General features: G+C 73.8%; 54 protein-coding genes and 1 pseudogene (1 of these 55 only partly in view). 28 read left to right on the forward strand and 27 right to left on the reverse strand.

Annotated elements, in window-relative coordinates; genetic code table 11:
- Positions 1-487: the 3' portion of a TetR/AcrR family transcriptional regulator gene (locus ACFV8H_RS06515; RefSeq protein WP_380396999.1), read on the forward strand. Its footprint begins 98 nt before the window's first position; 487 of the gene's 585 nt are visible here — the last part of the coding sequence; its start codon lies beyond the left edge, outside the window; it ends in the stop codon at positions 485-487.
- A gap of 60 nt (positions 488-547) precedes the next feature.
- The gene (locus ACFV8H_RS06520) at positions 548-1,156 is read left to right on the forward strand and encodes a DJ-1/PfpI family protein (protein ID WP_380397000.1); all 609 of its coding nucleotides are present in this window, start codon (positions 548-550) and stop codon (positions 1,154-1,156) included.
- A 28-nt stretch (positions 1,157-1,184) separates the two neighbouring features.
- Here ACFV8H_RS06520 and ACFV8H_RS06525 read toward each other — a convergent pair whose 3' ends face one another.
- From ACFV8H_RS06525 to ACFV8H_RS06535, 3 genes and pseudogenes are all read right to left on the reverse strand, one after another.
- A complete protein-coding gene (locus tag ACFV8H_RS06525) occupies positions 1,185-1,475 on the reverse strand; it encodes a muconolactone Delta-isomerase family protein (protein WP_380397224.1) in 291 nt (96 codons plus the stop codon).
- A gap of 21 nt (positions 1,476-1,496) precedes the next feature.
- Positions 1,497-1,862 (reverse strand): annotated as a pseudogene (locus ACFV8H_RS06530) (YybH family protein); the annotation flags it as partial.
- 121 nt (positions 1,863-1,983) lie between these two features.
- Positions 1,984-2,568: a DinB family protein gene (locus ACFV8H_RS06535; protein WP_380397002.1), complete on the reverse strand. Its 585-nt coding sequence runs from the start codon at positions 2,566-2,568 to the stop codon at positions 1,984-1,986.
- A 152-nt stretch (positions 2,569-2,720) separates the two neighbouring features.
- Here ACFV8H_RS06535 and ACFV8H_RS06540 point away from each other — a divergent pair, with 152 nt between their 5' ends.
- Both ACFV8H_RS06540 and ACFV8H_RS06545 read left to right on the forward strand, forming a co-directional pair.
- Positions 2,721-3,083, forward strand: coding sequence for a DUF1304 domain-containing protein (locus ACFV8H_RS06540; protein WP_380397004.1), 363 nt, complete (start codon positions 2,721-2,723; stop codon positions 3,081-3,083).
- Positions 3,080-3,679, forward strand: coding sequence for a TetR/AcrR family transcriptional regulator (locus ACFV8H_RS06545; protein ID WP_380397006.1), 600 nt, complete (start codon positions 3,080-3,082; stop codon positions 3,677-3,679). The genes ACFV8H_RS06540 and ACFV8H_RS06545 overlap by 4 nt, the downstream gene beginning before the upstream one ends.
- A gap of 19 nt (positions 3,680-3,698) precedes the next feature.
- Here ACFV8H_RS06545 and ACFV8H_RS06550 read toward each other — a convergent pair whose 3' ends face one another.
- From ACFV8H_RS06550 to ACFV8H_RS06580, 7 genes are all read right to left on the reverse strand, one after another.
- Positions 3,699-4,574, reverse strand: a complete 876-nt coding sequence (locus ACFV8H_RS06550) for an alpha/beta fold hydrolase (RefSeq protein ID WP_380397008.1) — start codon at positions 4,572-4,574, stop codon at positions 3,699-3,701.
- Positions 4,575-4,632: 58 nt separating this feature from the next.
- Positions 4,633-5,772, reverse strand: a complete 1,140-nt coding sequence (locus ACFV8H_RS06555) for a glycosyltransferase family 4 protein (protein ID WP_380397226.1) — start codon at positions 5,770-5,772, stop codon at positions 4,633-4,635.
- An 83-nt stretch (positions 5,773-5,855) separates the two neighbouring features.
- Positions 5,856-6,962, reverse strand: a complete 1,107-nt coding sequence (locus tag ACFV8H_RS06560; protein ID WP_380397010.1) for an acyl-CoA desaturase — start codon at positions 6,960-6,962, stop codon at positions 5,856-5,858.
- Positions 6,963-7,254: 292 nt separating this feature from the next.
- Positions 7,255-9,906 carry a TIM-barrel domain-containing protein gene (locus ACFV8H_RS06565; RefSeq protein WP_380397012.1) on the reverse strand — a complete coding sequence of 884 codons (2,652 nt, stop codon included), beginning with the start codon at positions 9,904-9,906 and terminating at the stop codon, positions 7,255-7,257.
- Between the two features lie 73 nt (positions 9,907-9,979).
- Positions 9,980-10,810, reverse strand: a complete 831-nt coding sequence (locus ACFV8H_RS06570) for a carbohydrate ABC transporter permease (RefSeq protein WP_380397013.1) — start codon at positions 10,808-10,810, stop codon at positions 9,980-9,982.
- Positions 10,810-11,682, reverse strand: coding sequence for a carbohydrate ABC transporter permease (locus ACFV8H_RS06575; RefSeq protein WP_380397015.1), 873 nt, complete (start codon positions 11,680-11,682; stop codon positions 10,810-10,812). Before ACFV8H_RS06575 ends, ACFV8H_RS06570 begins: the two co-directional genes overlap by 1 nt.
- 118 nt (positions 11,683-11,800) lie before the next feature.
- Positions 11,801-13,081, reverse strand: coding sequence for an extracellular solute-binding protein (locus ACFV8H_RS06580; RefSeq protein ID WP_380397017.1), 1,281 nt, complete (start codon positions 13,079-13,081; stop codon positions 11,801-11,803).
- A 398-nt stretch (positions 13,082-13,479) separates the two neighbouring features.
- On the opposite strand from ACFV8H_RS06580, the gene ACFV8H_RS06585 reads away from it, so the two are divergent.
- From ACFV8H_RS06585 to ACFV8H_RS06630, 10 genes are all read left to right on the forward strand, one after another.
- Positions 13,480-14,946, forward strand: coding sequence for a transferase (locus ACFV8H_RS06585; protein ID WP_380397018.1), 1,467 nt, complete (start codon positions 13,480-13,482; stop codon positions 14,944-14,946).
- A gap of 132 nt (positions 14,947-15,078) precedes the next feature.
- Positions 15,079-15,777, forward strand: coding sequence for a DUF4328 domain-containing protein (locus tag ACFV8H_RS06590; RefSeq protein ID WP_380397020.1), 699 nt, complete (start codon positions 15,079-15,081; stop codon positions 15,775-15,777).
- Positions 15,778-15,782: 5 nt separating this feature from the next.
- Positions 15,783-16,253, forward strand: coding sequence for a hypothetical protein (locus ACFV8H_RS06595; RefSeq protein ID WP_380397022.1), 471 nt, complete (start codon positions 15,783-15,785; stop codon positions 16,251-16,253).
- Positions 16,250-16,540, forward strand: coding sequence for a hypothetical protein (locus ACFV8H_RS06600; RefSeq protein ID WP_380397024.1), 291 nt, complete (start codon positions 16,250-16,252; stop codon positions 16,538-16,540). Before ACFV8H_RS06595 ends, ACFV8H_RS06600 begins: the two co-directional genes overlap by 4 nt.
- A gap of 212 nt (positions 16,541-16,752) precedes the next feature.
- Positions 16,753-16,941, forward strand: coding sequence for a hypothetical protein (locus ACFV8H_RS06605; protein WP_380397026.1), 189 nt, complete (start codon positions 16,753-16,755; stop codon positions 16,939-16,941).
- Entirely contained in the window at positions 16,938-17,894 is a 957-nt protein-coding gene (locus ACFV8H_RS06610; RefSeq protein WP_380397028.1) for a trypsin-like peptidase domain-containing protein, read from the forward strand. The genes ACFV8H_RS06605 and ACFV8H_RS06610 overlap by 4 nt, the downstream gene beginning before the upstream one ends.
- A 4-nt stretch (positions 17,895-17,898) precedes the next feature.
- A complete protein-coding gene (locus ACFV8H_RS06615; RefSeq protein WP_380397030.1) occupies positions 17,899-19,452 on the forward strand; it encodes a hypothetical protein in 1,554 nt (517 codons plus the stop codon).
- A gap of 121 nt (positions 19,453-19,573) precedes the next feature.
- Complete coding sequence (locus tag ACFV8H_RS06620) at positions 19,574-20,665, forward strand: AAA family ATPase (protein ID WP_380397032.1); 1,092 nt, start codon at positions 19,574-19,576, stop codon at positions 20,663-20,665.
- A gap of 11 nt (positions 20,666-20,676) precedes the next feature.
- Positions 20,677-26,670 carry an SAV_2336 N-terminal domain-related protein gene (locus ACFV8H_RS06625; protein WP_380397034.1) on the forward strand — a complete coding sequence of 1,998 codons (5,994 nt, stop codon included), beginning with the start codon at positions 20,677-20,679 and terminating at the stop codon, positions 26,668-26,670.
- Positions 26,657-26,890 carry a hypothetical protein gene (locus ACFV8H_RS06630; protein ID WP_380397036.1) on the forward strand — a complete coding sequence of 78 codons (234 nt, stop codon included), beginning with the start codon at positions 26,657-26,659 and terminating at the stop codon, positions 26,888-26,890. Before ACFV8H_RS06625 ends, ACFV8H_RS06630 begins: the two co-directional genes overlap by 14 nt.
- Before the next feature lie 95 nt (positions 26,891-26,985).
- Here ACFV8H_RS06630 and ACFV8H_RS06635 read toward each other — a convergent pair whose 3' ends face one another.
- The 6 genes from ACFV8H_RS06635 to ACFV8H_RS06660 all read right to left on the reverse strand — a co-directional run bounded on the left by ACFV8H_RS06635 (position 26,986) and on the right by ACFV8H_RS06660 (position 32,864).
- Complete coding sequence (locus ACFV8H_RS06635; protein ID WP_380397038.1) at positions 26,986-27,912, reverse strand: class I SAM-dependent methyltransferase; 927 nt, start codon at positions 27,910-27,912, stop codon at positions 26,986-26,988.
- Positions 27,860-28,549, reverse strand: a complete 690-nt coding sequence (locus tag ACFV8H_RS06640) for a cysteine hydrolase family protein (RefSeq protein WP_380397040.1) — start codon at positions 28,547-28,549, stop codon at positions 27,860-27,862. The genes ACFV8H_RS06635 and ACFV8H_RS06640 overlap by 53 nt, the downstream gene beginning before the upstream one ends.
- A 441-nt stretch (positions 28,550-28,990) precedes the next feature.
- Positions 28,991-29,746 carry an FAD:protein FMN transferase gene (locus tag ACFV8H_RS06645; RefSeq protein ID WP_380397228.1) on the reverse strand — a complete coding sequence of 252 codons (756 nt, stop codon included), beginning with the start codon at positions 29,744-29,746 and terminating at the stop codon, positions 28,991-28,993.
- A gap of 30 nt (positions 29,747-29,776) precedes the next feature.
- On the reverse strand, positions 29,777-30,265 hold the full coding sequence (locus ACFV8H_RS06650; RefSeq protein WP_380397042.1) for an FMN-binding protein: 489 nt from the start codon (positions 30,263-30,265) through the stop codon (positions 29,777-29,779).
- 24 nt (positions 30,266-30,289) lie between these two features.
- A complete protein-coding gene (locus tag ACFV8H_RS06655) occupies positions 30,290-31,657 on the reverse strand; it encodes a ferric reductase-like transmembrane domain-containing protein (protein ID WP_380397044.1) in 1,368 nt (455 codons plus the stop codon).
- A gap of 241 nt (positions 31,658-31,898) precedes the next feature.
- On the reverse strand, positions 31,899-32,864 hold the full coding sequence (locus ACFV8H_RS06660) for an NAD(P)-dependent alcohol dehydrogenase (protein WP_380397046.1): 966 nt from the start codon (positions 32,862-32,864) through the stop codon (positions 31,899-31,901).
- Positions 32,865-32,963: 99 nt separating this feature from the next.
- Here ACFV8H_RS06660 and ACFV8H_RS06665 point away from each other — a divergent pair, with 99 nt between their 5' ends.
- Both ACFV8H_RS06665 and ACFV8H_RS06670 read left to right on the forward strand, forming a co-directional pair.
- Positions 32,964-33,650, forward strand: a complete 687-nt coding sequence (locus tag ACFV8H_RS06665) for a TetR/AcrR family transcriptional regulator (protein ID WP_380397048.1) — start codon at positions 32,964-32,966, stop codon at positions 33,648-33,650.
- Between the two features lie 55 nt (positions 33,651-33,705).
- Complete coding sequence (locus ACFV8H_RS06670) at positions 33,706-34,878, forward strand: macrolide family glycosyltransferase (RefSeq protein WP_380397050.1); 1,173 nt, start codon at positions 33,706-33,708, stop codon at positions 34,876-34,878.
- Between the two features lie 65 nt (positions 34,879-34,943).
- On the opposite strand, the gene ACFV8H_RS06675 is transcribed toward ACFV8H_RS06670, so the two are convergent.
- The 3 genes from ACFV8H_RS06675 to ACFV8H_RS06685 form a co-directional block, all read right to left on the reverse strand.
- Entirely contained in the window at positions 34,944-35,360 is a 417-nt protein-coding gene (locus ACFV8H_RS06675) for a nuclear transport factor 2 family protein (protein ID WP_375884291.1), read from the reverse strand.
- A gap of 14 nt (positions 35,361-35,374) precedes the next feature.
- Entirely contained in the window at positions 35,375-36,376 is a 1,002-nt protein-coding gene (locus ACFV8H_RS06680) for an ArsR/SmtB family transcription factor (RefSeq protein WP_380397052.1), read from the reverse strand.
- Positions 36,377-36,571: 195 nt separating this feature from the next.
- Entirely contained in the window at positions 36,572-37,162 is a 591-nt protein-coding gene (locus ACFV8H_RS06685) for an isochorismatase family protein (RefSeq protein ID WP_375884294.1), read from the reverse strand.
- Between the two features lie 181 nt (positions 37,163-37,343).
- Between ACFV8H_RS06685 and ACFV8H_RS06690 the strand changes: the two genes are divergently transcribed.
- Positions 37,344-38,402, forward strand: coding sequence for a GlxA family transcriptional regulator (locus ACFV8H_RS06690; protein ID WP_380397054.1), 1,059 nt, complete (start codon positions 37,344-37,346; stop codon positions 38,400-38,402).
- Here the strand turns inward: ACFV8H_RS06690 and ACFV8H_RS06695 are convergent.
- The 3 genes from ACFV8H_RS06695 to ACFV8H_RS06705 all read right to left on the reverse strand — a co-directional run bounded on the left by ACFV8H_RS06695 (position 38,368) and on the right by ACFV8H_RS06705 (position 42,166).
- The gene (locus tag ACFV8H_RS06695) at positions 38,368-39,858 is read right to left on the reverse strand and encodes a sensor histidine kinase (protein ID WP_380397056.1); all 1,491 of its coding nucleotides are present in this window, start codon (positions 39,856-39,858) and stop codon (positions 38,368-38,370) included. The two genes, ACFV8H_RS06690 and ACFV8H_RS06695, sit on opposite strands and share 35 nt — an antisense overlap.
- Positions 39,855-40,571: a response regulator transcription factor gene (locus ACFV8H_RS06700; protein ID WP_380397058.1), complete on the reverse strand. Its 717-nt coding sequence runs from the start codon at positions 40,569-40,571 to the stop codon at positions 39,855-39,857. Before ACFV8H_RS06700 ends, ACFV8H_RS06695 begins: the two co-directional genes overlap by 4 nt.
- A 320-nt stretch (positions 40,572-40,891) precedes the next feature.
- Positions 40,892-42,166 (reverse strand): citrate synthase, encoded by a 1,275-nt coding sequence (locus ACFV8H_RS06705; RefSeq protein WP_380397060.1) that lies wholly within the window; start codon positions 42,164-42,166, stop codon positions 40,892-40,894.
- 157 nt (positions 42,167-42,323) lie between these two features.
- Here ACFV8H_RS06705 and ACFV8H_RS06710 point away from each other — a divergent pair, with 157 nt between their 5' ends.
- Together ACFV8H_RS06710 and ACFV8H_RS06715 are read left to right on the forward strand one after the other, a co-directional pair.
- Positions 42,324-43,490 (forward strand): citrate/2-methylcitrate synthase, encoded by a 1,167-nt coding sequence (locus ACFV8H_RS06710; protein ID WP_380397062.1) that lies wholly within the window; start codon positions 42,324-42,326, stop codon positions 43,488-43,490.
- 213 nt (positions 43,491-43,703) lie between these two features.
- Positions 43,704-44,972, forward strand: coding sequence for a (5-formylfuran-3-yl)methyl phosphate synthase (locus tag ACFV8H_RS06715; RefSeq protein WP_380397064.1), 1,269 nt, complete (start codon positions 43,704-43,706; stop codon positions 44,970-44,972).
- A gap of 22 nt (positions 44,973-44,994) precedes the next feature.
- Here the strand turns inward: ACFV8H_RS06715 and ACFV8H_RS06720 are convergent, their stop codons facing one another.
- Positions 44,995-45,213 (reverse strand): TetR/AcrR family transcriptional regulator C-terminal domain-containing protein, encoded by a 219-nt coding sequence (locus ACFV8H_RS06720; RefSeq protein WP_380397066.1) that lies wholly within the window; start codon positions 45,211-45,213, stop codon positions 44,995-44,997.
- A gap of 155 nt (positions 45,214-45,368) precedes the next feature.
- Here ACFV8H_RS06720 and ACFV8H_RS06725 point away from each other — a divergent pair, with 155 nt between their 5' ends.
- From ACFV8H_RS06725 to ACFV8H_RS06740, 4 genes are all read left to right on the forward strand, one after another.
- Positions 45,369-45,797, forward strand: a complete 429-nt coding sequence (locus ACFV8H_RS06725) for an SDR family NAD(P)-dependent oxidoreductase (RefSeq protein ID WP_380397068.1) — start codon at positions 45,369-45,371, stop codon at positions 45,795-45,797.
- Positions 45,798-45,828: 31 nt separating this feature from the next.
- Positions 45,829-46,302, forward strand: coding sequence for a hypothetical protein (locus ACFV8H_RS06730; protein WP_380397070.1), 474 nt, complete (start codon positions 45,829-45,831; stop codon positions 46,300-46,302).
- A gap of 511 nt (positions 46,303-46,813) precedes the next feature.
- Positions 46,814-47,017: a hypothetical protein gene (locus tag ACFV8H_RS06735; RefSeq protein ID WP_380397071.1), complete on the forward strand. Its 204-nt coding sequence runs from the start codon at positions 46,814-46,816 to the stop codon at positions 47,015-47,017.
- A gap of 54 nt (positions 47,018-47,071) precedes the next feature.
- Positions 47,072-47,413, forward strand: a complete 342-nt coding sequence (locus ACFV8H_RS06740; protein ID WP_380397073.1) for a hypothetical protein — start codon at positions 47,072-47,074, stop codon at positions 47,411-47,413.
- 288 nt (positions 47,414-47,701) lie between these two features.
- On the opposite strand, the gene ACFV8H_RS06745 is transcribed toward ACFV8H_RS06740, so the two are convergent.
- A complete protein-coding gene (locus ACFV8H_RS06745; protein WP_380397075.1) occupies positions 47,702-48,526 on the reverse strand; it encodes an alpha/beta hydrolase in 825 nt (274 codons plus the stop codon).
- Positions 48,527-48,749: 223 nt separating this feature from the next.
- On the opposite strand from ACFV8H_RS06745, the gene ACFV8H_RS06750 reads away from it, so the two are divergent.
- Entirely contained in the window at positions 48,750-49,556 is an 807-nt protein-coding gene (locus ACFV8H_RS06750) for a hypothetical protein (protein WP_375884318.1), read from the forward strand.
- Positions 49,557-49,872: 316 nt separating this feature from the next.
- On the opposite strand, the gene ACFV8H_RS06755 is transcribed toward ACFV8H_RS06750, so the two are convergent.
- Positions 49,873-50,226 carry a DUF6401 family natural product biosynthesis protein gene (locus ACFV8H_RS06755; protein ID WP_380397077.1) on the reverse strand — a complete coding sequence of 118 codons (354 nt, stop codon included), beginning with the start codon at positions 50,224-50,226 and terminating at the stop codon, positions 49,873-49,875.
- 142 nt (positions 50,227-50,368) lie between these two features.
- On the opposite strand from ACFV8H_RS06755, the gene ACFV8H_RS06760 reads away from it, so the two are divergent.
- Positions 50,369-51,295, forward strand: coding sequence for an LLM class F420-dependent oxidoreductase (locus ACFV8H_RS06760; protein ID WP_380397079.1), 927 nt, complete (start codon positions 50,369-50,371; stop codon positions 51,293-51,295).
- 245 nt (positions 51,296-51,540) lie between these two features.
- Here the strand turns inward: ACFV8H_RS06760 and ACFV8H_RS06765 are convergent, their stop codons facing one another.
- A complete protein-coding gene (locus ACFV8H_RS06765) occupies positions 51,541-51,900 on the reverse strand; it encodes a hypothetical protein (RefSeq protein ID WP_375884324.1) in 360 nt (119 codons plus the stop codon).
- A 335-nt stretch (positions 51,901-52,235) separates the two neighbouring features.
- On the opposite strand from ACFV8H_RS06765, the gene ACFV8H_RS06770 reads away from it, so the two are divergent.
- From ACFV8H_RS06770 to ACFV8H_RS06780, 3 genes are all read left to right on the forward strand, one after another.
- Positions 52,236-53,462: a helix-turn-helix domain-containing protein gene (locus ACFV8H_RS06770; RefSeq protein ID WP_380397081.1), complete on the forward strand. Its 1,227-nt coding sequence runs from the start codon at positions 52,236-52,238 to the stop codon at positions 53,460-53,462.
- A 315-nt stretch (positions 53,463-53,777) separates the two neighbouring features.
- Complete coding sequence (locus tag ACFV8H_RS06775) at positions 53,778-54,341, forward strand: AAA family ATPase (RefSeq protein WP_380397083.1); 564 nt, start codon at positions 53,778-53,780, stop codon at positions 54,339-54,341.
- A gap of 114 nt (positions 54,342-54,455) precedes the next feature.
- A complete protein-coding gene (locus ACFV8H_RS06780; protein ID WP_380397085.1) occupies positions 54,456-55,430 on the forward strand; it encodes a zinc metalloprotease in 975 nt (324 codons plus the stop codon).
- Between the two features lie 54 nt (positions 55,431-55,484).
- Here ACFV8H_RS06780 and ACFV8H_RS06785 read toward each other — a convergent pair whose 3' ends face one another.
- Positions 55,485-55,880, reverse strand: a complete 396-nt coding sequence (locus ACFV8H_RS06785; protein WP_380397086.1) for a hypothetical protein — start codon at positions 55,878-55,880, stop codon at positions 55,485-55,487.
- Positions 55,881-56,009 lie beyond the last annotated feature (129 nt).

Below are 56,009 nucleotides of genomic sequence, written 5' to 3' on the forward strand. Positions count from 1 at the left end.
CGCCGCGCGGGCCGGGCTGACCGAGCGGACCTTCTACCGGCACTTCGCCGACAAGCGCGAAGTCCTGTTCCACGGCACCGAGTTGATGCGGGAGCTGCTGGTGCGGGCGGTCGCGGAGGCACCCGCCGACGCGACCCCGATGGAGGCGGTGGGCGCGGCCCTCGAAGCCGCGGGCGCCGTGCTGCAGGAGAACCCCGAACGGGTCCGGCAGCGCGATGCCGTCGTGTCGGCCAACCCGGAGCTACGGGAGCGCGAGCTGATCAAGCTCGCCGCGATGGCGTCGGCGACCGCGGACGCGCTGCGCGGCCGCGGCGTCCCCGAGCCGATCGCCGGACTGGCGGCCGAGACGGGCATCGCCGTGTTCAAGGTCGCCGTCGCGCGCTGGATCGGCGAGTCGGACGCCTCGGGCGGCTCGGATCTGCCGGGGCTCATCCGCGCGTCCGTGCAGGACCTGCGGCAGGTCCTCGCGGCCGGCGCGCCTGCCTGAGGCCGTACGGGGAAGACTGGGGAGCTCGTACCGCACTTCGAGGAGATTCGAGGAGAGCCGATGCAGGTAGCCGTGGTCACCTTCGACGGGTTCAACGAGCTCGACAGCTTCATCGCGTCCGCGCTGATCAACCGTTGCCGCAAGGACGGCCTGGAGGCCTTCGTCACCACGCCGACGCCGACCGTCACCTCGATGAACGGCGTGGAGGTGACCGGCCAGCGCCCGCTGGGGTTCGTGGCCGAGGCCGACGCCGTGCTCATCGGCAGCGGGGTCAGGACCCGCGACGTGGTGGCCGACGACCGACTGCTCCGGATGCTGCCGCTGGACCCCACGCGCCAGCTGGTCGGCTCGCAGTGCTCGGGCGCCCTGGTACTGGCCCGCCTCGGGCTGCTCGGCACCATGCCGGCCTGCACCGACACCACCAGCCGGCCCTTCGTCGAGGCCGCCGGCGTCACCGTGCTGGACGCGCCGTTCCACGCCGAGGGGAACATCGCCACGGCGGGCGGCTGCCTGGCCTCCCAGTACCTCGCGACCTGGGTGATCACCCGGCTGCTCGGGGAGGACGCCGCCCGCGGCGTCCTCGACTACGTGGCCCCGGTCGGCGAGAAGCCGGAGACGGTCGAGCGCGCCCTGCGGGCCATCGGGGCGGGGCGGACCGCACTCCGCTGACCCGCCGTACGGCCCGCCGCCCCGGTTCTCACGGCCGGGCCGGGTCGTTGGGGTGGGACTCCAGGGCGGTCACCGTGAGGGTCATCCACGGCCGCAGCGGGAGGCTGCCCAGCACCTCCTCACGCAGCTCGTCCTCGTCGGCGGCCCGCCAGACGCCGATGCTGCGCAGCTCGCCGACCGGGCGCCACAGCCGCGCCAGGCGCCCGGCGGCGGCCAGCTCGCGGGCGCGGACGGCCTCGGCGGCGCGCCGGCGGTCGACCTCCGCCGCGGGCGTGCCCTCGGGCACGGTGGTGGTGATCTCGACCAGGAACTCGCGCAGGGGCGCGGCGGCCTCCCGGGGCAGGAGGGAGACCTGGTAGTGGGCGATCGCCCAGCCGTCGGCGGTCCGTTGCAGCAGGACGCCGAGGAAGACGCTCAGCGTCGGGCGGTCGGTGAACGAGAAGTCCACGGAGAGGTATCCGCGGACGAGGTCCCGGGCCGGGCGGTCGGTCGTCAGGATCGTGTACTCGGCGGTCATACCGGCGGGTTGGGCGGCGTAGTAGGCGGCCACCCCGGGCCGCCCGACGCTGTAGGGGTGCAGGCCCTGGAAGACCGCGTCCTCGGTGAAGAGGGCGGCGACGCGTTCGGGCTCGTGCCGGTCGACCGCGTCCTTCCAGCGGTCGAGCACCTCGCGCAGGACGGTCTCGTCGGCCGGGTCCTCGTCCATGGTCCGGGTCTCCTCTCGGGAGCGGCGGTGCCGGTGCGGTGGCCGGCGCTCGTGCCGCCGCCCAGGTGCAGGATCCCCCGGACCGGGCGGCGTCCGCTCGTCGGCGGCCCGTCGACCCCCTCTAGGCCTTGACCGGTGCGGCCGACCTGGCGGCCTGCTCGACCTTCGCGACGTAGGCCGCACGGGCTTGCTCGTCGGCCTGCTGCTCGTGTTCGGGGCGCATCCCGGTCCGGCCGTCGAGGCCCTCGCGCAGGATGTCGGCGTGCCCGGCATGCCGGTTGGACTCGCCGAGGACATGGACCATGACGGCGAACAGGTTCGTGTCGGCATGAGGCTCCGGCCACCACGGCACGTGGCCGGGGGCGTCGAGCGGAAGCCCGTTGATCGTCGCGTCCGAGTGTTCCCAGGTGCGCCGGTAGAACCCGATGACCTGATCGCGGGTCTCGTCCTCGGTCGTCCACAGATCGCCGCCGTCGGAGTCCTGCCACCGGGGCAGCGGTTCCGGGGACGGGCGGTCGAAGACCTCGCCGAAGTACCTGGCCTCGACGGTGGCCACGTGTTTGACCAGGCCGAGGAGGTTGGTCCCGGTCGCCGTCAGAGGTCGGCGGGCGTCGTACTCGGACAAGCCGTCGAGCTTCCAGAGCAGCGCTTCGCGGTCCCGCCGCAGTCTCGCGTGCAGGTTGTCCTTCGCGAAATCATCGATCATGCGCCATGAGCCTGCCATGGGCTGCTCGTGGTCTCAAGATCCCGTAGGTGGTCCAACGACCCGCTTCGGCGGTGGAGGGCGGGTGCCGGTGGACTTCATGGACAGGTGTCCAGCTAAGATGGACACCTGTCCATGAACCTCGGGAGCTGACGATGCGTACGACGGCGGAACTGCTGGTCGGCCTGGTGGCCGTGCTGCACGGGTACATCCTGGTGCTGGAGATGTTCCTGTGGGAGCGGCGGCCCGGCCGCGAGCTGTCCGGGTTCGACCCGGAGCTCGCCCGGGCGACGGCGCCGCTGGCCGCCAACCAGGGCCTCTACAACGGCTTCCTGGCCGCCGGGCTGGTCTGGGGGCTGATCGCCGGCGGTACCACGGGCCACCAGGTGCAGGTGTTCTTCCTGTCCTGCGTGGTGGTGGCCGGGTTGTACGGCGGTGCCACCGCGAACCGGCGGATCCTGCTCGCCCAGGCTCTGCCCGGAGCGGTCGCCCTCGGCGCCGTCCTGGTGGCCGGATGAGCGCCGCCCCGGACCCGAGGGATGCCCTGGAGTCGAGGGGCGCCCTGGACCCCAGGGCCGAGCGGACCCGGGCCGCCCTGCGGCGGGCGCTGCTGGCGGAGTGCGCCGAGCGGCCGCTCGCGGAGGTCAGCGTCGCCGCCCTGGTGCGCCGGGCCGGGGTGGGCCGGGCCACCTTCTACGTGCACTACGCCGACCTGGAGGCGCTGGCGGTGGACGCCTGCGCCGATCTGGTCCGGGTGGCGGTGGACGCGCTGCACGCCTGGCGCGGCGTGCCCGATCCGAACGTCCCGCCGCCCGCCCTCACCGGGTTCTTCGCCGAGCTGGTGCCGCACGCCGGGCTTCACCGCGCCCTGCTGGCGCCGGGTGGCGGCGGGCCGCTCGGCCTGGTGCTCAACCGCGAGCTGCGCGAACGCAGCCGCACCGAGCGGGCGTTGGCCGGAGCGCCGGAACCGGACCTGGTGGCGGCCGCGGTCGCCGGCACGTTCACCGGGGTGCTCGCGGACTGGCTGCACGGCCGGATCGTGGCGGAGCCGGAGCGGGTCGCCGAGCGGGTCTGGCGCCTGCTGATCTCCCTGCACCGCACGCCGGGGCTGTGACCGGCGCGACGGCGGGGCGTCAGGCCGACGGGACGGGCACGGGTGCCCGGCCGGTCTCGGCGATCAGGGCGCGGAGGGCGGCGGCGACCGGGGCGGGGCGTTCCTGCATGGCGACGTGGCCGGTGTCGGGGAGGGTGAGCAGGCGGGCGTCGCGGAAGGCGGCGTAGGCGCGCGGGGCGAGCCGGAACGGGACGAGGCGGTCCTCCCGCCCGTAGACCAGCAGGGTGGGGGCGGTGATCCGGCCCGCCTGGCGCCAGGGGGAGGCGGCGCCCCGGTGCAGGGAGGTGCGGACCACGGCGCGCATGCCCGCGGGCAGCATCCTTCCCGCGTAGGGGAGTTCGCTGCGGCGCAGCCGTTCGCGGGCCTCCGCCGCGCGCACCTCGGGACGGACCCGGGCGGGGTCCGCGTAGATCAGCCGGTAGAGGTCGTCCAGTTGGCGGTCCGGGCTCCGCTCGGCGAGCAGCCGGGCGTACAGGCGCGGGGCGCCGGGGAGGGCGAGCAGCGCCGCGCGCAGGGCCTGGGGCGACGGGCGGGCGGGCAGCACGGGGGCGAGCAGGGTCAGCGAGGCGACCAACTCTGGCCGATGGGCGGCGATGTGCATGGCCGTCAGGCCGCCGAGGGAGTTGCCGACCAGGTGGATCCGGCGGTGCCCGGCGCGGTCCAGGTGGGCGGCGACGGCCGCGGACTGGCCCTCGACCGTGACGAGGCCGCCGGGCGGGGGCGCCGACCGGCCGTAGCCGGGGAGGTCCAGGGCCAGGCAGTGCACCGCGCCGCGCAACTGGCCGATCAGGGCGGCCCAGTTGTCGGTCCAGCCGCCCAGGCCGTGCAGGAAGACGGCGGTGTCGGCGGCGGGTGCGGTGCCGGGGGTGTAGGCGGCGGCGAGCGGCTGGTGCACGGGGGGCTGGTTCCTTCGGGAGGGGAGCGGCGGTGGAGTGGCGGCGGTGTCGCGCGGATCACCGCCGCAACGCTCCGGTGCTCTCCGCGATGACGAGGCGGTAGTGCCCGATCAGCCGGTCGCCGATCGACGCCCAGTCGCGCTCGGCCACGGCGGCGCGGCCCGCCCGGCCGAGTTCGGCCCGCAGGCCGGGGTCCCGGGCGAGCCGGTCGACGGCCGTACGGAACTCCTCGCCCGCGCCGGGCGGCACCAGGAAGCCGGTGCGCCCGGGGCGGACCAGGTCCAGCGGCCCGCCGGCCGCCGGGGCGACCACCGGCAGGCCGCTGGCCATCGCCTCCTGGACGGTCTGGCCGAAGGTCTCGTACGGTCCGGTGTGCGCGAAGACGTCGAACGAGGCGTACAGCCGGGCGAGTTCGTGCCCGGTGCGGCGGCCCAGGAACTCCGCGTCCGGGAGCGCGGCCTCCAGCGGGGCGCGGCATGGGCCGTCGCCGACCACCACCAGCCGCACGCCCGGCAGCCGGGAGGCCTGCACCAGCCGGTCGACCTGCTTCTCGGCCGCCAGCCGTCCGACGTAGCCGACCAGCACCTCGCCGCGCGGGGCGAGCCGGCGGCGCAGCGCCTCGTCGCGGTGGCGCGGGTGGAAGCGCTCCCGGTCGACCCCGCGCGGCCACAGGTGGAGCCGGGGGACGCCGTGGGCGGCCAGCGCGTCCAGTGACGCCCGGGAGGGCGCCAGCGTCCGGGCGGCCGCGCCGTGGACCCGCCGCAGGATCCGCCAGGCCGTCCGGGCGCCGGCCTCGCCCGCGAACGGGAGGTAGGTCCGGGCGTAGGCCGCCATGTCCGTCTGGAACACCGCCACGGCCGGGACGCCGGCCCGCCGGGCTGCCGTGGCGCCGGCCGCGCCGAGGGCGAACGGCCCGGCCAGGTGGACGACCTGGGGGTGGTGCCGCTCGATCGCGGCCGCCAACTGCCCGCCGGGCAGGGCGATCCGTACCTCCGGGTAGCCGGGCAGCGGGACGGACGGGACCCGGAGCACCTGGTAGCCGTCCACCCGCTCGGGGCCGCGCCGGGAGCGGGTCGCCGGGGTGACCACCAGGACGCGGTGGCCACGGGCGCTCAGGTGCTCGGCGGTCCGCAGCACGCTGTGGGCGACGCCGTTGAGCTGCGGTGGGAAGGACTCGGTGACGATCAGGACGCGCAGCGGGCCGCCGTCCGGTCCGGATGCGGCGAGTGCGGAGGGGCCGGCGGGGGCGAGCGGCACGGCCGGCCCGGACAGGAGACGGCTCACCGGGCGGCCCCGCTCTCGACGCGGGCACGACCGTCCTCGGCCCTGGCCCTGGCCCCGGGTACGGCTGCGCTCGGCGGCGCGTCGACGCAGCGGCCCACCGCCCGGAGGTCCCGCAGGATCTCCCGGAACGAGTCGACCAGCCCCGCCTCGGCGTACGGCAGGCCGACCTCCGCGCAGTAGGCGCGCACGATCCGCGAGGCCGGGCGCAGCGCCGGGACGGGCATGGCCGGGAAGAGGTGGTGCTCGATCTGGTAGCCGAGGCCGCCGAAGAGGAAGTGGGTGACGCGCCCGGCGCGCAGGTTGCGGGAGGGCAGCACCTGGCGCCGGAGGTAGTCGGCGGGCTGCTCGTCCGGTCCGGTCATCGGCATGCCCTTGTGGTTGGGCGCGAAGATGCAGCCCAGGTAGACGCCGAGCACGGCGCCGCACAGCACGGCGAAGGCGAGCGCCTGGAGCGGGGTGAGGACGGCCAGCAGCAGGCCCGCCGCGAGGGCGTAGTGCAGGGCGGCGAGGGTTCGTTCCAGCACCGGGTGGCGCAGCCGGCCCCGGGTCAGGGTCACGGCGGTGGCGACGACCAGGCCGAGGGCCTGGAGCGAGAGCAGCGGGAAGAACAGCTCCGCCTGGTACTTGGCGACCGTCCTCCTCAACCCCCTGGTGCGGACGGCCTGTTCGGCGGTGCGGACGAAGAGCATGGCGTTGGCGGCCGGATCGCGCCCTTCCCGGTTCGGGTGGGCGTGGTGGCGGTTGTGGTCGCTGACCCACCAGCCGTAGCTCATCCCGACCACCAGGTTGCCGAGCAGGATGCCCGCGAGGTCGGTGCTCCGGCGCCCGGAGAACACCGCGTGGTGCGCGACGTCGTGGCCGAGCAGTGCCAACTGGCCCAGCACGAGGGCGAGTACGGGCGCCAGGGCGAGCTGCCACCAGCTCGCGCCGACGACGGCGAAACCGGCCAGCAGCAGGACGAGGGCGCCCAGCAGGGCGGCGGCCCGGCAGCCGTAGTACAGCGGGCGCTTGCGGAGCAGCCCGGCCTCGCCGACGCGTCGGCGCAGCTCGGCGAAGTCCCCGTGCCGGGTGGTTCCGGCGGTCGGGGTGTCCTGAAGGGTCATGCCACCATCCCGGTCTCGGGTCGCTCCGGCCGGTCGTGGCCGCAAAGCCACCCGTCCCGGGGCCACGTGCGGTGGCCCCGGGACGGGCGGCGGCCTCACCCTTCCGCACCCGACCGGCCGGTGTCCCCGGCGGACCCGTGTCGCGGTCGGAATGGGCTCGAACGGGCGGGAGGCGGCGGGGGTTGTTCGGGCTGCTGTCCGGGCTTCGAGTCCTTGTGCGTCCTCCGGTGAGGGGATCGGTCGATCAGTCGGGCATCCGGTCCGCGGCTCGGCCGCTCAGCCGCTCAGTGGATCAGTGGATCAGGTGCAGGGAGAACTCGTCGTCGGTGGGGACGGACGGGGTCTTGACGTGGGTCACGCCCGTCGCCGTGTCGAAGAACCAGCCGGAGGCGGCGGTGTCGAGGGCGGCGGCCGAGTGGAGTTCGGGGAGCCGGCCGCCCTGGGTGACGACCAGGCGCGGGGCGGACCGGCCGTGCACGGTGAAGCGGTACGAGCGGGCGTCCGGCTTGCCGGTGTAGCTGCCCTCGCTGGCGCCGACCTCGACGGTGGTGACGGGCCCGTGGGAGTGGACCTCGACCTGCTGGGTGGCGGAGGAGCCCGCGTTGTACTGGCGGGTGACGCCGTCGTCCTCGTACAGGGTGTACGAGGAGTCGCCCTGCGGGTAGAGGTCGTAGTCGAGTTCGCCCTTGTCGCGGTTCTGCCAGGACAGCGTGCCCTGCGGCCACATCGGGACGATGGCGCCGCCCTTGACGAACACCGGCAGGGTGTCCAGCGGGGCGGAGTAGTCGTCGATGGTGGTGGGGCCCTGGTAGGTGCGCCCGGTCCAGTAGTCGGTCCAGGTGCCCTCGGGCAGGTAGATGCCGTTGCGCACCGAGGTGTCGGAGTAGACCGGGGCGACCAGGAAGTCCGGCCCGGCGAGGAACTCGTACGTGGCGTTCGGGCCGAGCGCGGCCTTGTCGTGCGGGTACTCCAGGGCGAGCGGGCGGACGGCGCCGATGCCGGTGCGGGTGGCCTCGGCGGACAGGGTGTACATGTACGGCAGCAGGCGTTCCTTGAGCTGGAGGTACTTGCGGTTGATCGAGGTGTAGGGCTCGCCGTCCAGCCAGGGCTGCTGGTCGCGCTGCTCCTTGCCGGTCATGTCCTTGGCCCAGCCGTCCATGGTCATGATGGTCGGCAGGAAGGCCTTCCACTGGAGGTCGCGGGTGTACATCTTGGGGTCGCGGCGGAAGATCGAGCCGACGTCCCCGGTGTCGTAGGCGATGCCGGACATGGTGGCGCCCGCGTAGGTGGGGATCTGCCAGCGGATGTAGTCCCAGGACAGGCTCTGGTCGCCGCTCCACAGCACGCCGCAGCGCTGGGCGCCGGCCCAGGAGACCGGCAGCCAGACGAAGCCGCGGGCGTCGCTGTTGTCCTCGATGCCGGCCTTGGCCTGGTCGCAGGCGTTCAGTGCGAAGTCGTAGCCGTTGCCGACCCAGGCGACGTCGAGCTTGCGGACCCGGACCCCGGCCTTGACCTCCTCGGCCTGGTTGGGCAGGCCGTTCTGGGTCCACAGGCCGAGCTGGGCGTGGTCCTTGCGCAGGCCGTCGCCGGTCTGCGGGAGGTTCTCGTAGCCGCAGCCGTAGCCGTCGTTGACCAGCATCCAGCCGAGCGGCATCTGGTTCTGCACGTAGCCGTCGGCGACCTTGAGGGCGTCGGTGGTGTGGCGCTCGCCGCGGTTGGCGTTGTGCAGGTAGCAGTCGGAGTCGCCGGGTTCCAGGCCGTAGACCGGCGGCATGAAGGGCTTGCCGACCAGTGAGGTGTACTGGCCGATGACGGACTTGACGTCACCGGTGAAGTAGTAGGCGTCCAGGCGCCGTTCCTGCTGCCCGGTGCGCACCGGCGAGCCGAAGTCGTAGATTCCGGGGGCGAAGGTGTTGCGGAAGACGCCGTAGCCGCCGCTGGAGACGTAGAACGGCTGGGAGTTGTTGTAGCCGCCCTCGTTCCAGTTGGTGCTGTTGGCGACGTGGACGGTCCGGTCGCGGTGCGAGAAGCTGCCGTTCTGCTCGCCGCCGCCGAAGAACTGCTCGTCGGCGCCGCGGGTCAGGCTCTGCCGCAGGCCGCTGGTGGACCAGCGCATCGGGGCGTTCTCCTGCCAGATCGCGGTGCGGTTGTCGGCCTGGTAGAGGCCGAACCGCAGCGGGTGCTTGTAGACCCGCAGCACGACGTGGCCGGAGCGGATGCCGTAGTAGTCGCCGGCGTCGAACGAGGAGGTGCGGGGCTGGAGTTCGGGCTGCTTGCGGATGATGGTGCTGCCCGCCGGGTCGGTGATGGTGCCGTCCGGCGCGGCGCGCAGCCGCAGTTGGTCGTCGGCGAGGAAGTCGACCTTGGCCTTGAGGGTGCCGGCGGCGATGTCGTAGCTTCCCTTGCCGCCGCTGAACGAGGTGAGGTCGCCGGCGTCGGCGGTTTGCGGCAGGTAGGCGCGGCCGGTGAAGGAGCCGCCGTGCACGTCGTACGGGACGACCAGGACGTGGTAGGTGCCGGAGGCCTTGGGGATCACCGTCGCCTCCGGGTCGGCGGTGCCCGCGCTCTCGGCGACCTCCTTGCCGTTGGCGTCGTAGATGTACAGGTCGAAGTCGTCGGTGGGGTTCTGCCACTGGACGGAGATCGGGACGCCGCCCTCGGGGTTGTCGTCCCAGTAGCCGTTCGGGACGTTCACCGTCAGGTCGAAGCGGGCGCAGACCGCGCCGTCCGGGTCCTGGGCGACGGCGGGGCAGGAGGTGGCGCCGCCGAGGGTGCCCTTGGCGTAGGTGGGGCTCTGCCAGGTGACGCTCTGGTGGCTGCCGTCCAGGACGGCGGCGGGCGGGCCGGCGGCGTGGGCCGGTACGACGGGGCCGGTGACGGCGGCGAGGCTGGTCAGGGCTGCCGCGAGGGCGGCCCGGCGGAGCTGGGGTCGGAGCAGGCGCACGGGGGTTCTCCTGTCGACTCGGGGGCTCGGAGGGCGGGGCTCGGGGGAGGGGTCTATCTGCTGACGGGAAGCGCTACTTGACGGATCCGGCGGTCAGGCCGGAGACCACGTGCCGCTCGATCAGCGCGAACAGCACCACCACCGGCACGATCGCGACGACCGAGCCGGCGAACAGGTAGTTCCACTGGACGGTGTAGTTGCCGATGAAGCTGTTGATCCCGACGGTCAGCGGCTGGCTGCCCGGATCGGTGGACAGCGTCAGGCCCATGACGAACTCGTTCCAGGCGGAGATGAAGGTGAAGATCACCGCCGTGACCACGCCCGGCAGGGCCAGCGGCAGCACCACCCGGCGCAGCGCCCCGATCCGGCCCAGGCCGTCGAGCATGGCGGCCTCCTCCAGCTCCACCGGGATCGAGGAGATGTACGCGGTGAGGATCCAGACCGCGAAGGCCAGGTTGAAGGCGGCGTTGCAGAGGATCAGCGTCCAGACCGAGTTGAGCATGGACAGCTGGTAGAACTCCCGGTAGAGGCCCACCAGCAGGGAGGTCGGCTGGAACATCTGGGTCACCAGCACCAGCAGCAGGAACAGCCGGCGGCCCCGGTAGCGCACCCGGGCGGTGTAGTAGGCGGCGGGCAGCGCGACCAGCAGCGCCAGCAGGGTGGAGCCGCCGGCCACCAGCAGGGTGACCCGCAGGTTGTCGCCGAGCGTGGACTCCTGCCACACGCCGACGAAGTTGGACCAGGCGAAGTGCCGTGGCAGGTACGTCGCGTCGCGCAGCTCGTCGGCCGGGCGCAGCGCGGTGACGACCATCTCCAGGTACGGGAACAGGAAGACCGCCGCCAGCAGCCAGGCCGCCCCCGCGAGGGCCAGGGTGCGCGGCCTCCAACGGTTCTGACGCCGCATCAGCTCTCCTCCTGGTTCCAACGGCTGACCTTGAGGAAGGCCAGCACCATCAGCACCACGAGGGCGAAGTTGACCACCGACATCGCCGCGGACTCCCCGATGTCGGTGGACTTCAACTGGTACATGAACACCGTGCTGGTGGCCGTGTCGCTGCTCGGGCCGCCCTGGGTCATGCCCCAGATCACCGGGAAGGAGTTGAAGACGTTGATCAGGTTGATCACCAGGCCGACCAGGAACGCCGGGCGCAGCAGCGGCAGGGTGATCCGCCGGTACGCCTGCCAGGCCGAGGCGCCGTCCACCCGGGCCGCCTCGTACACCTCGGCGGGGACGGTCTGCAGGCCGGCCAGCAGGGTGTAGGTGGTGAACGGGAGGGAGACGAACACGGCGACGAAGACCATCCAGGGCCAGGCCGTCGAGGGGTCGCCCAGCCAGTCCCGCGGGCCGTCGACCAGCCCGAGGTCGGTCATGACGGTGTTCAGCACGCCCGCCGTCCGGTCCAGCATCCAGCGGAAGCCGATCGCGGTCATCAGCACGGACGCCGCCCATGGCGCGATCAGCGCCCAGCGGGCGTAGCGCCGGCCGGGGAAGCGCTGGTCGAACAGCTGGGCCAGGGCGAGCGACAGCAGCATGGTCAGGCCGACCACGGCGAGGGTCCAGGCCACCGTGGCCAGCAGGACGTGGCCGAGGTCCGTCTCGCCGAACAGCTTGCGGTACTTGTCCAGTCCGGCCGAGCCGCGGACGAAGCCGCTGGTGCTGACCCGCAGGAACGAGGTGCGGACCATCTCGTACACCGGCCACAGCACCACGGCGAGGATCAGCAGCACGGCGGGGGCGATCCACGGCAGCGGGCCGAAGCGACGGCCTCTGCGCACAGGGGGGTTGGGAGTCACGGGGGTGCCTTTCACGGCCGTCGCCGGGTGCCGGCCGTCACTTGTTCGGGGTTGGCCGGCACCCGCTCGGGGTGGGCCGCCAACTGTCGGGCGCCTGACGTCACTTGTTCGCGACGGCGTCCTGGGCCTTCTTCTGGAGGTCGCCGAGCACCTTGGCCGGGTCGCCCGCGACGGCGCTGCCGACCGACTTCTTGATCTCGGCCGAGACCGCGTCCCAGGTGGTGTCGCCGAGCGGATAGAACACGGCGTTCGGCAGCAGGGCGAAGAACGGCGCGAGGTCCTGGTGCTTGCCCCCGGTGGTCAGCTCCTGCAGCGCGCTCTTGGTCACCGGCATCAGGTTGTACGTCTCGTCGAAGGAGACCTGGTTGCCCTTGGTGTACGCGAAGTCGAGGAACTTCCGGATCTGGTCGCGGTGCCCGTTCTTCTTGAACGCCATCATCCAGTCCGCCACGCCGAGGGTGGAGGCCAGCGGGCCGTTCTTGCCGGGGATGGGTGCGACCCCGTAGTCGACCTTGCCGTCCTGTGCCATCTGGATCAGTGACGGGTGCCCGTTGAGCATGGCCGCCTTCCCGGCCGCGAAGTCCGCGAACGCGGTCTTGCGGTCGGTGGTGGCCGGGTTGGCGTAGGTCAGCCCCGGGTCGACCAGGTTGGACCTGAGCCAGCGGAAGGTGTCGATGTCGGCCTGGCTGTTCAGGGTGTACGCGCCGTCCTTCCCGGTCGGCCCGCCGTCGTTGCCCAGTTCCCAGATCATGCTCTCGCCCTGGGCCTCCTCCGGCCCCAGCGGCAGCGCGTACGGCGTGACCCCGGGCACCTTGGCCTTCACCAGCTCGGCGTCCTTGCGCAACTCCTCCCAGCTGGTGGGCGGTTGGCCGATACCGGCCTGCTGGAACAGCGCCTTGTTGTAGAACAGCGCCCGCGCCGAGGACACGAACGGGATGCCGTACTGCACGCCCTTGACCTGCCCGGCCCTGGCGAAGCTGTCGATCAGGTCGCCCCGGGTGTCCGGCGACAGCACGTCCTCGGCCTTGTACAGCAGGTCGTCGGCGACCTTGTCGGCGTACCCGCCGGTCTGCAGCACGTCCGGCACGTTGCCGCTCTGGATCATCGTCTTGACCTGCTTGTCGATGTCGTTCCAGTTCACCACCTGGACGTCCACCTTGATGCCGGGGTTGGCCGCGGTGAACGCGGTGGCGACCCCGTTCCAGTAGTTCTTCGAGCTGTTGGACTCCTTGTCGCCGTAGTCGGCGGCCACCAGCTTGAGCGTCACCTTCCCGTCGGCGTCCGCCCCACCACTGCCGCTCCCGCCGCCACTGCCGCAGGAGGTGAGGGCGAGCGCCCCCAGGGCACACGCCGAGACGAGGGCCAGCACACGTTTGTCCACCGCAGATACCGCCTTCGTGCGTGCTTGATCGGATGATCCAAGATGCTTGAAGAACACTGGTTTTGAGCAGTTTCGAAAGAGCAGCTTGCTGCTCCGGGCGGTTCATGTCAATCGTGACTGCAGTTTTGAGCAACGCAACCCCTGAGTCTCGGCCCACCGCGCCCCGCTCTGCGCAGAAACGCTCAAACCATGGGGTGGTCCCGGCCCCGCTGATCGGGCGAGTGGTCACCGCAGCTCATATGTCGCTCAAATGTCTTCAACTCTTGGTGAGTTGGGCCACATCATGGAGTGCCCGCGGCGGCCGGACACGCCAGGTGTGTCCGGAACGCGGAGCGGGCACCCGTGGGTGCTCGGAGCAGGGGGGCCGAATGTCATCAGGTGTGCGGACGCTTTCCCGGGTGATCACGGCGATCGCGCTCGTGGCCGCCTATGCCGCGCTGCACGTGCTGATCACGGTGGTCGAGAGCCGGCAGGCCGAGAGCCGCCTCCAGGACGGCCCGGCCCGCGTCGCCGCGTTCACCGTCCTGGTGGACCGCTTCGCGGCCGGTGACCCAACCGCCCGCACCGAACTCGTCGCGGCGAGGGCGTGGTTCGAGGAGAACGTGCCCGCCGGCCGGGCCCGGGCCACGGTCGCCGCGGTCACCGGCTTCGTGGACCTGGGCCGGGGCGCCTCCGCCCGGGCGCGGGCCGGTGCGCTCGCGGCGGACGTCGAACGGGATCGGGCGGGCCTCGACCAGGACCTCCGCTCCGAGACCCTGGCGGGGCTGTGGCTCACGGCGGGCGCGCTGGCCTTCGCCGGACCGTCGCTCTGGCTCCGCCGCCGACGCAGGGCGGCGACCGCGGAAGCCGTCCGTACGGTCGGCCGGTTCGCCGAACGGCATCCGCCCTGGCGCCGGCCGCTGTTCCTGACCGCGAGCGGCCTCGGCTACACCCTGTTCATCGGAGGGATGACCCTCGTGAGCATGGCCCAGCGGACGAGTCCGACCGAACACGACAGGCCGATGACCGTCCAAGTCCTGCTGCTTCCGGTGGGGTTGGCCGCGGTCGGTGCGGGCTTCCTGATGCTGCGCTACAGCCGGCCCCGTTCGACCCGGGGTGCGGTGCGCGCCCTGCGGGCCGACGGCCGCCGGCCCGTCCTCTACCTCCGCAGCTTCGCCGACGACCGCACCGCGGCCCAGGTCGACGACGGACAGGCGCTCAACATCCACTCCCGGGAGGAGCAACTCGCCTCCGCCCTGGGGGCGTTCGGCCCGGTGATCGCGGTGGGCAGGCCCGGTGAGCCGCTGCCGCTGCTCGGCGCGGCACGGTTCTACCTCCCACTGGACGACTGGAAGCCGACGATCCTGCGGCTGATGGACCTCTCCCAACTCATCGTGCTGCGGGTGGGCGTCGGCGAGGGACTGCGCTGGGAGATCGACCAGGTCGTCGCCACCCAGCCCGCCCGCAAGCTCCTCCTGCTGACACCGGGCCGGGTGAGCGAGGCGATCGACAGCCTGGACGGTCGGCTGCCGGTGCCCCTTCCGCTGGAGGGGGTGGCGGCGGACACCTCCTGGATCTCGGCCGCCGTCACCTTCGCACCCGACTGGACACCGCAGGTGACGGCGGTCCAGCCCACGTCCGGCCCGGCGCCCCACCGGCGCTGGATCATGCGTCGCCTCAGGGCGGCCAAGGAGGTGACCTGGGACCCCTCACCGGCGCGCCGAACGGTCGGCGCGATGAAGACCGCACTGGCGGCGGTGGGCGTCCGCGGCCGGATGGTCGTGATGCGCAGCGACATCAACCTGCTCGGCACCTGGGGCAAGGGAATGGTGGCGATCGCGATCCTGGTCCTGCTCTACCGGGTGCTCGCACTCGCCGCTCCCTGAGAGCGCCCGGCCGGAACCGGCGCCGGGCGGCAGTGCCCGGCGCGACGTCGAGGACGCGGTGAGGACGCGTCGAAGGCACCTCGAAGGTCCGTCGAAGAGACGGCGATGACGGTACGTCAACGGAGGGAACCCATGAGCAACGCACAGCAACACGGCGCCGGTCGCGCGGGCGGCATCGGGGCGAGGACGCACAGGCCGGTGACCGGTTGGGGCGTCGCCGCGGCGGTGCTGATCGCGGTGGAGGTCCTGCGGGAGGTGCTGGTCTCGGTGGCCAACTGGCGCGACTACCTGCTCATCCACGACTACCTCAACGGAGCGGCCACGGACGCGGACCTCGCGGCCGCCGATTCGGACGTCCTCACGACGGTGTCGTCGCTGGCGGCGAGTTTCGTTCTCTGGGGCGCGGCCGGGGTGGCGTTCCTGGTCTGGCTGTGGCGGGCACGGATCAACGCGGAGGCGCTGGGGGGTCGCGACGCCCATCGCCGGTCCCGGATGTGGACGGTCGGGTCCTGGACGGTCCCCGTGGCCAACCTCTGGTACCCCTACCAGGTCGTCACGGACATCTGGCGGGCCAGCGCTCCTCGGCGACCGGCCCCCGACACGCTGGTCAAGGCCTGGTGGGCCTTCTTCATCCTGGCCGAGATCGTCAAACCGGTCCAGTGGCGCCTGGCCAACTCGGAGGAGAGCGAGTCGGACGTGCTGGCCAACGCCAACGCGTCCGCGCTGCTGACGGTACTGTTCCTGGTGGCCGGGGTGCTGGTCATCCTCCTCATCCGACAGGTCACGACCTGGCAGAACCGGGCGGCGGAAGCCGCGGGCGGTGAGCGGTGAACCCCGTGGCCGCCCGCCCCGCCGATCCCCACCAGCCGCCGGAACTGCTGGAGTTGTACAAGCTCGCGGTGGAGATGGCCGACCGGGTGTCGGCCCGCCGCGGCGCGGCCAACGCCTTCTTCCTCTCCGTGCAGACCGCCCTGGTCACCGTCGTCGGCTTCGGTGTTCCCCAACTGCGGGAGACCGCGTGGTGGTCGGTGGTCGCCGTCACCGCGGCGGGCCTGACCCTGTCCGCCGCGTGGTGGCTCCAACTGCGCAGCTACCGGGACCTCAACGCCGCGAAGTTCAAAGTCATCAACGAGCTCGAGAACGGCCTGCCGGCCAAGGTCTTCACCGACGAGTGGAACCACCTCAAACAGACCCCGCGCCAGGCCGGACGCAAGCGGTACGCGGAACTCGGCATCTCCGAACGGCTCGTCCCCTGGGTGTTCGCCGCGGTGTATCTGGTGATCCTCCTGGGAACGCTGCTCGAATGACCTACCTCGACGAGCTCGCCGACCTCATCCGCTCGTGCCTTCCGGCCGCCGCCGCGCCGCCGGCCGACTCCGACGACCTCTTCCGCAGCTACGCCGTACTGCTCCGCGCGAAGGGGACGCAGGTCACGGACGAGGACGTCCACGACGCCTGGTCGGCGTGGATGCAGTCGACGAACGCCGACCACGGCGCCCTGGTCCCCTTCCAGGACCTCCCCCCGGAGACCAGGGCCCTCGACGCCCCGTACGCGGAGGCGATCCGCGCCGCGGCGCGCAAGGTCGGACGGTGACGACCGGCGGGCGGTCCGGGCCCGGGGAGCGCGGCCACTGAGACAGGAGTCCCTGCGCTCCGAAAGGCCTCGTCACTCGGCAAGACCGCCCGCCGGAACCAGGTGTGAGTGACCGTCACCCACCGGAAGCGGGGAACTCCGGACGGGCGGAAGACGGCCGAACGGCCCGCGCGCTCGCGGTAGGGTGGCGCGCGCGGTCGGGGAGGCCGCAGGTGAGGACGGCGGTTCGGGCGTACGGCCCGGACGTTCGGGAGGGGAGCGGCGTGGCCGGGGACGTGACGGTGGGGACGATCGACCTGGGGGACGGCACCACGGTGCGGGCCGAGGTGATCGGCGACGTGGGCTTCGCCGCCGCCGGAGCCGAGGCCGCCCCGGCCGCCACCCCCGCCGCCGCGGAGTGACCGGCCCGCACCTCGACGGCGCCCGGGCCGAGGCGCTGCACCGCTGCGCCGTCCGGATCGAGGCCGCGGGCGCCTTCCTGGGCAGCGGCTTCCTGGTTGCCCCGGGCCTGGCGGTCACCTGCGCGCACGTGGTGCTGGACCGGCGCGGCCCGGCCGAGGGCCTGGTGGTGCGGCACGGGGCGAGCACGCACCCCGTGCCGCCCGACGCCGTCCGGGCCGAACCCGCCGAGCTGGGCACCGGCCCCTTCGAGGCGTTCCCCGACCTCGCGCTGCTCGCCGTCCCGGCGGCCGGCCCCGGCCACCCGGTGGCCCCGCTGGCGGGCGCCGAGGCCGAGCCGGGGACGTGGCTGACCGCCCTCGGGCACTCCACGGCCACCCCGACACCGGGGGTCAACGAGGACACGGTGGCCCTGCGGGTCGTCGGCCGGTCCGGGGAGTTCACCGCCGTCACCGGCTTCGTGCAGCCCGGCCTCAGCGGCAGCATGCTGGCCGGGCCGGACGGGCTGGTGCGCGGCGTGCTCAAGGGCACCCGCTCGCACAAGCAGGACCTGGGCGGCTGGTACGTGCCACTGGCGGCCCTGATCGCCTTCCTCGGCCCGGTGGTCCGCGCAGCCGCGCCCCCACCATCGCCCACCGACGCCGACCTGGTGACGGCGCTGATGGCCCTCCCGTACACCGCGCGCGCCGACGGCCGGTTCGACCTGCTGGAGCGGATGGGCGAGCACCTCGGCCTGCCGAACTCCTTCGAGGTCGAGGAACGCTCCGACCGCCGCGACCACCTGTTCCGCATCGTGCGCCGCTGCCGCCACCACCGGGACGCCCCGGCGGCCCTCCGCGCGCTGTACACGGCACTGGAGGAACTCGCCCCCCACGACGGCGCGTTACCGCACCTGCGGGACGTGCTCGGCCGGGCCGCCGGGGACCGCCCCGCGGACGGCCCGGGGAGCTGGTAGGCCGATGCACCCAGGCGCGTACGGCGGCAGGCCGCCGCAGGCCGCCGTCGAGCGGGGCCCGTACCCCACCGTTGAGCGGGGCCCGCACCTCGCCGCCCCGTTCGAGGAGGCCGAAGGCCTGCTGGCCGACATCCTGTTCGACTTCCAGGGCATCTCCCGACGGGACTTCCGCCAGGGCGTGCTGGAGACGATGGGCCGCTCCCCGGCGTCCCGCCTCTTCCACCTGGACGTCAAGGAGGCCGACACCCCGCGCGAACACGTCCGGGAGATCCTGCGGAGCATCCGCTGCGCCCGCGACCCCCGGGCCGTCCTCGGCGCGCTCGGCGAGGCGCTCAGGGACCACGACCCGTACGGCGGCGCCCTGCCCTGGCTGGAGGTGACCGTGCTCGCGCTGACCGCCGAGACCGGCCTGCCCGCCCGCGCCCTGCTCCACGCCATCACCCTGCTGCGCACCCTGGACCCGGCCCCCGACCCGCACCAACTGCTCCTCCACGTACCCCCGAACGCGCCCGGCCGCCACCGGATCGGCGAGCGGACCACCCTGCCCGAGGTCCTCACCCGCCTGCTGGACCACTTCGGCGGCCCCGACGCCGGCTACGCCCTGGCCTTCCTGGACGGCCTCGCCCGAGACCGCGACCTGCTGCTCCGGCACCCCCGGCTCGGCGACCTGGGCGCCCTGCTGTGCAGCCTCCCGGTCGCCCGCCCCACGCCCCGGGAGGAGACGGCCGTCCGCCTGATCGTGCAGATCCGGCTGGAACCCGAGACCCCGGAGCACATCGAGGCCGGCCGCTACCACCTCCGGGCGTCCTGCTACCGGCAACCGCTGGCCGGCGGCCCGATCGCCCGCCTCCACGACCTCGTCGCCACCGACTCGCTCGCCCTGGAGGACCTGGTCGCCGAGGGAAGCGCCCGACTGGCCGGCTGGCAGACCCTCGTCTCCGAGCTCGGCCGGAACCGGCGCAGCCCCGTCCGGATCGAGTTCCTGCTGCCCAGGGAACTGCTCGGCCACAGCGCCGAACTGTGGTCCCCGACCCAGGACGGACGCCGGATCGGACTGCTGCACCCGGTGGTGGTCCGCTACCTGGACCGCTACATCAACCCGTGGCTGCAGACCGAGGCCTGGTACGACCGGTGGGAGCACCTGTTCGCCGACACCCTCGACCGCGACGCCGCCGACCGGATCGACTGGCCGCCCCTGCACCCCGAACGGGTCGCCGACCTGCCCGGCTGGCTCGACGGCCGCCCCACCGTCGCCTGCCTCGCCCTCGACACCCCGTACGACGAACTCGACCCCCGGGTGCGCGCGGCCGTGCTCGACGCCGTGGAGATCGACGGCGTCCCGGCCATGCTGTGGCGCCGCGCCCCCGGCGCCCCGACCGAGGTCGTCGACGCCCTGCTCCGCGACCGCCCGCGCTCCCTCGCCCACCTGCCGGAAGCCGTCCACCGGCACCGCAAGGTCACCCGGGGGGCACCCACCCAGGACGGCGTCACCCTCTTCTGGGACGACCCGAACTGCATGGACCCGGACCAGGACGCCGGGTTCCCGGGGATGGTGTGAGGCGGAGGGTGTGGGCCGGAGGGTGTGGGCCGGAGGGTGTGGGCCGGACGGTGCGAGGCGGATGGCCGGCGGTGAAGCGGGAATCAACGGCGCGGGAAACGACCGCACACAGGACCGAGGAGTGGGAAACGATGAGGACGAGGACGAGGACCAGGACGAGGACGAGGCGGTAACGATGCCCGAGAACTGGTGGATCTACCGGGGCACCGGCGTGCCCCACGGCGGCATCGCCGCGCTCCCGCCCGCCCCGGCCTGGCGCTCCTTCGGCGACTGGCTCGACGGCGACGAGGAACTCCCGCCGCCCCCCGCCCAGGAGGCCGCCGGCCTGACGGCCCGCCGCCTCGGCCGCGTCCAGCAGGCCACCGCCTACCAGGCCGACGAACGCGAGATCCACCTCGTCAACCTGGCCCTCCACCTGCGCCGCCCGCTGCTGATCACCGGCAAGCCCGGCGTCGGCAAGTCCACCCTCGCCTACGCCGTCGCCCACGAGCTGGGCCTCGGCCCGGTGCTGCGCTGGCCGATCAGCAGCCGCTCCACCCTGCGCGACGGCCTCTACACCTACGACGCCATCGGCCGGCTCCACGAGGCCGGCCTGCACGCGCCGCAGGACGGCCCGCACCGCAGGCCGCCCGCCATCGGCCGGTTCCTGCGCCTCGGCCCGCTCGGCACCGCCCTGCTGCCCTGGCGCACCCCCCGCGTCGTCCTCATCGACGAGATCGACAAGAGCGACATCGACCTGCCCAACGACCTCCTCAACGTCTTCGAGGAGGGCGAGTTCGAGATCCCCGAACTCCAGCGCCTCGGCCCGGGCCCGCAGGAGGTCGCCGTCGCCGACCCCGGCCGGCGCGCCGTCGTCCACGGCGGCCACGTGCGCTGCGCCCACTTCCCGCTTGTCGTCCTCACCAGCAACGGCGAGCGGGAGTTCCCCTCCGCCCTGCTGCGCCGCTGCGTCCGGCTGGAGATCCAACCGCCCACCGAGGAACGGCTGGCCGCCATGGTCGCCGCCCACCTCGGCACGGACGGCAGCCCGGACGGCGCCCAACGCGCCGAGCTGATCACCGAGTTCCTGCGCCGCCAACGCGAGGACGGCGCCGACCTGGCCAACGACCAGCTGCTCAACGCCCTGCTGATGGCCGAACGCGGCCTGTGGGGCAGCGGACCGGGGCGCGACGTCATTCAGGACGTCCTGCTGCGCCCGCTCAACGAGAGCTGAGGCGGCGGCCGGTGGACGGGTTCGGCACGGGCGGGGTCGGTACGGGCTGTCACAGCGCGGACGGCGAGCCGGCGGCGCACGCCGTGCTGCGGCAGGCGCTGGCCGCCCTCGCCGCCCCCGAGGACGGCGCGTCGCAACCCCAGGACCTGGCCGACGTGCTGTGGATCTCCCGGCTGGCCGGCCTCGGCCCGCTCCCCGCCACCGACCCCGACACCGACACCGCCACCGACCCCGAGTCGCCGGGCGGCCACCCCGCACCCCCGGCCACCCTGCACCCGAACCCGCACCAGCCGACCGCCGACCCCCGCCAGGACCCCCGCCGCCCCGCCGACACCGCCCCCGCCCGACCCCGACCGCCCGCCCCCACCACCCCGCAGCCCGGCCCCAAGGTCGAACTCCACCCCCGCCACGCCCCCGCCGACCCCGGCCACCCCGACGGCCCCGTCCGCGGCGCCGAGGTCGTCCAGGTCACCCGGCCTCCCGCCCTGCCCGGCGCCCTCGCCATCGCCCGCGCCCTGCGGCCGCTGCGCCGACCGCTCACCCAGCGCCCCGGCGGCCGCAGGCCGTCCCACCTCGACGAGGAGGCGACGGCGGAGGCCACCGCCGAGGCCGGGGTGCTGCTGCCGGTCTGGCAGCGGACCGAGCCCCGCTACTCCGTCGACCTGCTGGTCGACACCGGCGCCACCATGGCCGTCTGGCACGACCTCGCCGGTGAACTCGCCACCCTGCTGGAACGCCACGGCGCCTTCGAGGAGGTCCGCACCTGGTCCCTCGACACCGACCGGGGCACCCCGCACCTCACCCCCTTCCGCCGCCGCCGCACCGCCGCCCCGCCCCCCGCCGCCCCCGACCCGAACTGGTCCCGCCCGCTCGCCGACCCGCACGGGCGCCGGATCCTGTTCGTCCTCACCGACGGCGTCGGACCGGCCTGGTACGGCCGGGAGTTGGTGCCCTTCCTGGCCCGCGCCGCAGCCGCCGGGCCGGCCGCCGCCCTCCAGGTGCTGCCCCGCCGGCTCTGGCACCGGACGGCCCTGCGCCCCGCCCCCGTCGAGGCCCGCGCCGCCACCCACGGCCGGCCCGTCCCGCGGCTGCGCACCGAGAGCACCCTGCCCGGCATCCCGCGCGGCCGGGCCGGTGCGTCGGCCCGGGCCTCGGTCGGCTGGCTGCCGGTCCTGGAGATCGACGCCGACTGGATCGCCCCCTGGGCCGACCTCACCGCGGGCCGCACCACCGGCTGGACGCCCATGCTGGCCGCGCCGCTCAGCGGGATCCCGCGCCCGCCGCGCCCGCGCACCAGGGACACGGCCGCGCGCCCGCCCGCCGACCGGGTCGCCGCCTTCCGGGCCGGGAGCTCCCCGAACGCCCACCGGCTCGCCTGCCACCTGGCGGCGGCGCCGCTCAGCCTGCCCGTGATGCGGCTGGTCCAGCGGTCGACCGTGCCGGAGTCCGGGCAGCGGGAACTCGCCGAACTGTTCCTGTCCGGGCTGATCGAGGTGCGGGAGAAGGCCGCCGACCCGGACGAGGTGGTGTACGACTTCGTCGACGGCGTCCGGGAGGAACTGCTGGGGGAGCTGACCCGCACCGAGTCGGTCCGGGTGCTGGAGCACGTCCTCGCCAAGGTCTCCGGCCGGGTCGCCGCGACCTTCGGCGGCACCCTCGACTTCCGCGCCCTCGCCGCCGCGATGGAGGACTCACGACATCGGCTCCCGGAGCGCAGCCGCCCGTTCGCCGAGGTCGCGGCGCGCGTCCTGGCCGGGGCCGGCGGCCAACACGTCACGATCGCCCGGCACTTGAGCAGCGCCGTCGGCGACCGGACGTTCCGGCGGGAGCTGCTGACCCCGCCCCCGCCGCTCACCAGCCCGCCGGACCCGCCGCGGATGATCGGACGGCAGGAGGAACTCGACCGGCTCGTCCAGGCCTGCGAACGAGGGGGCACGAGGACCCGGCTGATCGCGATCGAGGCGGCCCAGGGCATGGGGAGGCGCCGCCTCCTCCAGGAGTACGTCCGGTTGCACGGTGGGCAGCACCCCTTCATCCACTGGATCGACGGGCGGACCGCCGACACGATGGCCGCCGGATTCGAGCGACTGCGGGCCGCCCTGGGCGCGGAGAGCGCCGACCGCCTCGACGAGCGGCTCGACGCCCACCCGAACTGGCTGGTCATCGTGGACGACCTGTGGTCGGACGACCTGTACCCCCGCGAACTCGCCCGGCTCCTCGACTCCGAGGGGGGCCGGGTGATCGTCACGACCAACTCCCGCGAGGGAAAGCCCTTCCTGCAGTCCGCGACGACATTCGTCCTGGCCTTCCTCACCGAGGACGAACTCCGCGAGGAGATCCGCCACCGCCTCGGCGACGCCTACCGGCGGATCGAGTACGCCCAGGAGTTCCAGCACCTCCTCGACCGGATGCCCCGCCGCCCGGACGAACTGGCGACCTGGCACCTGGACGAGAAGCTGGCCGTGCTGGTCGGGCCGCCGGGACCGGGGGACTCCTACTCCACCGTCCGCAGCTTCCGCCTGCCCAGCCCGGCCCTGGCGATCGCGACCGTGCCGAACGCGTACGGCCTCGGGCGCGGCTACGTCGCCGTCTACGGCGCGGACAGCCTGCTCCGCTACCTCGATGTGACGACCGGACAGGTGGTGGAACCGGCTCTGTCCCTCGGGACCACCGCAGCCGACGTCGTCGCCATGACCGAGGTCAGTGACCGGCCGGCCCTCCTCTGCACCGCGGCCCCCGACGGCGGATTCTCCTTCTGGGACGCCCGGGACGGCTCCCTCGTGTCGGGTCGGGCGGGCCGTCCGGAGCCGCCCGTGGCCATGTCGCCCTACGTGCACGGCAACGGGAGCCAGTACTACTGGACCTCCGACTCCGACGGCCGGATGTTCTTGTGGAGGTCGTTGGGCAGTGACGACGGTGACGTTCCCCTGGAACTGCCCGGCCTCCCCGGCGGCCACCGGGCCTGGGCACTGACGACCCTGCCGGGCCGGGGCGGGCGGTCACTCCTGGTCGGCGTCGACCCGACCGGACGCCTCCACCGCTGGCAGCCCGAGGACCCCACGACCGCCGAGTTCTTCGCCGCCGCCGTGGTCGACCCCGCCCGGGCGCGGACGATCGTCGGGATCAGCGGCGATGACACCCACTGCGTGCTCGCCTCGATCGGCGACCGGGACACCCACATCCACATCTGGGAGTTCGAGGGCCGCTGGCGCGCCGACCGCCGACGCGAGGAGCGGAGGGCCGGGGACCGCGCGCGTGAGGCCGAACGGCCGCTCGTCGCGGAGCGGTTCCGCCTGGTCGAGCGGATCGCCCAGGGGCGGCGGAGCGAGGTCTGGCGGGCCCGCGACGAGCGCGACGGCTCGACGGTCGCGGTGAAGTCCTTCGCCCGGGAGCACCTCTTCCCCGAACTGGACCAGGGCCTGTTCCAGCAACAGGCCGGGATGCTCGCCGGGCTCGACCATCCGGGCCTCGTCGCCTTCCGCGGTTCCGGCAGTGACACCGAACGCCTCTACCTGGCCGTGGAGTTCATCGACGGGCCCGACCTCAGGAGCATGCTCGACGGCGGCTCCGTACCCTCGCACGAGGCCGCGGTCATCGCCCACGGTGTGGCCGAGGCACTGGTGTACCTGCACAGCCACGGGATCGCGCACGGCAGGATCGAGCCCGCCAACATCCTCATCCGCCCGGACGGCAGCCCCGTCCTCTGCGACCTCGGCATCGACCTGGACGGGAATGGCACGACGGACCGGACCGTCGACCTCTTCGACCTCGGCACCGTCCTCCAGGAGACCGGAGTGCCCGAGGCCCTGCACGGCCTCGTCCTCGACCTGGTGCACCCGGACCCGCGCCGCCGACCGTCCTCCGCCGCCGAGGTCCTCCAGCGGATCGCCGCCTCCGGAGCCCTGGTCCGGCCCGACCGCACGACGGCGCCGCCCCTGCGGTTCACCCTGCTCGGAGAGGTCCGCGCCTGGCGCGGGGACGAAACGGTGGAACTCGGACCGGGGGAGCGGAAGGCGCTGCTCGCCGCCCTGTTGAAGTACCGCCGTCGCCCCGTCCGGGCCGAGGTGCTGATCGCGGAGGTACGGCACCGGCACACCTCGTCCAACCGTGACATCGACGAAGTGCGATCCCACATAACGGAGTTGGGGAGAGTCCTCAACTCGCCGTCGGACCCCCGCAGGGTGCTGGAGGAGCTGGCGGACCACCACACCTGGGTCCTGAACGTCGTCTCCGAGCAGATCGACACCGTGCTCTTCGAACAGGCCCTGGAGCGCGCCTTGACGGCACGTGCGGACGCCGACCCGGCGGAGGCCCGGCGGTACGCCGAGAAGGCCCTCGCCCTCTGGCAGGGGCCGCCGCTGGCCGACGCGCCGGGGCCGCTGGCGGAGATCGAGCGGATCAGGCTGACCGGACTGTACGAACGCGCCCAGGAGTTGCTGCTCGAAACGGCGCCGTCGGCCGACCCGGGCGACACCCGCCTCGGCTACCGGCTGCTCGGCCCGTTGCGCGTCCTGCGGGGCGGGGAATCGTGGCCCGTCGGCTCACCGGAGCAGCAGGCCGTCCTGGCCGCCCTCCTGCTGCACGCCCCGGCGCCCGTGCCGACCGCGGGCCTGGTCGACGCCCTCTACGGTGACGCTCCACCACCCCAGGCCGTCGCCGCCGTGCGCACCTACGTATCCCGGCTGCGTTCCGTCCTCGGCGACCCTGCCCAGCCGCGTGGCGTGGCCGACATCCTCCAGACGGTGGGCGACGGCTACCGGCTGCACGTCGAACCGGGCTCCCTCGACGTCGCCGTCTTCGAGCAGCGCCTGGCCGAGGCCCGGCAGACGCAGGAGGCCGGGGACGTGTCCGGGGCACACCTCCTGCTGCGCTCCGCGCTCGACCTCTGGGACGGTCCTGCGCTGGACGGCGTCCCCGGGCCGTACGCCTCCGGGGAGCGCGTCCGGCTGATCGAGCGGCGGATGGCGGCCACCGAGGCCCTGTATGCCACCGGCCTGGCACTCGGGCGGCACTCGGAGCTCGCGAACGCACTCGAACGGCTCGTCCACGAGAACCCGCTTCGCGAGCGGCTGAGTGCGCTGCTGATGCTCGCCCACTACCGGTGCGGTCGGCGGACCGTGGCACTCGTCGCCTACAGGCAGCTCCAGCGCGCGCTGCAACAGGATTCGGGCCTCGATACCAGCCCGGTGGTGAAGCGGTTGTACCGGATGATGCAGGCGGACGATCCCGATCTCCGCACGCCCGGGTCGGCGGAGGCGCTCATCGGATTGTCCGTCGGGACCGCCGTGTCCGCCGACCGAACCCCGGGAGGCGAATCCCCGCAGGGCGTGGTGATCGGGCGGCGCGACGATGCCCGACGGTCCCCGGTGGTGGTCGACTTCGAGGCCGATCCGCTGTTCGCCGTGTTCGGCGACACCGGATCCGGAAAGACCGCGCTGCTCCGGCTGCTGGTCAGGAGGCTCGTCGAGCGCTACACGTCGGAACAAGTGGGCTTCCTGGTGGTCGACTTCGAGGGCTCCCTGGGGGACGAGGTCCCGCCCGAGTACCTCGTCCACCACGCGGGGGACATGGCGGGCCTGGCCACCCTGGTCCGGATCCTGAGCGTCGCGGCCACCAGCCGTACGCCGGGATCCCGGGGGCACAAGGACATCTTCCTCGTCGTGGACGACCTGGACCTCGTTGCCGCGAATGGGGACGACCCGCTCTCCGACCTCGTCAGGTTCCTTCGTCACTCCCGTGAACTCGGTCTCCGGGTGATCGTCGCCGACCACGGCGTGGGCGCCGGCCGGGCTCGGACCGCCGAGCCGTTCCTCCGCGCGGTGTGCGACCTCGGGCGTCACGGAGTGCTGCTCTCGGGCGACGAGCAGGAGGGAAGCCTGCTCGGCTACACGGCGGCCGAGCCCCTCCCACCGGGCCGGGGCATTCTGGTGACACCGAGGCGCTCGTCCGGAGCACTGTTCCAACTCGAGTGGGTACGACCGTCGGGGAGCGATGGCGCTGGATGACGCGGTGGAAACGCACGCCGCCGAGCACCCCCGCGAGCTGGACGCGATCCACGGCCGGTGGATGACTCGGCGTCATCGTGGGGGCGCGGACGACGATGAGTGGTACTCCGGGGCCTGCGCGAACGGGGAGTCGGAGTTCGACGGGACGGTGCGGTTCGAGCACGACGGCTGCGAGCGCTTCGCGCGCTCGGGCCGATGGTCCGTCCCGTCGGACTTCTGACGACGGCCGGCGGGGGATCAGAGTGCCGGGACCTTGGGGAGGCCGAACATGAACCGTTGACGGAACGTGTGTACCGGGCGTGCGTCAGGAGTGTGTCAGGGCCGGACGGCGAAGACCCAGCGGTTGGCGGCGAGGGTGTCGTCCGGTTCGGGGAGCGGCCCGCGGCCGTAGTGGCGGGTGAACTCGAAGGGGGTGTGGTCGGTGGTGGACCAGCCGTGCGCGCGGAGGTCGGCGGGGGTGTCGGGGCGGGGTTCGGCGTCGAAGAGGGCGAGCAGGTCGATGCCGGTCCGGTCGCGGGTGGCGGTGTAGACGGGGTTGCCGCGGACGGCCGCGGACTCGATGCCGAGCTTGGCCTCGTAGGCGAGGGTGGAGCCGGGGGCGCTGAGCCGGGCGACGGTGGCGAAGAGTTCGCGTTCGGCGGTGCCGGGCAGGTAGAGCAGCAGGCCTTCGGCGAGCCAGGCGGTGGGCCGGTCGGGGCGGAAGCCGGCGGCGGTGAGCGCCTGGGCCCAGTCGGTGCGCAGGTCGGTGCCGACGGTGACCCGGTGCGGGGTGGTCGGACGGGCGTCGATGCCGTCCAGGACGCCCTGTTTGAAGGCCAGTACCTCGGGCCGGTCGATCTCGTAGAGGGCGCAGTCGGACGGCCAGTCGAGCCGGTACGCCCGGGCGTCCAGTCCGGCGCCGAGCAGGACGACCTGGCGGGCGCCGAGTTGGACGGCGCGCAGCAGCTGGTCGTCCAACGCCCGGGTGCGCAGGGCGAAGTAGCGGCCGAGCCGGCCCCACAGCGGGTCGGCCTCCCCGGCCGGGACGTCCTGGGGGTGGAGCGGCCAGTCGGCGGCGGCGGGGACGGCGCGGACGAAGTGCTCCGCGTACGGGTCCCGGGCGAGGGCGTCGGGGCGGTGGGTCTCGATCGCCCGGGCGGCGGCGACCAGGACGGCGGTGAGGCCCACGCCTTCGGTGACGGTGTGGTCGTCAGTGCCGGGGGTTCCGGTGGGGTCGAGGGTCTCGGTCGCGCCGACACTCATGTGCGCTCCTGTGGTCGGGGGCGGGGGTCTCGGGAGGGTTGGTCCAGACGTCGAGCCGGTCGCGGGTGGTGACGCGGGCGCCGTACACCCGCTGCATGAAGCCGAGGACGGCCTCGTCGGGCAGGTGCAGCGCTGCCGTGCAGTCGGCGAGGACGGTGATGTGGAAGCCCTTCTGGAAGGCGGTGCGCGCGGTGCTGTCGACGCACACGTCGGCGAACACGCCCGTCATGGCGAGGTGGTGGACGCCGCCGTCGACGAGGTGCCGTTCGAAGCCCGCGCTGAGGAAGGCGTCGAAGCAGGCGTGCTTGGTGAACACGGCCTCGTCCGCCCTCGGCGTCACAGCGTGGAACTCGGCGCCCCAGCTGCCGTCGAGGCACTTGGGCCGTTTGCCGAGCGCGGCGTCCCGGTGGCGCCAGCTCGCGCCCTGGTGGGCGGGGTCGCCGAGGAAGCGGACGAAGACCACCTCGGTGCCGTGGGCGCGGGCCGCCTCGACGGCATGGGCGGTGTTGGCGGCGACGGTGGCGAGCCGGGTCGGGTCCCCGGGGTAGCGGGCGGCGGCGACGGGACCGGCGCAGAAGTCGTTCTGCAGGTCGACGACGACCAGGGCGGTCCGGCCGGTCGGCGGCGCCGCGTTCACGCGACCGCCCCGGGCACGGCGTCGGCGGCGGCAGTCACGGTCCAGCTAACGGCGAGTGCGGCGGCGGGTGTCACGGTGCGGCTCCCTCCTCGGCTTGGGTTCCAGCGGGGATCGGACGGTACGTGCCCGATTGGTATCCCACTATTCACCACGGTGTCGGGTGAGCGGGACGTGATCGCCGGGGTTCACCTGATGGGGTCAACTTGGCCCGGCGCTGATGGACCGGGTTCTGCGAGTAGGGCACGGCCGGCTGCCGTGTGGCCTCCCACGTCCGAGCCACCTATGGGGTGGCTGGGACGCGTGACTCACGCCCCGCTCTCCACGCGGTCGCGCCCTTGCGGGCGATGTTGCGGGACGCGTTCCGGTCGGCGTGGGCAACAACCCCGCAGTCGGAGATGCCAGGTGAACCGGATCCAGTCGTCAAGGAGTTGACCCGGGGCGTCAGCGCGCCGTGGCGAGCTGCCAGTCGGCGGGACCGGCCGGTGGCAGGTGGCCGGGCAGGCCGGGGGTCCAGCGCTTGGTGCCGTCCGGCAGGACGGCGAGCGCCTCCACCCCGGGTCGGCGGGCCGCCCAGGAGAGGGCCCGGTCCGGGCCCATCGCGAAGGCGGCGGTGGCCCAGGCGTCGGCGCGGGCGATGCCGGTGCCGGGGGCGCCCACCAGGGTGAGCGAGGCGAGGCCCTCCGCCGGTCGGCCGGTGTGCGGGTCCAGAACGTGGGCGCCGCGTTCGGCGGTGCCGGAGGTGGCGATCGCGAGGTCGCTGCCGCTCAGGACGGCGGCGAGTGCGCCCGGCCGCCCGGGGTGGGCGACGCCGATCCGCCAGGGCCCGCCGCAGGTCTGCACGTCGCCGCCGCCGTTGACGCAGAACTGCCGGGCCCCGGCGGCGCGCAGCAGCCGGGCGGCCTCCTCGACGGCCCAGCCCTTGACCCAGCCGCTGGGGTCGAGCCGGCCGCCGGGGCGCTCGGTGAAGTAGCCGTCGGTCTCGGCCGCGACCTCGCGGCAGGCGTCCAGCACCGTGCGGACCTCGGGATCGCAGTCCGCGAGGGCCAGTTCGCCCCGGTCGAGTCGGCTGATGTCGCTCTCCGGCCGGTACGGGGAGAACACCGCGTCGATCCGGTGCAGCCGGTCGGCGATCCGCCGCAGCGCCTCGGGGGTCGCGGGGCCGGGGTCGCGGACGGCGATCGAGAACACGGTGCCCATCACGGGCTCGGCGTGCCGCAGCACCGGGCGTCAGCCCTTCGCCCGGTCGAGGGCGCTCTGCAGCGAGCGGATGTAGCCGTCGCTGGTGTAGGTCGCGCCGCTGACGGCGTCGATCCCGGCGCTCTGGGCGGAGATCGCCTCCTGGTTGAGGGTGGGGAGGGCGTCGGCGTTGATCTCGCGGTCCCGGCGGTCCTCGGTGGGGTACTTGACCACGTCGACGCCGGTGATCCGGCTCCCGGCGAGGGTGACCTGCACCTGGACCGGGCCGTACCGGGTGTTGATCGTGTCGCCGCTGACCTTCCGGGTGGCGCCGCCCGCCGCCGGTGCGGGCGCGGGCACGGGGGATGCGGAGCCGGAATCGGACGCGGCCCCGGCCCCGGACGCGGACCCGGACCCGGACGAGGTACCCGCCCCCGAGCTGATCACGGGTGCGTTCCCGGTCGCCTGGTGCGGTTTGAGGGAGAGCAGCAGCACCACCCCGGCGGCGGTGGCGGCACTGGTGACGACGGCTCGGCGCATGGACGGCTCCTCGTGTGGTCGGGCTCAGAAGGCGAAGGACTCGTGGTGGATCCGCCCCGGCCGCACCCCGGCCGCCCGCAGCGCCCGTACGGCCTCCGCGGTGACGGCCTCGGGCCCGCACAGGTACACCTCGTGCTCCGCGAGCCCCGGTACCAGGCGGGCCAGCGCCGCCCCGAGGTCCCCGACCTGCTCGCGCGGGCCGAGCAGCTCGTGCACCGTCGCGCCGCGCCGCCGGGCGATCTCCGTCAGCTCCGCCCGGAACAGCACGTCCTCGGCGCGCCGGGCCCGCTGGACCAGGGTGACCTCGCCCGGCAGGGTCTCGAACAGGGCCCGCAGCGGGGTGATCCCGACGCCCACCCCGAGCAGCAGCACCCGGCGCCGGCGCTGCTGCCGCCCGGTGAACGCGCCGTACGGCCCCTCGGCCCGGACCGGGGTGCCCGGGCGCAGCCGGGCGACGGCGGCGCTGTGGCCGCCGAGGTCCTTGACGGTGAACCGGAGGAAGTCCGGGCGGGCCGGCGCGGACAGCGAGTACGGGTTGGCGGCCCAGCGCAGCCCGGGGGCCTGGAACTGGAGGCGGAAGAACTGGCCGGGCTCGGCGCGGAGTTCGTCGAGCCGCCGACCGGACAGGAACAGCGACACCACGCCCGGTCCCTCCGGCCGGATCTCGGCGACCCGCAGCCCGTGCCGCCGGTCGAGCAGCCAGGGCCGCAGCAGCCGGAACCAGCCGAGCAGCGCCGCCGTCCCGAAGTAGAGCGCGTACCAGGCGGCCCGGCCGGGTCCGCCGCCGAGGTCGGCGCCGGTGGTCAGCTGGTGGGCGAAGGCCAGCGCCACCGCGAGGTAGGTGGCCAGGTGCAGGTGGTACCAGGTCTCGTAGGAGAGCCGGCGGCGGGCCGCCCGGGCGGAGACCGCTCCGGTGCCGAGCATCAGCAGGGTGCCGAAGGCGGCCTTGAGCATGTCGGGGTAGTGGAAGACGATCTCCACGCCCTCGTCGAGCGGCCCGCGCCCGTCGGTGAGCGCGTACCCCCAGACCACGGTCAGCAGGTGCACGGTGACCAGGCCGACCAGCCAGCGGCCGCCGTACGCGTGCCAGCGGGCCAGCCGGTCGGCGCCGACCCCGCGCTCCACGGCCGGCAGCCGGGCCATCAGCAGGAGCAGCACCGGTGCGGCGTACCCGGCGAGCAGCCCGGTGATCCGCCCGGCGCCGGTCAGCCAGCCGGCCGCGCCGGCCACCGAGGAGGTGTCCGCCCACCACAGCCCGAGCACGCCGAGCGCGCCGGCGGCGATCAGGCCGAGCGCGGCGCCCGGTGGCAGCGCGAGCGGCGGGCGCTCGGCCGCCCGGTGACGCGGGCCGGCCGGTGTCTGCCGGGACTTCGGTGCGGTGGCAGTGGCCATCGGGGAACCTCCTTGACTCCCGGCGGCGGCACGGCCCCGCCCGGGCGGTCCACGATCGCATCGCAAGCTCTGAGTCGCCTCTGAGCGGACCCGCCGCCGGCGCCCGCCATCACCACCGTTTCCCCTGGTCAGAGGCCATATGGGGCCCACGAACGGCCCCCGCTGATCTCACGGCTTTCTCATCGCGGAAGTCCGGAAGTCCGGCAGCCCGGCAGCCCGGCAGCCCGGCAACCCGGAAGTCCTAGTCGACCCGGACCACGTACTTGCCCCGGACCCCGCCCGCCTCCAGCGCCCGGTGGGCCGCCGCCGTCTCCTCCAGGGGGAAGACCGTGTCCACCGCGGGGCGCAGCTTGCCCTCGACCACGTGGCGGGCGAGGTCGTCGAAGTCCGCCTGCCCGGGGTTGCCGCTGAAGAAGCGCACCCGGCCGCGTCCGTGGACGGTGCTGGCCGCGAGGTAGCCGAAGGACGCGGCGGGCCGTTTCGGGTCGAAGGCGATGGTGACCATGCGCCCGCCGGGCGCCAGTCGGCGCCGGTAGGCGCGCAGGTCGGTCCCCGCCGTGTCCAGGACCACGTCGAAGCGGTCCAGATCCGCCGCCCGCACCGTCCGGTGGTCGATCGCCCGGTGCGCGCCGAGCCCGCGGACGAAGTCGAGGCCGGTGGCGCGGGCGAGGGCCGTGACCTCGGCGCCGTAGGCCCGTCCGAGCTGGACGGCGGCGTTGCCGACACCGCCCGCCGCGCCCCGGACGAGGAGCCGTTCGCCGGGGCGCAGCCCGGCCTTGTCCCGCAGTGCGGTGATGGCGGCGGTGGCCACCGGCAGGGCGGCGGCGTCCACCGGGTCGAGGCCGTCGGGGAGCCGCCCGACCCGCGCGGCGGGCACGCTCACGTACTCGGCGGCGCTGCCGAACCCGGAGGTGCGGCCCAGGACTCCCCACACCCGGTCGCCGGGCGCGAACCGGGTGACTCCGGCGCCCGGTTCGGCGACCTCGCCGGTGAAGTCCAGGCCGACCCGCCGGGGGAAGGTCCGGCCGCTCAGGAGCCGCAGACGGCCCGAACGGACGGTCAGTTCACCGCCGTTGACACTGAACGCGCGCACCTTCACCAGCACCTCGCCGGGGGCCGGCTCGGGGCGCGGCACGCGGCCCACGTACAGCACCTCGGGGCCGCCGTAGCGGTCGTACAGCACGGCCTTCATCATCCGGTCGTTCATCGTTCTCCCTTTGCGGCCCGGGGACTTGCGGTTCCGGCAGCGACCGTAAGCTCTCAAGTGGACGCAATCGTCCGTTTGGACCGGAAGCGAGAGACAGTGATGGTGGATTCCTCTCGGATCACAGCCCGGGGCGGGGTGCGGGCGGACGCCCGGCGCAACCGGGAGCGTGTCCTCGTCGCCGCCCGGGCGGTCTTCGCGGAGCACGGGATCGACGCCCCGATGGCCGCCGTGGCCCGTCGGGCCGGGGTCGGCGTGGCGACGCTGTACCGGCACTTCCCGACCCGGGACGCCCTGGTGCGGGGCGCGTTCGCGCAGCAGATGCAGACCTGCGCGCGGGCGCTCACCGAGGCCCTGGCCGCCCCCGACCCCTGGCAGGGCTTCCAGCGGTTGATCGAGACGGTCTGCGCGCTGCAACGGGAGGAACGCGGGTTCCCGGCCGCGTTCGTCACCGCCTTCCCGGACAGCGGGTCGCAGCACGCGCACGCCCGCCGACGGGCCGAGCGCGACATCACGACCCTGGTGCGCCGGGCGCAGGCCTCCGGCGCGCTGCGGACCGACTTCCACCCCTCCGACCTCGCCGTGGTGCTGCTGGCCCACTGCGCCCTGGTCACCGCCCTGCCCGACGACGGTGCGGCCTCCCGGCGCCTGGTGGCCTACCTGCTCCAGTCGTTCCGCGCCGACGGGGCCCGCGGACCGCTGCCCCCGCCGGCCGCGCTGACCCTGCGCGACCTCCCGGCCGCGGCCGACGGCCGGACCCCCTCGCCGCCCGCCCACCCCGGAACATGACGTAACGTCAGAAGCCCACGCACAGGATTCTGACGACCACGTGAGAGGTACCGACATGCCCCGCCCAGCACACATCGCGATGGTGAACATCCCGGCGCACGGCCACGTCAACCCCAGCCTGGACGTGATCCGGGAGCTGGTCTCCCGCGGCCACCGCGTCAGTTACGTCAACGACCCGACCTTCGCCGAGCAGATCGGGACCACCGGCGCCCGGCTCGTGCCGTACGAGACCGGCCTGGAGATCCTCAAGGGCCGTGCGGTCGTGCCCGGGACCAATGTGCACGGCATGGTCTTCGGCGAGGCGCAGGCCATGCTGCCCCGGATGCGGGAGGCCTTCCATGACGACCGGCCCGACCTGGTGCTGTACGACTTCATGGCGTACGCGGGACGGGTCCTGGCCGACGGCTGGGGCGTGCCGTCGATGCTGGTCTCGCCGTCCCGGATCGCCCAGGCCGACCCCGAGGCGGAGCCGTTCCGGACGGTCATGGCGGCCCTGGAAGCGGAGGGCGTACCGGAGCGCTTCGCCAAGTGGCTGGCCGAGAACGGGGTGGCGCCCCGCGACATGTTCTCGTACATGATGCGCCCGGACCGCGGGCTCGCGCTGATCCCCCGGGCGCTCCAGAACGCGGTCGACGAGGTCGACCCGGAGGTCTTCTCCTTCGCCGGCCCCTGCCTCGACAACCGGGAACACCAGGGCGGTTGGACCCGACCGCAGGGCGCGCAGAAGGTCCTGCTGGTCTCGCTCGGCTCCGCCTTCACCCACCAGCCGGCCTTCTACCGGGCGTGCCTGGAGGCCTTCGGGGACCTTCCCGGCTGGCACGTCGTGCTCCAGGTCGGCAAGGCGACCGACCCGGCGGAGCTGGGGCCGATCCCGGCCAACGTCGAAGTGCACCCCTGGGTCCCGCAGTTCGCGGTGCTGCGGCAGGCCGACGCGTTCATCACCCACGCCGGGATGGGCGGGTGCAGCGAAGGCCTGTACTGCGGGCTGCCGATGGTGGCGGTGCCCCAGGCCGCCGACCAGTTCGAGAACGCGGACCGGCTGGTCGAACTCGGCGTCGCACGGCGCCTGGACACCGAGCAGGCCACCGCCGAGGCGCTGCGCTCCGCCGTACTGGAGCTGACCACCGACCCGGCGGTGGCGGCCCGGCTGGCCGAAATCGGCGCGGAGGTCCGCGCGGGCGGCGGCGCGTCGAGGGCCGCCGACCTGATCGAGGCCGCCCTGGTCTGACACGGCCCGCGCGCTGCGCCCGCCCCCCGCCCCCGCCCCCGCTCCTGGCCGGGGGCGGCGTGCGGTCAGCGCGGTGCCGTCGCCCCGCCCAAGGGGGCCCGGCGCGGCGAGACCCGGCGGTGACTGATCCGCCAACCGTCCGCGGTGCGCACCACGGTGTCCTCGTAGGAGACGGAGCCGCAGGAGCCGTCCGCCCGGACCCCCAGCCCCTTGGAGCGGACCCGCACCCGGCCGTCCGCCCCCGCCGTGACGACGACATTGGTGACGTGGTGCGCGACCGGGTTGCCCGCGCCCAGCGCCCGTGCCGCCGCGCGGACGGCCGCCACTCCGGACAGCGGCTCCTGGCCGAACTCGGTGAGGTCGTAGACCGCGTCGACGGTGAACACCTCGTCCAGCCGGTCGAGGTCTCCGTCGTCGACGAGGTGACCGTGCATCGAGACCAGGTCGACGACGGCCCAGCGGTCCTCCGGGGTGAGTGACACGAGCGTCCTTCCGGTCAGATCGAGTCGGGGGTCGGGTCAGGGGTCGGGGCGGGGAGGCGGCCGGACAACAGGGCGCGGCCGAGGGGGGTAGGGCGGTGGGTGACGGTGCGGCCGTCGCGGTCCTTGGTGGTGAGGCCGGAGTCGGCGAGGACGGTGGCGTGTTCGCTGGCGGAGGCCGTGGAGATGTCGAGCAGCCCGGCCAGGTCCTTGGTGGAGCACGGGCCGTGGGTGGCGATGGCCTCCAGGGCGGCGGCGCGGGTCTGGCCGAGCAGGGCGGTGAGGTTGCGGCTCGGGGCGGGTTCGGGCTCGGGCTGCAAGGGGCCGCTGATCCTCGCCGGGTAGAGGAGGACGGGCTGCTGCCGGGGGTCCTCGAAGCGGGCGATGACGGGGCGGCGGGGGCCGAACACGCAGGGCTGGAGCAGGAGTCCGCGACCGTCCAGCCGGATGTCGTGCCGGCAGGCCCCCACCAGCGGGAAGCTGAGCACCGGGCGGCGCCAGGAGACGGACGGGTGCAGCGAGGCGAGGACCCGGTCCGGTTCGCCGAGCCGGCGGCGCCTACCGTGGTCGGTGGTGACGATGGTCTCGATCTGCCGCCGGTACGGGTCGATCGCGCGGGTCTGGTAGTCGGCGGTGACGTTGCCGAGCAGCCGCCGGGCCCGCCGGTCGCCCGCGGCCACGCCGCGCGCGAAGGCGCTCAACTGCCTGGTCCCGCCGACCGATCGCAGGTGGTCGCGGAGCGGCTCCTCGGGCGCCTCGGCGGTGGCGCTCTCGGTGGCGCCGGGGTCGCGGCGCACGGCGAGGAACTCCGGGATGGCCGAGGGGGTGTAGAGGTCGAAGAGCAGCGCGGTCCGGGGGTTCCAGGACGCCCGCAGCCGGTTGCGCCACACCTGGAAGCGTGGATCGCAGCGGCCGCTGACCAGGCCGTGGACGCTGAGGGACAGCTCCATCGACATGTCCGGACGCTCCGCCACCCGGACGCGGTCCAAGTCGTCCGTACCGAAGATGATTCGCAGCACGGACAGGATCGTCACCCCGCGGGCGGCCGCTCCGCAAGACCGTTCGGCGAGGACCGAATCCATTGCCCTCCGGCCCCGGGACCCGGCAGGCTCGGAGGGCCGGCGGGGCGGCGCCCGTCGCCCCGCCCGGGCGGGTGCCCCGGGTGACGGACCGGGGCACCCCGCCGGCGCGGGGGCGGCGGAACGCGGCCGGGCTCAGCCCAGCTCGGCCGCCGACTCGACGACCACGCCGTACAGGTCCCCGACGGTGGCGAGCGCGCCGCGGTGGACCTGGGCGGCGGTGAGCTCCTCGGCGCCGGAGCCCAGCGGGCGGGTCGCGCAGGCGTCGGCGACCACGGTGGGGCGGTTGCCGCGCAGGAAGGCGCCCGCGGTGGTGAAGGCGACGCACATGTGGGTCATGAACCCGGCGACCACGACCTCCTGGTGGCCGGCCGCGTCGACCAGTTCGCCCAGCTCGGTGCCGACGAAGGCGTCCGGGGCCTGCTTGACCACCACCCGCTCGCCCTCGGCCGGGGCCACCGCCGGGTGGATCTGCCCGATCTCCTCGCGGATGTCGTACGGGGTGCCGGCGCCGCCGTCGTTGACGACGTGGACGACGGTGGCGCCCTCGGCCCGCGCCCGGGCGAGCAGGCCGGCGGCCGCGTCGAGGGCCTCGCGCCAGCCGGTCAGCTCCATCACGCCGCGGGTGTAGGTGTTCTGGTAGTCGACCAGGACGAGGGTGCTCGCGCCGAGCCGGGCGGGCTTGTCGTCGAGACCGGTGAGGGTGCGCAGGGTGGTGCTGGGCATGGCTGTGCCGCCTTCGGGCCTGGGGGTGTCGGGGCAGGTCACGCGGGGTGCGGCCTGCCCCAGGAACGCTACGGGCGGGCCCGGTGTGGCGGCAATGCCGTCTAACATGCAGAATCCGACATCGGCGCCGACGTCGACTGTCGGAGTCGGCACCTGCACCGGAGTGAGAGAGGGAGGCCCCGTGGAGCGCGCGCAGCGGCTGGTCGTCATCGTCCTGTTCGAGGGCGTCGACCTGCTGGACGTCACCGGACCGCCCGAGGTGTTCGCGCTGCTCAGGCGGGAGACCGGGGACGCGGTCGGCTACCGGGTGGTGCTGGCCGCCGCCACCGCCGATCCGGTCACCACCGCGGCCGGGGTGCGGATCCTGCCCGACCTGACCTTCGACCGGGCCGCCGCCGAGGGCGGCATCGACACCCTGCTGGTGCCTGGGTCGGTGGAGGTCGACGCGGCCGGGCGGGTCCGGGCGGTGGCCGACCCGGAGGTGGTCGGGCAGGTGCGCCGGCTCGCGGCCCGCTCACGCCGGGTCGCCTCGGTGTGCGTCGGCGCGCACCTGCTGGCCGCCGCCGGGCTGCTGGACGGCAAGCGGGCCACCACCCACTGGTCGACCGCGGGCCAACTCGCCGCCGAGTACCCGCAGATCGAGGTCGACGCCGACCCGATCTTCATCCGCGCGGGCGAGGTCTGGACGGGCGCGGGCATCAGCGCCTGCCTGGACCTCTCGCTCGCCCTGGTCGCCGAGGACTTCGGCGAGGAACTCGCCCTGCGGGTCGCCCGCCAGCTGGTGATGTACCTCAAACGTCCCAGCGGCCAGAGCCAGTTCAGCGTCCCGCTGGAGCCGGTCTCCACCACCCGGCGGATCGAGGAGCTGCGCCACCACATCCTGCGCCACCTGACCGGCCGGCTCACCGTGCCCGAGCTGGCGGCCCACGTGCACCTCAGCGAACGGCAGTTGATCCGGATCTTCAAGACCGAGCTGGGCACCACCCCGAGCGCCTACATCGAGTCCGCCCGGGTCGAACTCGCCCGCCACCGGCTGGAGTCGGGCGACGACACCCTCGAACGCATCGCCACCGCCTGCGGGTTCGGCACCACCGACACGCTGGTGCGGGCCTTCCGCCGCCGACTGGACACCACGCCGACCGACTACCGCCAGCGCTTCCGCACGGCCGTCACGGCCCTGGCAGATGGGACGGGTACGACGGACGTCACGGCCCCACGGGCTGACACAGCCGCACCGTGAACACCGTGCGGCCCGGTCGGCTGGCCGCCTCGACCGTGCCGCCGTGCGCCTGGACCACGGCCCGGACGATGGCCAGGCCCAGTCCGGTCGAGCCGGTGGCCCGGGAGCGGGCCCGGTCGCCCCGGACGAAGCGTTCGAAGACCCGTTCCAGCAGCTCCGCCGGGATCCCCGGCCCCTCGTCGGTGACGCTCAACTCGACGTGCTCGGCGCCGGGTTCGAGGCGCAGCTCGACCGCCGTGCCGGCCGGGGTGTGGGTGCGGGCGTTGGCCAGCAGATTGGCCACCACCTGGCTCAGCCGGTGCTCGTCCCCGCGTACCAGGACCGGCTCCTCGGGCAGCGCCAGGCGCCAGCGGTGGCCGGGCCCGGCCACCCGGGCGTCGGCCACGGCGTTCAGCGCGATCCGGGTGAGGTCCACCTCGTCCCCGGCCAGCGGGCGGCCCGCGTCCAGCCGGGCGAGCAGCAGCAGGTCCTCGACGATCGCGCCCATCCGCAGCGCCTCGGCGTCGATCCGCTCCAGCGAGTGCCGCACCTCGCCGGGCACCTGGCCCGGGTGGCGCAGCGCCAGTTCGGCGTGGCCGCGGACGGCGGCCACCGGGGTGCGCAGTTCGTGGCTGGCGTCGGCGGCGAAGCCGCGCAGCCGCTCCTCCACGGCGTGCCGGCGGGCCAGCGCGTCGCCGACGTGGCCGAGCATCCGGTTGAGGGCGGCGCCGACCCGGCCGACCTCGGTGCGCGGGTCGTCGTCGGGGACCCGCTCGGCGAGCATCACCTCGCCGCTGGCGAGCGGCAGCGCGCTCACCCGCTCGGCCATGCCGACCACCCGGCGCAGCGGGCGCAGCGACCAGCCGACCCAGACCGCCCCGGCGGCGCCGGCCGCGGCGACGGCGATCGCGAAGACGGTCAGCTCCAGGGTCTCCAGCCGCGTCACGGTGTCCTCGGCCGGGCCCAGCGGCAGCCCGCAGACCAGCACGTCGGCGTCCCGCCCGGCCACCGCGCGGACCCGGTAGTGGCCCAGGGTGCCGCCCAGGTCGAGGGTGCGGGCCGAGCCGCCGACCGGCAGGGCGGCCAGTGAGCGCTGCTGATCGGGCGTGAAGGTGACCCGGTCGTCCGCGTCGTCCGGGTTGTCGGCGTCGTCGGCGTCGCCGTCGACCACCCCGGCGGCGGTGACCTTGCCCCCGAGCAGTCGTACGCCCAGGGTGCCGGGGGTCTGGGCCCGGGTGTCCGGGCCGGCGCCGGTGCCGGTGTGCTCCAGGCTGGCGGCGTAGCGGCCGCCGGCCTCGGCGAGCTGCTGGTCGAGGCGGTCGACCAGGAAGTGCCGCAGGGCGGCGGCGGTGGCGAAGCCGACGGCGGCGCAGGTGACGACCAGCAGCACCAGCAGTCCGGCGATCAGCCGGGCGCGCAGGGTGCGGGGCAGCAGCTTCCGCAGGGCCCTGATGACCCGCGCGGCGGCCCGTCTCACTGCGCGGCCTTGATCAGGTAGCCCGCGCCCCGGACGGTGTGGATCATCGGGCTGCGGCCCGCGTCCAGCTTCTTGCGCAGGTAGCTGATGTACAGCTCGACGATGTGCGCCTGCCCGCCGAAGTCGTACGACCAGACCGCGTCCAGGATCTGCGCCTTGCTGAGCACCTGCCGGGGGTGGCGCATCAGGTGGGCGAGCAGCGCGTACTCGGTCGGACTGAGCTCGATGGTCTCGCCGTCCCTGGTGACCTCGCGGGCCCGGTCGTCCAGGACGAGGTCGCCGAGCACCAGGGCGTGCGCGGGCGGTCGGCGCGGCCCGTCCGTCGGTGCGGCCCGGCGCAGCAGCCCGCGCAGCCGGACCACCACCTCGGCCAGGCTGAACGGCTTGGTGACGTAGTCGTCACCGCCGGCCGCGATCCCCGCGATCCGCTCCTCGACGGCGTCCCGGGCGGTGAGGAAGAGCACCCGCACCTCGGGCTGCTCGGCGTGGATCCGGCGCAGCACCTCCAAGCCGTCGAGGTCGGGCAGCATGACGTCGAGCACCACGGCGTGCGGCCGCCAGTGCGCGGCCTCCCGGACGGCCTCCAGGCCGGTGGTCGCGCCGCGGGCCTGCCAGCCCTCGTAGCGGACGGCGCCGCAGACCACCTCGACCAGGTCCGGTTCGTCGTCGACGACCAGGACGCGCCAGTCCGGGCGGTCGGCGGTGTCGTCCATGCTGCTCCCTCGGCTCGGCGGTGGACGGCGTCCACTCCGGCGGCGTTCGTACCGGCGGTGTCCATCCCGACGGCGCTCATGCAGGCGGCGCTCATACAGGCGGCGTTCGTGCCGGCGGCGCTCAGTCTGGCCCGCCGCGATGAGAAACCCGTGAGATCGGCGGAACCGGCTCGTGATCCCCGCAGGGCTACTGACCTGCGAAAACAGGGCCGGGGGAGAGTGCCGGCCACGGCGCGGACCGGCGAACCTGTGGTCCGGCGGCCGGTCGGCGCCGCGCGCGAGCACGTCCCGCGCGGCATCCTCCTGTTCCACGCGGGACGTCATGGACTGAGCGCGGAGCCCGCCCGGTCGTCCTGGGGGCGGGGCCCGGTGTAGGTGGCCCGGGCCCGCATCCGCAGGGGTTCCTCGCGGTACTCCTCCACCGCGTGGGCCAGCCAGCCAGGGGTGCGGGCCACGGCGAAGACGACCTCGCCGGCCTCCGCGGGCAGTCCGGTGGTCAGCGCCATGGCGGCCAGTGCCAGGTCGATGTTGGCCCGCTGGGCGGGCCGGCCGGCCGGGCCCGCGGCCGCCTCCACCGCGGCGACCGCCGCCACCACCTCCGCTCCGCCGTCGAGCCGGCCGACCGCGTCGAGCAGGGCGACCGCCCGGGGGTCGCCGTCCGGGTAGAGCCGGTGGCCGAGCCCCGGGATCGGCCGGCCGGTGCGCAGGTAGTCGGAGACCACGGGCACCGCGCCGTCGGCCAGGACCTCGGCGAGCATCCGGTGCGCCAGCGGGCTGGCGGCGCCGTGCAAGGGGCCGTCGGTGGCGCCGAGTCCGGCGGAGACCACCGCGTACGGATGCGCCCGCGCCGAGGCGGCCACCCGCGCCGCCACGGTGGAGACCGCCAGCTCGTGGTCGATCAGCAGGACGAGGGCCCGGTCCAGGCAGGCCAGCTCCCCGGGGGCGGGGGCGGCGGGCGCCAGCCGGCTCCACAGCCGCGCGGCCAGCGGGGCGTCGGGCCCGGGGTCGGGCGCGGTGCGCGGCAGGGCCTCCACCATCCCGGCGATCAGAGCCGCCCCGGCGGCCCGGACGGTCTGTTCGCGCAGGTCGAAGCGGAGCGGGTCGAGCGCGGCGGCGACGGTGACCGAGATCCGGAGCCGGTCGGGCAGCCGGATCCCGTCGGGCAGCGCGGCGGCGGCCCGGGCCAGCGCCTCGGCGGTGGCCGGCGGCACCCGCAGCTCCACCGGGGCGTCGGTGTCCAGCCCCCAGAACCAGCCGATCACGGCCTCGAAGCCGTGCCCGGCGGCCAGGTCGACGGCGTCGCGGCCGCGGTAGTGGAGCCGGCCGTTCTCGATCAGGGTCAGCCCGGTCCGGACCTCGACCGGTTCGCTGCCCCACCCCGGTTCGGCGCCCGACGGCTCGCCCGCCGCCGGGCGCACCGGCGCGCGACGGCCGCGGGCGGCCAGCTCGGCGACCTCGCGGGCGTCGAAGGTGCTGCCCTTGCCTCCCGGGGCCCGCTCGCTGCTGAGCTGCCCGCGGCTGGCGTAGGCGTACACCGTCTCCACCTTCACGCCGAGCTGCTCGGCGACCTGCTGGGTGGTCAAGCGTTCGGCCATGGTCCGCCCTCGTCGTCCTGTGACGCCTCCGCGCCTTGATGATCCACAGTATTACACATTGATTTCAATCAACATTGACAACATGGATCAATGATCGGAGAGTACAGAACGTCGCCGGAGCACCCAGCCGGGAAGATCCACGAGAAGGGCCACTGCCATGCCGAGCACCACCATGCCGAGCACCACCGAGATCGAGGTCCCCCGCGGCCTCAAGGGCGTCGTGGTCACCGAGACCGAACTCGGCGACGTCCGCGGCCTGGAGGGCTTCTACCGCTACCGCCAGTACTCGGCGATCGACCTCGCCGAACAGCGCACCCTGGAGGACGTCTGGCACCTGATGCTCCTCGGCGAACTGCCGGACGCACCCGCCCGCGCCGCCTTCCTCGCCCGCGCCACCCCACTGCGCCGCCTGCCGGACGCCCTGCGTCCGCTCCTGCCCGCACTGGCGGCGAGCACCGCGCACGGCGGCCCGCTCGCCACCCTGGGCGCCGCGCTCTCGGTCGCCGCCGCCGACCGCGGCATCCGCCCCCTCTACGACACCGCGCCCGAACAGCGGATCGAGGACGCGCTGTTCGCCACCGCGCTGGTCCCCACCGTCCTGACCGCGCTGCACCGACTGCAGCAGGGCCGGCAGCCGGTGGAACCGCGCGACGACCTCGGCTACGCCGCCAACTACCTCTACATGCTGACCGGCGAGGAGCCCGGGCCCGCCGAGGCCCGGGCGATCGAGCAGTACCTGATCTCCACCGTGGACCACGGCTTCAACGCCTCCACCTTCACCGCCCGGGTGATCGCCTCCACCGGGGCCGACCTCGTCGCCTGCCTGGTCGGCGGGCTCGGCGCGCTCTCCGGACCCCTGCACGGCGGCGCGCCCAGCCGGGCCCTGGACACCCTGGACGCGATCGGCACCCCGGACCGGATCGACGGCTGGATCCGCGAGCACGTCCTGGCCGGCGACCGGATCATGGGCTTCGGCCACGCCGTCTACCGCACCGAGGACCCGCGGTCCCGGATGCTGCGCGGCGTCGCCGAATCCTTCGGCGGTGAACTCGTCGACCTCGCCGTCCAGGTGGAGACCCGGGTCGAGGCGATCCTGGCCGAGCTCAAGCCGGGCCGCGAACTGCACACCAACGTCGAGTTCTACGCCGGCGTGGTGATGCACCTCTGCGGCCTGCCGAGGGAGATGTTCACCCCCACGTTCGCCGCGGCCCGGGCGATCGGCTGGAGTGCCAACATCCTGGAGCAGGCCGCCGACCCCAAGATCATCCGCCCGGCCGCCCGCTACACCGGCCCCGCGGCTCCCCAGCCCCTGCCGACGGCCTGACCGCCGTGACCGCCCTGGCCACCCTGGCCGCCCTGGCCGCCCGCCTACTGAGGGCTCCGGGCTCCGGACTCGGGGTGGATCGGAACAGATTCATCCGAACGAGTGAACGACACAGGTGCCCCATGCCCACCACTCGCTAACGTGCCCGAGGATTCCCGGCAGACCATCGGAGGGGTGGGTTCCATGGAAGCGGATCGGCGTTTGCTGGTCAGTGTGTTCGGACCGCAGGAGGCACGCGAGGCGGTGCTCGGCGGTGCCCGCATCATCGACAGCGAGGACCCGCGCAGCGCCCTCGGCACCATCAAGCCGCGGCGGATCATGGACATCGCCGACGCGGTGCTCGCCGCCCGCCGGGCACTGCCCGTCCAGCTGAGCACCAACATCGGCGAGGACCAACTCCTCTTCCGCCGGGCCGACAACGGCCTGGCCCTGGCCAAGTCGGCCTACGAGCAGGTCGGCAAGGCGGCGCAGGCCGCCCTCGGAGTGGCCCTCGCGATGGGCACCCGGGTGCACCCGTGCGGGATCGTCAAGGTCGGCCTGGACGGCATGACGGCGGATCAGGCCGGCGAGGTGCTGCGCGAGATCGTCGCCACCGTCCGCAGGGCCGACGGCCTGTCGGCGACCCGGGTGATGGCCGTGCTGTTCGCCCAGGACCTCGACCTGTGGGACACCCGGAAGACCCTCCCGCAGGTCCGCCGCGCCCTGGTCGGCCTGCGCGAGTACCAGCCCTGCGCCCCGGACGCCCCCGGCGCCTTCGACCTCGCCGACCACGCGGACGCCCTCGGGCTGCCCGGCCGCCCCGAGGAGGCTGCGCTCAAGGCCGCCGGCGCCCTCCCGGACGCCGCCCGCGGCACCCACGTCGCGGTCACCGAGCCCTTCCCGCACGACCGTTACGGCCTGACCCGGGCCCGCCGCACCGACCGCGCGGCGATCCGGGCGATGGTCGAGGCGAGCGCCGCGGCCGGTGCGGACGCGATCATGCTCGACACCAGCATCCTGCTCAAGGTCGCCCGGATCGGTCTGGTCTCCACCGCCGGCAGCACCGAACTGGTCGACCTCGACCGCCACGACACCGACGCCCACGGCCTCGCCCGGGCCGGCATCCTCACCCTCGACGAGGTCCGCTACTTCGTCGACCTCTGCCACGCCCACGGCCTGGAGGCCAACCTGGCCGGCTCCCTCCAGAGCCACCAGGCCCAGCAGCTCTGGCGCCTCGTCCCCGACCTCGACCAGCTCTCCGCCCGCGGCGGCGTCAGCGCCCTCGTCCGCGACCCCGAGGGCGGCACCGGCCGCGCCACCCGCCACGACCGCACCGTCCAGCGGTCCCTGGTCCGCGGACTCGTCCCACCCGAGCAGCACGGCCACCTCCTCGTACCACCCCCGATGGCCGGCACCGAGGACCTCGCCACCCTCCTCAAGCGCCACCCCGACCTCCCCGCCTACCTCACCACCCCCCACGGCGACCTCACCCCGCTCACCTGATCCCGCCATCGTTGGACGACGGCTACCGGGCCCCGCACACTCGCGGCTCCGCGAACCCCCTGCAGCGCTGGGCGGCGGCGCTCTCGGCATCCGGGACGTCGGCGTTGCCGGCCTCGTGCTCCGACTCCGAGTAGCGCTGGACCGAGGTGAAGTAGGGCAGCTCGCCGAGCTGGAACTGCATCTGCCCCAGTACGGGGAAGCCGGGCACCTCGGCGATGACGATGCGGAACAGGGCCGTCATACCGGGCCGGCCGATCAGGTCGGCGTAGCGGTGGCCGATGGAGGTCAGGCCGGAGCGCGGGTCTCCGGCCTGGGGCGGGCGACGGTGTCCGCAGTGTCACGCTGCCAGGACTCGGTGACGACGGCCTCGAAGAGGGCCGCCTCATCCAGTCGCTCGTGCCGCTGCTGGCGCAGGGCGCCCAGGTCGTCAACGTCTCGTCGTCGTTGACTCGCCGGACCAGTCCGGCGACGTCGGTCTACTCCGCTTCGAAGGCCGCCGTCGAAGCTCTGAGCCGCACGCTGGCCGCAGAGCTCGGCCCCCGAGGCATCCGGGTCAACTCCATCGCCCCGGGGCCGACCGCCACCGACTTCAACGGCGGTGCCATGCGGGATGACGCCGGGATGCGCCAGGGGCTGGCCGGACAGACCGCGCTCGGCCGAGTCGGCGAACCCGAGGAGATCGGCGGCGCCATCGCCACGCCGGCGTCGGAGGGCCTGCGCCGGATGACCGCCCAGCGCATCGAGGTCTCCGGCGGCTTCCTCCTCCGACCGACCGACCGGGCGGGCCCGTCCCGGGCCGCGCCGGATGGTGCCCACGTAGTGTGAGATCTTCGATGGAGTGGCAGGGGTGGAGGCCGTGGAGATCACCGTCCAGTGGATACGGACGTCCTGGACGAAGCGGTCCCGGGGAGGAGAGGCTGCGGCTCGCAGGAACGCGGCCCCGGTCGGCTTCACCGTCCCGAACGCGCCGTCCTCGTTGGCGCACGTGGTCCGCATGCATGAGCGTGACGGCTTCGAGCCCAGTGGCGGCCTGGAAGAACTGAGCAAGGTCGATGTCCAGCTTCGCGAGGTCGACGGACGGTTGCGGGTCCTTCCCCGAGTGCAGCCGCTGTTCGCCGTACCGCCTCGGCCGCGGCGTCCCCCGGCTGTGCGTCTTGTCCCCGGACAGTGGGTCCGTTGGCAGCTCAACTACCGTTTCAGCAGTGCGGCGGGGATGCAGGACTGGTCGTACTGGCTGGATACCTTCAATGTCGCCTACGGCCCCGTGACCGCCGATGTCTTCTTGTCGGAGCCCACCGTGTTCATCGACGAGCGGGGACTACTCCGGTAGCGGCTTGGTGGTGTGACCGAGCACTGGGGTGTCCGGCCTCCGCTTCGGTGCTGCTGGGCTGTTCGAGGTCGACCAGGAGCCTGTCGATACGGTCGCCGGTGCAGCGGTGGCGTTCGACCGCGCGGTCCCAGCTGCGCTCGGCGGCGTCGCGGGCAAGGGTTTGCTCAACTTCGCGTCGCGCCCGCAGTCGTGGCGCGTACCCGGGCGTGGTGGCGAACGTCGGGCAGGTCAGGTAGAGGTCGCACGCGCAGGGGCCCTCCACGGGAAGCCTGAGACAGCGGCCGAGTTCGAGCTCGGTCTTGAAGAAGTCGGTCTTGAGCCAGCCGATCGACGCGTCCGGCAGGGTGCCGTTGCGAAGTTCGTCGCCGGGGCCGGTGCCGCCGCGTCCGCCGGGGCGGCCAAGGGTCTGTTGGGAACGTGCTGGTGACAGCCAACAAGAACATCTGACTCCGCTGTGCTCGTTGTCAGTCCACCCTCGTAGGCTCTCGGCGACCTGATCGAAGGGATTGCCGTGGAAGACCCAACGGGCATCGCAGCGCTGGCCAAGATCCTTCCTCCAGATCTTGGCACTGACGAGGGGATCGACTGGTCGGCCGCGGAGACGCGGTGGGGCACGCGGCTCCCGCGGGACTACATGGCCTTCATGTCCGTGTACGGTGCCGGCTCGTTTGCGGAAGTCTGCATCCTCATGCCGCTGCCGAAGGAGTACATCTAGTGGGATCCCGGGACCTTCGAGGAGGAGACGGAGAACGCCCGCTACACCTGGGAGATGCTGGACGGCCAGGAAGGCCTCGACATCGACCCGGACCACATCCTCGCCTGGGGCGTCACCTCTGGCCCGGACATCCTCTGCTGGCTGACCACCGACCCTGACCCAGACCGTTGGCCTGTCCTGGTCTGTGGCCGCCACACCCGCGACGACTTCACCCTGTTCCCCTGCGGCATGGTCGAATTCCTCCGCAAGCTGCTCCTGGACGAATTCGACCCGTACCCACTCAGCATCGATCTTCGCGACGCCCCACCGCGCTACGTGCACTGGTTCGAGCAACAACGGCGCTCGAAGGCGAGCTTGGACCGATACTCCGGTGAACCACGGCCAGCCAACCAGTAGGGGTTGTCGAGGCCCTGCTGGTCATAGCCACTCGTTGATCGCTGGGATCAGCACGGCGTCTCGCTCGGCCCCTGTCAGAGCTGATCCAACTCCCAGCCCTCAACGCCTATTAGGCCTACTCGTCCCGTGCCAACCGCGCCTACCTGCGCCAAACGCGGCATCAAGACCGTCGTCCCGGAGATGCGGGACCAGACTGCTCGAGTTGAATACGCGAGCCCACCAGTACCGAGGCCAGTCTCACCCTCTGGGCCGAGGGCGGCCCCGGCGGTAAGGCGTGGGGCGCCGGGGTCAGGGGGTGGCGGTGCGGGGCTGGCGGGGGAGCGGGAGGGTGAGGGCCTCGGGGGAGGCGGGCGGGAGGGCCAGGGCGGAGGCGGTCTCGGCCGGGAGGGGGCGGAGGCCGAGGAGGCCGGTGGTGAGGCGGGTGGTGGCGCGGTGCCAGTCGGGGATGCGCTGGAGCATGGCGTGGCCGCTGCCGGTGACGGTGTAGCCGCAGACGCGGGCGCCGGCGGCGCGGCTGCGGGCGGCGAAGGCGTGGGTGTCGGCGGGCAGGGTGACGGTGTCGCGGTCGCCGTGCAGCAGCAGGACGTCGCGGTCGGCGAGCTGCTCGCAGGGGTCGGCGGCCGGGCACCAGGGGGCGAGGGCGACCAGGCCGGTGACGGCCGGGTGCCCGCCGGCCCGCAGCGCGGCGCGGCCGCCCATGGAGTGGCCGACCAGGACGGTGGGCACGCGGCCGAGCGCGGCCGTCAGTTCGTCGAGTGCGGTGGACGCGTCCCGGGCGGCGTCGGCGCGGGCACCGTTCCAGCCCCGGTGGCGGTAGCGGACGGTGGCGACGGCGACGTCCTGGCCCGCGGTCTCCCGGGCCAGGGCGCGCAGGAAGCCGTGCATCCGCAGCAGCGGGAGGTTGAACCGGCGGGGCCGGGCGAGGTTGTGCTCCTCACCGCCGTGCAGGACCAGGACGGCCGCCCGGGCCACCGGGGGCCGCACCTGCCAGCGCAGCGCCCGGTGCGCGGCCGCACCGGTGCCCGGGCCCGTACTCGTACCCGCGCCCGTACCTTCGCCCGCGGTGGCACCCGGGCCCGCACCGCCACCGTTCACCTTCGCACCGTCCAGCACAGTCCAGCTCCGTCCCGCCCCGTCACCGTCGATCCGCAGTCCGTGGCCCCCGCCCCCGTCGGCCCGGACCGCCACTGTACGCGTGCGGTCGGCGGGACCGTTCACCCGACGGAACCATCCCGGACATTCCGGCGCGCGCGGTCGGGGTGGGGTGCTGCTATCCACGAAGGGTGGGGGGTCGCCTGCGCCGCTCGTGGCGCCGTGTCATCGAGTGGAGGACTCCGTGGCTCAGCAGCTCGCACTCTCCGTCGACTTCGGGTCGGGTTTCACCCAGGCCTGGGGCAAGATCGCCAAGGTCGTCCCGCAGTTCATCGCCTTCCTGGTGATCCTCGCCATCGGCTGGTTCGTGGCCAAGGCGATCGCCCGGATCCTGGACCGCGTGCTGCGCCGCGTCGGTTCCGAGAAGGTCGCCGAGCGGGCCGGGATGGCCCGGTACCTGAGCGGTTCCAAGTACGACATGACCGGCATCATCTGCAAGATCGTCTACTACGCGGTCCTGCTGATGGCGCTCCAGCTGGCCTTCGGCGTCTTCGGGCCGAACCCGATCAGCGTGATGATCCACAGCATCGTCGCCTGGCTGCCCAGGGGCATCGTCGCGGTCGCGATCGTGGTGGTGGCGATGGCCATCGCCAACGGTGTGCGCGACATCGTCGGCAACGCACTGTCCGGCGCCTCGTACGGGCGCACCGTCTCCACCGTGGCCTGGGCGTTCATCGTGGCGCTCGGGGTGATCGCGGCGCTCGGCCAGGCCGGGATCGCGACCGCGATCACCGGGCCGGTGCTGATCGCGGCGCTGGCCACCGTCACCGGGGTGCTGGTGGTCGGCGTCGGCGGCGGTCTGATCATGCCGATGCGCCAGCGCTGGGAGCGGTGGCTGGACAGCGCGGAGCAGGAGACCGCCCGACTGCGCGGCACCGCCTACCAGGCCGGCCGCTCGGACGCGCTGGCCAACCAGCCGATCCGCCCGACCACCCAGACCGGCCCGGGCAACCCGCCGGCGCCGGGGATCGACCCGGGTGAGAATCGGTAGATCGGTCTACGGGGTCTGGCTGGTCTTCTCGGTGCACCCGGTACATCCGGTACATCCGGTACATCCGGTACGCCCGGCGTATCTGGCCTACCTGGCCTACCCGGCCCACCTGGCCTGATGGGAGATCTCTAGACCGGTCTACATATCCATTGGGCTCGGCACGAGATAGGTAGACCGGTCTACAGGCTCAGAGAAGCCTGTAGACCGGTCTGCATACTTCCCCCGCGACTCTGCGATGCCGCGATGCCGCGATGCGCGATCGGTGGACCAGGTCCACCGGCTCCGCCCGCCCCCCGGCCGCCTCCGCCCCCTCGGATCAGACCTCCAGCAGGCCCTGGTCACGCACCAGCCAGCAGATCGCCGTCAGCCTGGTCACGGCATAGTCGTAGCCGACCGGCTCCCGCCAGCCGATCTCGGTGAGCGCGTCCAGGAAGCCGAGCGCGTAGTCCGACAGTTCCTCGCGGTCCAGCGGCTGGGGCGCGAGCTCCGCGCCCTGTGCGTACAGCAGCTCGCGCAGCATCGCCGCGTGCTGGTCGACGGCCGCGACGAAACCGGGCTCGAAGGCGAACTCGGCCAGCCGGGGCGTGAAGGCGGCCACGATGCCGGGCAGCGGGCAGCCGGCCGGCTCGTCGGGGGAGCGCCGGAAGGACTCGTCGGGGGTCGCGAACATCCGTCCACGGTAGGCGAACCGCCGTGGTGGCGAGCCGGGCTGTGACGGTTCCGTGCTGAGACCTTGGCCACCTTCGGAACGTTCCGTGGCATGGCCGGTTCCCTGTGTTCCCGAACGGGTGGTCCGTACCAGAATGGCCCGCATGGACCTCCGCATCTTCACCGAGCCCCAGCAGGGCGCGAGCTACGACACCCTCCTCAAGGTCGCCCGCACCACCGAGGAGCTCGGTGCGTTCAGCGCCTTCTTCCGCTCCGACCACTACCTCAAGATGGGCGACGTGGACGGCCTGCCCGGCCCCACCGACGCCTGGATCACGCTGGCCGGCCTGGCCCGCGACACCAGCACCATCCGCCTCGGCACCCTGATGACGGCCGCCACCTTCCGGTTGCCGGGCGTCACCGCGATCCAGGTCGCCCAGGTCGACGCGATGAGTGGCGGCCGGGTCGAGTTCGGCCTCGGCGCCGGCTGGTACGAGGCCGAGCACGCCGCGTACGGCATCCCGTTCCCGAAGGAGAAGTTCGGGCGGCTGGAGGAACAGCTGGAGATCATCACCGGACTGTGGCGGACCAAGCTCGGCGACACCTTCGACTTCGCCGGGGAGTACTACACCCTCACCGACTCGCCCGCGCTGCCCAAGCCCGTCCAGGAGCGCATCCCGGTGCTGGTCGGCGGTTCGGGGCCGAAGCGCACCCCGGCGCTGGCCGCCCGGTTCGCCGACGAGTTCAACCTGCCGTTCGCCTCGCTGGACGACACCGCCGCCCAGTTCGGCCGGGTCCGGGCCGCCGTCGAGCAGGCCGGACGCTCGGCCGACGACCTGGTGTACTCCAACGCCCTGGTGCTCTGCGTCGGCCGGGACGACGCCGAGGTGGCCCGGCGGGCCGCCGTGATCGGCCGCGACGTGGCCGAGCTCAAGGAGAACGGCCTGGCCGGCACCCCGGGCGAGGTGGTGGAGAAGCTCGGCCGGTACGCGGCGGTCGGCAGTGAGCGGGCCTACCTCCAGGTGCTCGACCTGAGTGACCTCGACCACCTGGAGCTGGTCGCCGCACAGGTGGCCCCGCAGCTCGGCTAGCGAGCTGGTTCGGAGTCGGTTCGGAGCCGGTTCGGCGCCTCATGGGTTGCCGTGCGTACCGACTTCCGGGAAACGGCTGCGGTCCGGGGCGTGAGCGAGGTGTCCTGGGCCGCAGTGACGTTGCCGCCGGTCCACTGACGGCCCGCCGGAGGCTCCGGCGGGCCGTCGGACCGGGTCCAGCACCACGACTTCGTCCGTGTCGCCGATCCGGACGAAGTCGTGGGTCACCCGCGCATGTTGGTGGACTACCGGGAGACCGTCCGGCCGTCCTGGCTGCCGTTGTCGGTCGGGTACAGGTGCGCCCACGAGAGGGTGCACGAGAAGGTCCACCACGCGTTGTTGTACCCGGACTGGTACTTGTCGTTCCAGTTGAAGGAGTAGTAGTTGCCGCAGACGTCCTGGGCGGTGATGTAGAACTCCTCGTCCGTGTCACCGATGTTGACGTGCCAGCCGACGACGTTGTTGTTCGCGTAGACCTGGTACCACGAGCCGTGGCTGCTGCTGGCGCTGTCCGAGCCGCTGGAGGACGCGGACGCGGTGCCTGTCGCACCGAGCACCGTCGCGCCGGCGATGGTGAGCGCGACAAGGATCTTCTTCGCGTGCAAGGTTCTCTCCCTTGGTAGCTGGGGGTGGAGACGGAGCCCGTCGGCGTTTGCCCGCTCGCCCGGGTTCGGCCCGCCGGCGCTCATTCATCCGCACCGACGGCCCGTCCGAAAGCCCCGGCGCCGTACAGCGGACACCGGACGACAGACCCGGACGCCCGGTGGCTCCCCACGGTCGGCGCAGCGGCGCAGGTGGGGGCCCGGCCGGGGAGGCGATCACGAGTTTGCTCGTTCACACGCGCGCGACCATGTTCTTCCGGTACAACCTGACATGTCTGGACAGGCGTGGACGGGCAAGGCCCGTCCCACCTGTCACCGGGGGCAGACGGGAGGGCGTAATGGGCCAGGAGGACGACGTTGCCGAGTTCCTCGACCGCTTGAGACAACTGCGGGCCCTCGCCGGCAATCCGTCGTTCCGGACGATGTCCAGGACGTCGGGAATCGTCTCGCACTCCGCCCTGCACGAAGCGATAGCCGGCCGGCGGTTACCCACCTGGCCCGTGGTGCGCGAGTTCGTCAAGGCCTGCGGCGGCGACGAGGCGGAGTGGCGCCGGGCCTGGGCCGCAGCGGCGAACCCGGCGAGAGGGCCCGGCCGCCTCCCGCCCGACGCCGCCCACGAGGCGGACCACCCGGTCGAGCAGCCCGCCGGACCCGCCGGACCCGCCGAGGCGCTCGGCGCGACCAGCTCGCCCCGGCCCGCGCCCGTGCCGAGACGGAGGTGGTTCGGGCGGCGCGGTGGGGTGGCGTCCCACGGAGCCGCCCTGCTGGCGGGCATCGTCATAGGCGCCGTCACCGGCTACGTCGTCGGCAGCCCCGCCTCCGCCCAGAGGGAGGTGACCGCAGCGCAGCAGTGCCAGGACGCGATCAGTGACGACGGCGTCCAGCAGCCGCTCGCGGCCCACGGTCAGCGGGCCCTGGACGCCGCCGACCCCGCACCGGCCGGCCAGTCACCGGGCGCACCGGCCTGGGTCGGCCGCCCCGGCGCGGAGGCTCACATCCTGACCGGCACGAGCGCCGCGGTCCCGATCACCCAGAACGTGGCCGCGGGCGACGCACTCGTCGTGTCGATCATGCTGACGTCCACCTGCCCGGCCCCACTGACCGTCACGGACAGCCGCGGCAGCCGCTACCAGCTGGTCGCGGACGTGTTCGACACCCGCCACCACCGCGTGGCCATCCTCGCCGCGTTCGACGTGGCCGCCCTCTCGACCGCCGACCACCTGGCGGTCACCTACGTCACCGCCAGTAAGTACCACGTAGTCGTCGACGAATACCGCGACATCCACTCCGTGGCCGCTCGGGCGACCGGCCTCGGGGAGTCCGGGGGCACCAGTTTCGGCATCACCGGCCCCACCTGCCGGGCGGGCCAGCTCCTCGTCGGCGCCGTGGGTTCGAACAGCGGCACCGGCCCGCTGTTCGAGCCCGGCTGGGCCGACCTGCCGACGGTGAAGTTGTCGTCCTACTGGCTGACGACCGGCTACCGGCTCGTGCGGACGCCGGGCCCCTGCTCCCTCGCCGGAGCCACGACCGCCCAGTGGGGCGCGGTTCTGGCCGTGCTGCAGTAGGACCGGTCCGACCCCCGAACCAGCTCACCAGGCCCTGTCCGGCAGGATCGGCCGGACGGGGCCTGGCCGCCGCCGGGCCTCCGTCGAGGTCTCGGCACCCGCCCTGACCACGGGTCTTTACTCGTTCTTGGTCATACGCCATGCTCGTGGCAGGGAACGCGAGTGGAAGCGGCGGGCGGAGGGCCGGTGACGGGGACACGAATACCGCGGGCGGCGGCGCCACGGGTGCCGCCGCCCCGCGCTGCCGAGGACCGTGGTGTCGAGGACCGCGCTGCCGATTGCCGGACGGGCGCGGATCGGATCGTCCGTGCCGGTGTGCACGAGCTGCGCGGCTCCGGGCCGGCCGTGCTGCGCTATCCCGCCGGTGACCTGTTGGTCGTCACCGGGCTGCCCGGCAGTGGGAAGAGCACCCTGATGCGCCGCAGTGTCCGCGCCCCGCTGGTGGATTCCCAGCTGGTCCGCGAGGAGTACGCGTCCCGGCTGCCTGGCCGCCTCCCATACGCGCTGTACCGTCCGCTGGCCCGGCTCGCGCACTACCGTCGGCTGCGCCGGGCGGTGCTGGACGGCGGGCCGCTGGCCGTGCACGACTGCGGCACGCTGCCCTTCGTCCGGTCCTGGCTGGTACGGGCCGCCGCCCGGCAGGGGCGCCGGGTGCACCTGCTGCTGCTCGACGTGGACCCGGGGGAGGCCCGGGCAGGTCAGCAGCGGCGCGGCCGGTGGGTCTCGCGCTACGCCTTCGCCCGGCACCGGGGCGCGGCCGCCCGGCTGCGCGGACTGCTGCTCGGGGCGGGGCGACCGCCGGTCGGCTGTGCGTCGGCCGTGGTACTCGACCGGGGTGCCGCGCGCGCCCTGCGGGAGATCGACTTCTCGGCGCCGTAGTGTCGGGCGGGTCCGCGCCGGGCGCCGGTCGCCGGTGGGCGGGCCCGAGGCGCGGCCGATGCCCCGTCATCTCCCCCCGCCCCCTCCCTGGTCATCTCCCCGTCAGGAGCGCTGATGCGCCGTACTGCCCGGGTGCGCTCGCGTGCCCCCCGCCTGTTCCCCTGCGCCGCCGCGCTGGTCGCCGCGGCCGGTCTGAGCCAGTTCGCCGCCCCGGCCCCGCACCGTACGGTGGCGGCCGTCTGTGACGGCACTGCCGCCGATGCCGCTGCCGACCCCTCCGCCCGGAAGCCGGCGGGCAGTCAGGCGGGCCGGGACCCGAACGCCGTGAGTGCCGACCGGGCCCGGGCGATGCAGGCGGACCTGGAGCACCGGCTCGCCGCGATCGGCCCCGTCCACGTCCCGCTGGCCGCCGAACCGACCACCGTCCCGGTGTACGTCCACGTGATCCACTCCGGGGACGCCGGCCGGCTGGGCGAGGGTGCGGTGGCCGCCCAGATCGACCACCTCAACGCCTCCTACGGCGGCCAGGGCGAGGGCAACGCCCCCACTCAGTTCCACTTCGACCTGGCCGGCACCGACTACACCGACAACGCCGGCTGGTACTCCGGCATGACCCCCGGCTCCGCCGCCGAGCGCTCGATGAAGAGTGCCCTGCGCAAGGGTGGCGCGGGCACCCTCAACCTCTACACCGCCCACCTCGGCCAGTCCCTGCTCGGCTGGTCGACCTTCCCCGACGTCTACCGCTCGAACCCGGTCGACGACGGCGTGGTGGTCCTGGACGACTCGCTGCCCGGCGGCCCCGCCACCCACTACAACGAGGGCAACACCGCCACCCACGAGACCGGTCACTGGCTCGGCCTCTTCCACACCTTCCAGGGCGGCTGCCTTCCCCCGGGCGACTACGTGGACGACACCCCGCCCGAGCGCAGCGCCGCCTACGGCTGCCCCGAGGGCCGGCACACCTGCCCGGGCGGCGGGCTCGACCCGATCCACAACTTCATGGACTACAGCTACGACTCCTGCATGACCCAGTTCACCCCGGGGCAGGCCCAGCGGATGTCCAACTCCTGGGCTGCCTACCGCAGTTGACCAGGATCGGCCGAGGTCGATCGAGGTCGGCCGCGGGCCGGGGCGGGAGGCCGGTCAGCAGCAGATGTGGAGGTAGAGGAGCGTCCGGCCGTCGGCGGCACGGAACTCGTACGCGTGGTGGTCCTCGGCGAGCGCACTGAGCCAGGCGGCCGGACGCTCCTCGGGGGTCAGCAGTACCGGGACCAGCGCCTCCGGGAAGTCCTCGTGCCAGCCGTCCCAGCCGCCCAGCGTCATCTCGTCGGCGCCGGCCGCCAGCCGCTTGGCCAGCCGCCGGTCCAGCGGGCCGCGGGCCAGTCGCCAGTAGCAGCCGCGGGCGTCCTGGAAGCCGCCGGCCGCCACGGGGGTCAGGCGGTGCGGTCCGGAGCTTCCGTCGGCGGGCGGCAGGGTGGCGGCGACCTCGGCGATGACCTCGGCGAAGCCGCCGGCGCGGCGGCGCGGTTTGCTCGGCATGGGGTCATTCTCGCTGGCGGCGCCGGTCGGCGGCACCCGAATTGAATGCGGAACGCCGGGTGCGGCGTGGCAACTACCGGGCGCATGCCCGATTTGATCTATGTTCGGACGATTGGTTCCGAGCAGGAG

It is taken from the genome of Kitasatospora sp. NPDC059827 (assembly GCF_042731675.1).
In the GTDB taxonomy this organism is placed as follows: Bacteria; Actinomycetota; Actinomycetes; order Streptomycetales; family Streptomycetaceae; genus Kitasatospora.

Bases quoted from the DNA above. Each gene is read 5' to 3' on its own strand.
- ACFV8H_RS06740 (WP_380397073.1), top strand. From the start codon at position 47,072: ATGCTGGACGGCCAGGAAGGCCTCGACATCGACCCGGACCACATCCTC.
- ACFV8H_RS06685 (WP_375884294.1), bottom strand. From the start codon at position 37,162: ATGCCCAGCACCACCCTGCGCACCCTCACCGGTCTCGACGACAAGCCC.
- ACFV8H_RS06635 (WP_380397038.1), bottom strand. From the start codon at position 27,912: ATGAGTGTCGGCGCGACCGAGACCCTCGACCCCACCGGAACCCCCGGC.
- ACFV8H_RS06665 (WP_380397048.1), top strand. From the start codon at position 32,964: ATGGTGGATTCCTCTCGGATCACAGCCCGGGGCGGGGTGCGGGCGGAC.
- ACFV8H_RS06655 (WP_380397044.1), bottom strand. From the start codon at position 31,657: ATGGCCACTGCCACCGCACCGAAGTCCCGGCAGACACCGGCCGGCCCG.
- ACFV8H_RS06780 (WP_380397085.1), top strand. From the start codon at position 54,456: ATGCGCCGTACTGCCCGGGTGCGCTCGCGTGCCCCCCGCCTGTTCCCC.
- ACFV8H_RS06660 (WP_380397046.1), bottom strand. From the start codon at position 32,864: ATGAACGACCGGATGATGAAGGCCGTGCTGTACGACCGCTACGGCGGC.
- ACFV8H_RS06705 (WP_380397060.1), bottom strand. From the start codon at position 42,166: ATGGCCGAACGCTTGACCACCCAGCAGGTCGCCGAGCAGCTCGGCGTG.
- ACFV8H_RS06535 (WP_380397002.1), bottom strand. From the start codon at position 2,568: ATGATCGATGATTTCGCGAAGGACAACCTGCACGCGAGACTGCGGCGG.
- ACFV8H_RS06710 (WP_380397062.1), top strand. From the start codon at position 42,324: ATGCCGAGCACCACCATGCCGAGCACCACCGAGATCGAGGTCCCCCGC.
- ACFV8H_RS06630 (WP_380397036.1), top strand. From the start codon at position 26,657: ATGGCGCTGGATGACGCGGTGGAAACGCACGCCGCCGAGCACCCCCGC.
- ACFV8H_RS06760 (WP_380397079.1), top strand. From the start codon at position 50,369: ATGGACCTCCGCATCTTCACCGAGCCCCAGCAGGGCGCGAGCTACGAC.
- ACFV8H_RS06650 (WP_380397042.1), bottom strand. From the start codon at position 30,265: ATGCGCCGAGCCGTCGTCACCAGTGCCGCCACCGCCGCCGGGGTGGTG.
- ACFV8H_RS06570 (WP_380397013.1), bottom strand. From the start codon at position 10,810: ATGCGGCGTCAGAACCGTTGGAGGCCGCGCACCCTGGCCCTCGCGGGG.
- ACFV8H_RS06600 (WP_380397024.1), top strand. From the start codon at position 16,250: ATGACCTACCTCGACGAGCTCGCCGACCTCATCCGCTCGTGCCTTCCG.
- ACFV8H_RS06540 (WP_380397004.1), top strand. From the start codon at position 2,721: ATGCGTACGACGGCGGAACTGCTGGTCGGCCTGGTGGCCGTGCTGCAC.
- ACFV8H_RS06700 (WP_380397058.1), bottom strand. From the start codon at position 40,571: ATGGACGACACCGCCGACCGCCCGGACTGGCGCGTCCTGGTCGTCGAC.
- ACFV8H_RS06770 (WP_380397081.1), top strand. From the start codon at position 52,236: ATGGGCCAGGAGGACGACGTTGCCGAGTTCCTCGACCGCTTGAGACAA.
- ACFV8H_RS06545 (WP_380397006.1), top strand. From the start codon at position 3,080: ATGAGCGCCGCCCCGGACCCGAGGGATGCCCTGGAGTCGAGGGGCGCC.
- ACFV8H_RS06670 (WP_380397050.1), top strand. From the start codon at position 33,706: ATGCCCCGCCCAGCACACATCGCGATGGTGAACATCCCGGCGCACGGC.
- ACFV8H_RS06615 (WP_380397030.1), top strand. From the start codon at position 17,899: ATGCACCCAGGCGCGTACGGCGGCAGGCCGCCGCAGGCCGCCGTCGAG.
- ACFV8H_RS06755 (WP_380397077.1), bottom strand. From the start codon at position 50,226: ATGTTCGCGACCCCCGACGAGTCCTTCCGGCGCTCCCCCGACGAGCCG.
- ACFV8H_RS06520 (WP_380397000.1), top strand. From the start codon at position 548: ATGCAGGTAGCCGTGGTCACCTTCGACGGGTTCAACGAGCTCGACAGC.
- ACFV8H_RS06645 (WP_380397228.1), bottom strand. From the start codon at position 29,746: ATGGGCACCGTGTTCTCGATCGCCGTCCGCGACCCCGGCCCCGCGACC.
- ACFV8H_RS06590 (WP_380397020.1), top strand. From the start codon at position 15,079: ATGAGCAACGCACAGCAACACGGCGCCGGTCGCGCGGGCGGCATCGGG.
- ACFV8H_RS06560 (WP_380397010.1), bottom strand. From the start codon at position 6,962: ATGACCCTTCAGGACACCCCGACCGCCGGAACCACCCGGCACGGGGAC.
- ACFV8H_RS06785 (WP_380397086.1), bottom strand. From the start codon at position 55,880: ATGCCGAGCAAACCGCGCCGCCGCGCCGGCGGCTTCGCCGAGGTCATC.
- ACFV8H_RS06720 (WP_380397066.1), bottom strand. From the start codon at position 45,213: ATGACGGCCCTGTTCCGCATCGTCATCGCCGAGGTGCCCGGCTTCCCC.